The sequence below is a fragment of the Pseudonocardia alaniniphila genome, assembly GCF_022524485.1.
In the GTDB taxonomy this organism is placed as follows: domain Bacteria; phylum Actinomycetota; class Actinomycetes; order Mycobacteriales; family Pseudonocardiaceae; genus Pseudonocardia; species Pseudonocardia alaniniphila.
Map to the genome: position 1 here is coordinate 1 of NZ_JAKXMK010000015.1, position 55,628 is coordinate 55,628.

The window sequence follows — 55,628 nt, forward strand, 5'->3', positions numbered from 1 at the left end:
CCGTGCACACCGGCGAACCCGACGTCATGCAGGGCTTCGTCGTCGGGGGCCACTACCCCACGGTCCTCAACCGCCACATCTTCGAATCCCTCGCCTTCCACGGCCACCTAGCCCTACACGTCCGCGTACTGGACGGCCGCGACCCGCACCACATCACAGAAGCCGAGTTCAAGGCCGTCGCCCGCGCCCTACGCGCGGCCGTCGAGCGGGACGCCCGGATCACCGGGATAGCGTCCACGAAGGGCACTCTCTGACAGCCGCGTCGCCGACCAGCACCGGGTTGTCCTGGTCCGCCAGGCCGACGTTCCGGAGCGTCGGTCAGGCCGGCGACCGCTCGATCACCAGCGTGTCCGGTGGCGGATGAAGTCGGCTGACCAGCCCCTCGATCGATTCGGCACCGTCCGCAGCGAGTGACTCGAAGCAAAACAGCAGCTTGGTCATTCGAGTCATGCGCCGCATCGCATCCCCGGCCGAAGGCCACGAACTGTCGGGAACGATCTTTTGCCTCAGACTGTCCGTGTCCTTACTTTCTGCGCCGGCGCGCCACCCATGCGGCTTGTCGCACTCGGCCATTCGGCCCTTATTCTCCGCAAACCAACGCTGCTGGAATCCCTGCGCGACTTGCACGGCAGCGAAGGAGGAGTGAGCATGTTAATGTGTCGTCAGGGGGATGTCGAGCGCCGTCACAACTACTGGCAGCACGTACTCGACTCCGGTTCCACTGAACAGGATAGGGTGGACGGGCGCCGCCTACAAAGGCGATGAAAACGTCCCCGGTGGGAAGCGACGCAGGTTTCCACCGAACCTGATCCTCTCGTCAGCGACGACGACGCCGAATCGACGCCAGCGAGGCCACGCGACCTCATAGCGCTCGTCCACGGCGAACCAAAGACCGCCTAAAGAAGGACCAATGGACTGCGGTCGCCATCAGCAAACAGACAACGGGTACATCATTTGGGGGGAGACGATGCACAAGGCGATCTTCGTCGGCCGATGGGGGTCGGCGACCAGATCATTGACTCGTTTGATCCTTCCGTCGAGCGTCGAGCGCCTAGCGCCGGCCGCACGCGCGTCGAGTGATGTGGACGCATTTTACCGATTCGGCCGCGGCTGATGCAGGAGCGGATACGCGCAAACGGCCGGCGGGACGCCGGTGACGCGGCGGTGAGCGGGCTCGAGGTGTTGTCGTCGGTGGAGGTGAACGCCGGTGGGCGCTGGAGCTGTTGATCGGCGCGGCGGTTCCGGCATGACCCGCGCGGCTGTCTATCTGCCCGATGGGTTCGACGGGTCCGACGGGCGGGACGGGCCGGGTCGGCTCGAGGAGATCGAGTTCGACGTCATCGAGGCCGAGTCGGCGCAGGTGGTGTTGCCCGAGGTCACGGTCCGCGACGAGCGCGGCGGGACGTTGTTCACCGGCGGGGGGTTGGTGTTCGATCCTTCCGCCGGGGGTGGTCCGTGGGCCGGTGCGACGGCCGACCGGGCGGCGCGGGCGTTCGGAGTGGTCAACACGGCGTTCCATACCCAGCGGACGTTGCGGTATGTCAGCGGGCTGCTAGGGCACCCACTGCCACATCTGCTGGTTCGCATCGGAATGCACGAGCAGTCCCGCGGGTGGGGTGGCGGGCACTACCGCCTGCCCGGCCAGGGGGCTGGGGCCGACCCGGAGGCGACCAGCCCAGCCGGAGAGGTGCATCTGGGTGGCGGCGCGGGCTTCGTCGCCCGGTCCGGCACCGAGCAGTACTTCCGTGCGCCCGCCCACAATCCCGCCATCATCTGCCACGAGGTCGGCCACCACGTGTGCCGGCACACCGCGGACTTCAGGCTCAACCGGCTGCGCCCACCCGGGCAGCAGACCAACAAGAAAACCGCTTTGGACGAAGGCACCGCCGATGTGATCACCGCGATAATGCTGGGCACCCCCGATATCTACGGCTGGCACCGTCACGCCATCCCGCACACCGAACGACGACGCCGCAAACTCGACCCCCGCTGGACGATGGCCCACTTCCAGGGCGGGCCCGACAGCGACCCCCACGACGATGGGATGGTCTGGGCCTCCGCCTGCTGGAGCGCCCGCCAACGCGTCACGGACATCAGTGCCGATCCCACCCGCTTCGACACCTTGTTACTACGCGGGCTGGAACTGGCCGGACGCGACAATCCCGCAGGCCTCAACCGTGACGCCCTTCGCGAACGGCGTCACTTCTCCCGACTCATGGCCGCCATGGCCCGAGCCGATCCCGCCCTGGCCCCCCATGTCCTAGCCGCCATGGCCGACCACGGCATTCACCTCGGCGTCAGCAACAACGACCTCTGCCGAGCCGCCCGAACCAACCCCAGCAGGCTGGTGAACGAATGAGTAGCGACTTGTCTAGTTCATTAGAGGCCGATCGAGAGCCACTCCGATATTCATCGGTACGCACGTCACGTTGCACGAGCGCACGGCGTTCACCGATCCTGAACGCGATCTTCTGCGCTTGCGTTTCCATGAGCCGATCACCGCACAGACCGGGTTGTCCATGATAACCGAGAGCTGCTCTGACGAGTACCGCGTGCTTGTAGCCGCTTCGCGGCGAGAGTACGTTTCCAATGGCGACCGAAGACTCGGACGGCCAGCGGCCGGAGAAGGTCGCAACATATCCGAAATCGGGTTTTCCGACGCCCTGGTCCACAATGTGTGGAATGCACTACCCGAGGAGCTTCGCGAAGAACCCCTCGATCACCGAATGGATCCGATCTGGGCGTCCCGCTCACGCCAGGAATCGGACGGCAGGCGCTGGCCACCCCTCCAGCCGGTAGTCATCGGAGAAGGGGCATGCCGAGATCCTGCCCGGGACGTGGTGATCAGTGCAGGTCGAGGCCCATGCCAGAGCACGCTGCTTGTCCCACCGTCGCCCACACGTCGTCCGCGACCTCTGGATGAGCATCATGGGTGATCGGCACAAGAACATCGGATGGCGCCGCGGGGAACGCACTCGGGCCGCGGTCTTCTCGGCAGCGGTGCTGGCGGCCGTCCTGAGCCCGCTACTGCAGTACCGGCGCCCGATCCCCGATCGAGTCGACGGATTCCCTTTGTCGTGGTACCCGATGTTCAGCGCCAAGCGGAACCGTCAGATGTCCGTCACTTACGCCGTCGGGGTCACCGTGGACGGCGGCCGGCTCTCCCTGCCCTCCGGCGCGCTCGGCACTGGTGGTGTCAACCAGGTCCGCCGCCAGCTGTACCGGGTGGCCGTGCGGGAGGCCCGGCCGGACGCGTACGCCGACGACCTGGCTGCCCGCATCGTCAGCAGTCCGGACTGGGGGAACGTCATCCGCGTCGAGGTCGTGCGCACCCTGTTCGACCTGGACCACTGCCTGACCAGCAGACGAGTCGACGGTGAGTCGACGGTGCTGGCGTCCGCGGAGGTACGGCCGTGATCCGAGGCCTGCGGCCGGGACTCGTGACGCCCGTGCCCGCCGCCCGACTCGGGCTGGTGCGCGTGCTGATTGGCGGCCACACGCTGCGGCACCTGTTATCCCGTCGGCGACAGTTTCGCAACATCGTGCGGACCAAGCCCGAACTCTTCGCACCCGTCGGTCCGGTGCGGATGCTGGCGCGGCCGTTGCCGCCCGTCGTCGCCGACGTGCTCAACGACGCGACTCTTGTCAGCACCGCGCTCTTCACGCTCGGCATAGGCGGATCCGCCGTGGCGCGGGTGCACGCTGCACTGCTGACATGGACACTCGCCTACCGCAACTCGTGGTCGATGGTCTACCACAGTGAGAACCTGCTGGTGTTGCACACGCTCGCGCTCAGCGCGGGCCGTCCGGCCGATGCGGTGTCGATTGCTGCGGCGCTCCGGAGCGGGCCGGCACCCGCCGCGCACCCCCGGTATGGCTGGCCGCTGCACCTGATGAACGGGTCCACGGCGGCCGCATACCTGCTGGCGGGCGTGGCCAAGGTCGCAGGGGAGTCGGGCTGGGCGTGGGCCAGCGGTGACGGCCTGCGCCGGCAGGTCGCGATCGACGGTCTGCGCAAGGAGGTCTTCGGCTCGCACGCCAGCCCGCTGGCTTACCGGCTCTACCCACACCGGCGGCTGTTCACGGCAATGGCGGTGATCTCGCTCGTCGTCGAGCTGGGCGCGCCGCTGGCACTGCTCGACCGCAGGCTCGGGCGGCTCTGGGCGCTGGGCGCATTCGCCATGCACTGGGGGATCCTTGCCGTGATGGGCATCCGGTTCCGCTACCAGCTCACGGGCGTGGCGTTCGCGTCCTGGTTCGACCTCGAACGCGCCCTGCGCGGGGTGGCGTCGTGACTCGGAGCGAGCGCCACGCCATGGTGATCGGCCCAGAGGAACAGGTACTCGGCGTGCCCGGCAGCGGCGGGGTGCTGGTGTTCGACGGGCTGTGCGGATTCTGCACCCGGGCGGTGTACGCCGTGCAGCGCTGGGACCGGCGTGGGCGCATCAGGGCATTGCCACTGCAGGGAAGTCGCGTGCTGGAGCTCACGGGGCTGACCCGCGAGGAAGCGCTTCGCGAGGCGTGGTGGATCCGTGCCGATGGTGCGCGGCTGCGAGGCGCCGAAGCGATGACCGCCGCCCTGGCCACGGCCGTCGGGATCCCACTCCTGCAGCTGTTCCGTATCCCGGGGGTCCGGCCACTGGCCGCACGCGGCTATCGCTGGGTGGCCGCGCACCGCTACATGCTGCGCGGCGTCCAGCCGCATTGCACGCGGCCCTCGACCCGGTGCGACGCATGACGTTGATCCGTTCGTCATTGTGATGGCGCCGTCGAACAGTCGTTTCACCTCCATGCGAGCGAGCGGGCGGCGGCGACCGGGTTCGGTCACCGCCGCCCACAGGTGGTCGCGCAGCCTTCCGACGCCAGCTCAGCACCTTCGGGAGGATCGTCGCCTGCGTCCTGCCCGCGCCGCCGGCTGGGCGGTGGCGCCGCGGCGAACGGGACACTTCGGCTCACATCGACGCACCGGTCATTGGTAGTGGACTACCGGCAAGGGCCTATCAGGCCTGGGCCGTGGGCCGGACGATCACCTCGTTCACGTCGATGTCGGCCGGCTGCTCGATCGCGAACGCGATGGCACGGGCGACGGCCGCTGCGGGCATCGCGACCCTGTCCCGGAGCGTGACGAGCCGGGCCCTCACCTCGGGATTCGTCATCGAGTCCCCGAAGTTCGTGTGGGTCATCCCGGGCGAGATGATCGTCACGCGCACTGAGTCGCCCGCCTCCTGGCGCAAACCCTCGGAGATGGCGCGCACGGCGAACTTGGTGCCCGAGTAGACCGCCTGAGCCGGCACCGTGCGATGCCCGGCCGTCGAGGCGATGTTCACGAACTGCCCGCCGCCCTGCGTGCGGAAGACCGGTAGCGCGGCCGCGATCCCGTACAGCACACCCTTGATGTTGACGTCGATCATGGCCTCCCACTCCTCCACACGCAGGTCGTCGAGGGGCGAGACCGGCATGACGCCGGCGTTGTTGACGAGCACGTCGAGCACGCCGTACCGCTCGCGCGCCAACGCGACGAGGGCGGACACGTCCTCGCGTCGACTCACGTCGGTGCGCAGGTGGACGGCCTCTCCGCCGGCATCGTCGATACGGCCGGCGAGAGCCCCCAGCCGGTCCGACCCGCGGGCCCCGAGTACGACCTTCGCGCCCCGCTCGGCAAGCAGGAGTGCGGTCGCCTCGCCGATTCCGCTGCTTGCGCCCGTGATGGCGACGACCTTGTCCGTGATTCCCGGCATGACGCTTCTCCTTGCGATGTAAGAGCCCTATCACTCGCTAGAGTAAGAGGGCACTTACATCGCGGCAACGGAAGGCGGTGTCATGGCCACCACACGCGAGGGCGACCCCGCCGCAGGTCGGCGCTACCACCACGGAGAACTGCGAGCGGCGCTGATCGCGGCGAGCTTCGAGCTGCTGTCCGAGGTCGGGATGGCCGGGTTCTCCGTCGCCCAGCTCGCCCGCAGGCTCGGCGTCAGCACCGCCGCCCCGTACCGCCACTTCCGCGACCGCGACGAACTGCTCGCCGCCGTCGCGACCGAAGCAGCAGGCGAGCTCACCACGGCGATGCGCATAGCCGCCGACGCCGCAGGGCCGGACTCGATCGACCGCTTCGCAGCTACCGCCGGCGCTTACGTTCGTTACGTCTCCGCACGTGGGGCCGGGTTCACCGTCATCTTCGCCGAGAGCCTGAGACACCTGCGAGACGCGGGCCTGGCCGAGGCCGGCCGCGAGCTCATGACCCTGCTACTCGAGCTCGCCCAGAAAGCTCGTCCGCTTCCGCCCGCCGAGGCCCTGCAACTGCTGGAGCAGCACGTGGCCATCGCCCACGGCTACATCACCCTCCACACCGACGGGTTCCTCGACCGCAGCCACCCGACCGTCGAGGAGATCGCCGCCCGGGCGACTCGCGCGAGCGCGGCCCTCGTGCGGGGTACCGGCACCGTCTGATCGTCGTGAGATCCGGCTTTTCGCCCTCCGCAGGGCCGAAACCCGGATCTCGATCTTCGGGTCAGCTCCGGGGCAGCACCAGAGCGCGGTGCAGTGCGTGCAGGGCGAGCACCAGCAGCGCGGGAAGCAGGAGCCCCACACCCGGCAGCGTCACGGCAAGCACCGCCGCAATGAGCGTGACGCCCAGAGCGGCCGCCCCGGCCGCCGGCACCCGCAGCAGCGCGGTCCAGCCCCCGGCGAGCGCGGCCCGCCACGAGCCGCCTCCCGCGAGCCGGGGCACCGCCAGCAGCACCACCGCGAGGAGGCCTGCGATGGCAACGAGCAGCGCCACCAGCGCCGGGGTTCCGCCAGGAACCGCCCCGCTGGCCAGCCATCGCACCTGATTCACCACCACGACCGCCGCGAGCACGCCGACCACGCTGACGGCGACGCCGGGAAGCAGGCGTTGGCGCAGCTCGGCAGCCATGACGCGCCACGGCGGCAGGTCGTCGTGATCGGCCCAGTGGGCGACCGCGGACGACAACACCGCCACCACCGCGCCGATGGTCACCAGCGGCAGGCTGAGCGCGGTGGCCACCAGGCCGAGCAGGCACAGCTCCGAGACCCGTCGCAGCTGTTCCTTCCAGCCCCGCCCCGAACCCGTCGGCTCCGGCGTGCGCCGGCGGACCATCGCGCTCCCCCGCCCCGCGGCGTTCATCCCTTGATCCCGCTCGTGTTGATCCCGTCGACGATCAACCGCTGGAAGAACAGGAAGAACAGGAAAACGGGCAACAGCGAGAGGACCGACATCGCGAACATCGGGGCGATCGCGTTCTGCCCACTGGAGTCGAGGAACAGCCGCAGGCCGATCGGGACCGTGTAGTTCGCCAGGTCGTTGAGGTAGACGAGCTGGGAGAAGAAGTCGTTCCAGGTCTGGATGAAGGAGAACACCGCCGTGGTGACGAGAGCGGGCTTCGTCAGCGGCAGCACGACGTGAAAGAACCGCCGGTAAGGGCCGCAGCCGTCGATCGCGGCGGCCTCGTCGAGCGTGCGCGGGATGCCGCGCATGAACTGCACCATCAGGAAGACGAAGAACGCGTCGGTGGCGAGCAGCTTCGGCACGATCAGCGGCAGCGGGGTGTCGATCCAGCCCAGCGCGTTGAACAGCACGTACTGGGGCACGATCAGCACGTGGTGGGGCAGCAGCAAGGTGCCGATCATCAGGGCGAACCACACACCACGCAGCGGGAAGCGCAGCCGGGCGAACGCGAACGCAGCGAGCGCGCACGACACGACGTTGCCCACCACCACCCCGACGGATATCACCATGCTGTTGAAGAAGAACCGGCCGAACGAGACCCCGGGGATGCCGGCCCACCCCTCGGCGTAGTTGCCGGGCGTGAACTCACGTGGCCAGATGTCGATGTTGTTGGAGATCTCCTGGGGCGCCTTGAACGAGGTGCCGATCATGTAGGCGATCGGGTAGAGCGCGACGACGAGCAACGCGACGAGCACCGCGTGCGCCGCGGCGCCGTCGTACCAGCGCCGCGACACGGCAGGTGGCGTCGCCGGCTCCGGTGTGACCGTGACCGGGGTGATCGTGGTCGGGACGCCCATCAGCGCTCCCCCTCGTCGGCGTAGTGGACCCACAGGGAACCGCTGCGGAACACCAGCGCCGTGACGACGCCCAGCGCCACGAGGAACACCCACGCCATCGCGGACGCGTAGCCCATCTGGAAGTCACCGAATCCGCGCAGGTAGAGGTAGAGCGTGTAGAGCAGGGTGGAGTCGGCCGGTCCCCCGAGGCCACCGCTGATCACGAACGCCGCCGTGAACCCCTGGAACCCGGCGATGGTCTCCAGGACGAGGTTGAAGAACAGCACCGGTGAGAGCAGCGGCAGGGTGACGTGCCAGAACTGCTGCAGGCGCCCGGCGCCGTCGAGCGAGGCCGCCTCGAACATCTCGGCGGGTATCTGTTTCAGACCCGCAAGGAAGATCACCATCGGCGCCCCGAACTGCCACGCCGCGAGCAGGATGAGCGTGCCCAGCGCCGTGGACGGGTTGGCGATCCAGCTCCGGCCCTCGATGCCGAAGAAGCCCAGCACCTCGTTGACGGCACCGGCGCCGCCGAACAGCGTCTGCCACACGATCGCGATCGCGACGCTGCCACCCAGCAACGAGGGCACGTAGTACAGCGAACGGTAGAGACCGACACCCCGCCGGTTGCGGTAGAGCAGCAGTGCTACCCCGAGCGCGACGGCGAGCTTCAGCGGAACGGAGACGAGGCCGAACACCAGAGTGGCGCCCACCGCGTGCCAGTACTTGGGGTCGTCGGTGAACATCCGGACGTAGTTGTCCAGCCCCACCCACTCGGGATCCTGCAGCAGGTCGTAGTCGGTGAAGCTCAGGTAGAGCGAATACAGCATCGGCAGCAGGGTGATGCCGAAGAAACCGATCAGCCACGGCGAGAGGAAGACGTAGCCGGCGACGGCCTCCCGCTTCCGGTCCGAACGGCGGTGGCCGGACGGCTGAGTGGCCGCCCCTGGCGCACCCGCCGCCGCCACCGCCCCTGCCGGCGTTTCGAGTGTCTTGCTCATCGCGCGGCTCCCGGTCAGCTGCTCGCGCGTTCGAGCTCGGCGGTGGCCTGGGAGACGAACTCCGCGGCGGCCTCCTGCGGGGTCTGGCGTCCGAAGCCTGCGTTCTCCGCAGCCGCGATGAGCAGCTGACCCATCTGGTTGTCACCCTGGGCGGGCACGGGTGGCGTGTCGCCCGCCTGAGCCGTGACGCGGTCGTCGTAGGCGGCCACGTACTTCAGTTCGTCGCTGAAGGTCGGGACGAGGGCTGCGCTGACGTCGTCGTTGGGGGGAAGCCCCCGCTCGGTGCCCAGAATCGCCCCGGCCTCGGGGTCGTTGACGAAGAAGTTGATGACGTCGACGGCGGTGCCCACGTTCTCGCCCCGCGCGTAGGCGGTGAAGAACTGCGACGGCCGTGCGTAGGCGCCGCTCGCCGCGCCGGGGATCGGGACGAGCACCAGGTCGTGGTCGGTGGCCTTGTTGAGCTCGGTGAGCTGGTTGTCGTAGGAGAAGCTCGCGGCCGTCTGCTTCGTGGTGACGGTGTTCTTGGAGATGTCACCGGCGTTGGCGGGCTGGGCGACCTCAGCGGAGGAGGCGCCTCCACTCTGGCGCATGTCTGCCCACAACTGCAGCCACGCCGTGACGTCCTCCGTGGTGAAGCCCGGCTTCTGGCCGTCGTAGAGCTGCTTGCCGTTCTGTCGCAGCCAGTACTCGAAGAAGCTGATGTTCGCGCTCTCGTCGCGGACGCCCGACACCTTCCCGCCGGTGCCCTGGCTGACCTTGGCCGCCCACGCGCCGAACTCGTCCCAGCTCGCCCAGCCGGTCTCCGGGGGGAGCAGCCCGAGCGGTTCGACGACCGTGCGGTCGACCGCGAGCGCCTGCGTGTTCGAGGCGAGCGGCACCGCGTAGAGCTTGTCGTCGAGCTTGCCCGTACCCAGGAGCTTGGGGTCGATCTTGTCGACCTTCAACGTCGAGCCCTGCCACGGCGTCAGGTCGGCGATGAGTTCCTTGTTGGCGTACTCGCGCAGAACGCGGTTGTCGATCTGGATGAGATCGGGCGCGTTCCGGCCTGCCGCCGACGTGTTGATCTTGTCGTAGTAGCCGGCGTAGCCCTGCCACTGCGTGGTGAAGGTGACGTTGGGGTGCTTCTGCGTGTAGAGGTCGAGCACCTTCTGCGTGAACTCGGCGCGCGCGGGGCCGCCCCACCAGGCCACCGCGAGCTGCACGGGCTGATCGGTGACGGGTGCCGCACCGGGCTCCTGCTCCCCCGCGGAACCCCCGCAGGCCGCGGTGGCGAGAAGTGCCATGGCGGCGCCGGTGGCCAGCAGATGCCGCACCCACCGCGTCCGCACGGGCGGCGCCGTGCGACGCATACCGGAGATGGTCATGAGGGAGCTCCTTCGATCACTCACATGCTTGCTACCGCTGTGCGCCGGGACACACCGCGTGCTCGAGCCCATTAGGTCAGGGGTCGGGGGCCGGGTCAATGGCTCTTGCGGAAGTTTTCAGGCGTTTGCATCATGACGTCATCGCCACCTGCGGGCGCTCGGCGAGCCGCGGAGCGAGCGGGCAGCCCGCGCACCTGCTACAAGCGTTTGCAGCCCTCTCCGCACCCGGCCCCGACGGCAGGAGCTTCATGACCGCCAGCGCAGCACAGTCAACCGCGACCCCCACCGCCCGGCGCACCCGTTACGCGGTCGTCGGTCTGGGCAGCCGTGCACAGATGTTCGTCCGCGCCATCGCGAACACCCACGCCGAGCACGCGGAGCTCGTGGCGTTCTGCGACGTGAACAGCACGCGGATGCAGGTGCACAACCGCACCGTGCAGGGGTTCGGGCTACCGCCCGTGCCGACCTACCAGCCGCAGGACTTCCGATCGATGCTCGAACGGGAGCGGGTCGACACGGTCGTGGTCTCCACGATCGACCGCACCCACGACGAGTACATCGTGGCCGCGCTGCGCGCCGGCTGCGACGTCGTCACCGAGAAGCCGATGACCACCGACGCCGAACGCTGCCGGCGCATCCTCGACGCTCAGGCCGAGACCGGGCGGGCGGTGACCGTCACCTTCAACTACCGCTACAACCCGGTGCACGCCAAGGTCCGCGAGGTCATCGCCGACGGGGCGATCGGCGAGATCGGCTCGGTGCACTTCGAGTGGCTGCTCGACACCCGCCACGGCGCCGACTACTTCCGCCGCTGGCACCGGGACAAGGCCAACTCCGGCGGGCTCATGGTGCACAAGGCGACCCACCACTTCGACCTGGTCAACTGGTGGATCGCCTCGTCCCCGGAGGTCGTGTTCGGGCTCGGCAAGCTGTTCTTCTACGGCTCCGCCAACGGAACGCGCCGCGAGCTCGCCCACCCCTACACCCGTGCCCACGGCGCGGAGTCGGCAGCGGAAGACCCGTTCGCGCTGGACCTGGCAGGCTCTCCCACCCTGCGTGCCCTCTACCTCGACGCCGAGCACGAGGACGGCTACCACCGCGACCAGAACGTCTTCGGCGACGGCATCACGATCGAGGACGACATGACGGTGGCCGTGCGCTACCGCAGCGGCGCGACGATGAGCTACCACCTCACGGCGTACTCGCCGTGGGAGGGCTACCACGTGGCGTTCAACGGCAGCCAGGGCCGCCTCGAGCTCGACGTCGTGGAGAACTCCTTCGTCGACCCCGGCACGGCAGGCAAGGCACCGGGCGAAGCCCTGCACGGGGTGGAGGCGACACCCGAGCACTCCTCGCGGCTCACGGTGCGCCGCCACTGGGAGAAGCCGGTGGAGATCGATCTGCCCGAGGCCACCGGCGAGGGCCATGGCGGCGGTGACGCCAGGATGCTCGCGGAGATCTTCGGCGGGCAACGCCCCGCCGACCCGCTGGGACGTGCCTCGACCCACCGCGACGGGGCACAGTCGCTGCTCACCGGCCTCGCGGCCAACCGATCCTTCGAGACCGGCCTGCCCGTTCACGTGGACGAGATCCTGGCCCTCTGATCCGGGCCGGCGACGTCAGCGCGTCGCCACCGAGGCCGCCGGCAAGGGCGCCGTGGTCGAGCGGACGATCAGCTGGGTGGGCAGCCAGCGCTGCTGCTCCGTGGTGGGCTGCGGGTCGTCGAGCAGCATGTCCACGGCGGCCCGCCCGGCGGCCTCCATCGGCATCTGCACCGTCGTGAGGGGTTCGGTGGTCATCGACGCCATCTCGATGTCGTCGAACCCGATCACGCTCATCTGCCCCGGGACGGAGACGCCGCGGGCAGCGAGGCGGTTGAGCACCCCGATGGCCATCAGGTCGTTGAAGGCCAGCACGGCGGTGACGCCACGGGCCAGTGCGAGGTCGGTGGCCTGGATGCCGCCCTGGAATGTCGGCGGGAACGGCCCGAGCTCGACGGCCTCGACATCGCAGGCGGGAGCGGCCGCGCGCAGCCCACCCAGGCGCTCCGCTCCGGCCCAGGATGCGGCCGGGCCGGAGAGGTAGGCGATGCGCCGGTGCCCGAGCGCGGCGAGGTGCTCCACGGCCTGCCGGACACCGTCCGCGCTGTCCATGAGCACGGCGGGCAGGCCGCCCTCGACGCGGTTGACCAGGACGAGGGGCGACGTGCCGACCACTCGGTGTAGCTCTGCGGAGTTCTCCCGGGGCGAGCACAGGACGATGCCGTCGACCTGCTTGGCCATCGCCCCCACCATCTCGGCCTCGACACGGGGGTCCTCGGCCGCGTCGGCGAGGAAGACGACGTGCTGCGCTCCCCGGGCGCGGGCCGCGCACCCCTTGAGGACGGCGGAGAAGAACGGGTTGGCGACGTCGGGGACGACGACGCCGATGTTGCCGGTTCTGCCGGTGACGAGGCCGCGGGCGGCGCGGTTCGGCTGGTAGCCGAGCTCCTCGGCCGCCCGCAGCACCTTCCGGCGCGTCTGCGGGTGCACCATGTCGGGCACGGTGAACGCGCGGGAGACGGTGGACACCGACACCTCGGCGACCCGGGCCACGTGGTGAATGGTCACCGCCATCGGATCGTCGCCTGCGTCGTCGCCCGGATCTTCACAGCCAAGCCCGCTCCCGTCCTCGCTGCCCAACTCTGCAAACCGTTTCACGGAGTGTCAAGCAGAACCAACTGAGTGGGCGGCGGGCCGGGCGAGGAGGGGAAGGATCAGCCCGGGGTGGGCGGCTGGTCCACGAGCTGGGCCAGGTAGAGCTGCTCGCCGAGCTTGTCCATCAGCTCGAGGTTGGTCTCGATGTAGTCGATGTGGTGCTCCTCGTCGGCGAGGATCTTCTCGAAGATGTTGGCGGTGGTGATATCGCCCTTCTCCCGGCACATCGTGATCCCGGGACGCAGGCGTTCGACGACCTCCAGCTCGATGGCGAGGTCGGCCTGCAACTGTTCGCGGACGGTCTGCCCGATCCGCAAGGAGAAGAGGCGCTGATAATTCGGCAACCCCTCGAGGAACAGGATTCGGTCGGTGATTGTCTCGGCGTGCCGCATCTCGTCGATGGACTCGGCACGGGTGTAGGCCGCGATCTTGGTGAGGCCCCAGTTCTGCTGCATCTTGGCGTGCAGGAAGTACTGGTTGATCGCCGTCAGCTCGCTGGTGAGCTGATCATTGAGCAGTGCGATGATCTCCGGGTCGCCACGCATAGCGCGACGGTATCGGCGACGCTCGAACGGGTCGAACTCAGGACCGCCTTTGTGCAGGTCACCGCACCCTTAGTGTGAACACCCTTAGTGTGACGCTCAGGCAGAAACCGGCATTTCTGCTATCTCCGACGGAGCGTTAGCGGCGGCGAGGAAGACATCGATGTGGTCGTGGCACGAACCGCAGCCGGTGCCGGCTCCGCAGGCATCGCCCACATCTTCGACAGTGCGGGCACCACGCGCGATGCAAGAACGGATCTCGGTATCCGGCACCGCCGCGCAGATGCAGACGTACACAGGCACTCCTTCATTAAGGCAAGGCAAGGCTATGTTGACAGTGCCCCGCATCGGGCGCAAGCCCCTAATCTGACCCCGTGTCACTGGACGAGTACCGCCGCAAGCGCGATCCGCGGCGCACCCCCGAACCGGTCCCGGACACGGATCCGGAGACGTCCGACCCTGGCCACCGCTTCGTCATCCAGGAGCACCACGCGCGCCGGCTGCACTGGGACGTGCGTCTGGAGCGCGACGGCGTGCTCGCCTCGTGGGCCGTGCCGAAAGGCCTGCCGACCGAGCCCGAGACGATCCGGCTCGCGGTGCGCACCGAGGACCATCCGATCGAGTACCTGGAGTTCTCCGGCGAGATCCCGGCGGGTGAGTACGGCGGCGGCGCGATGACGATCTGGGACACCGGCACGTACGAGACCGAGAAATGGAACCCGCGCGAGGTCATCGTCCGGTTGCGCGGTGCCAGGGCGTCCGGCCGGTTCGTGTTCATCCGCACCGACCGCGACGGCGGCAAGGACAACTGGCTGCTGCGCCGCTCCGATCCCGCTCCCGGCCGGGAGCCGCTTCCGCACGACGCGCTGCCGATGCTCGCAACACCGGGGCCGCTCCCCCGGCCCGGCGACGGCCCGGAGCGGTGGTGGCAGATCGCGTTCGGCGGGCGCCGGGTCATCCTGCGTGTGGACGGCGGCCGCGTGACGATCACCGACGGGGACGGCGAGGAGGTGTCCGTCCCCCGGCTGCGCGAGCTCGGGCCTTCACTCGGCGCCACGCAGGTGCTGCTCGACGGCGAGCTCGCCGGGCCGACGGACAAGGCCGAGCTGTGGATCGGCGACCTGCTGCACCTCGACGGGCGCGACACGTGCCCGCTGCCGTTCCGGGAGCGGCGGGCGTTGCTGGAACGCCTCCCGCTCGACGGCAGGCACTGGAAGCTCGCCCCGGTCTTCCACGGCGGCGGGGCCGAGGTGCTCGCCGCGGCCGGACAGCAGAGCCTGCCCGGTGTCGTGGGCAAGGACGCCGACTCGGCCTACGAGCCAGGACGGCGCAGCGAGCACTGGCTGGAGGTGGCCACGGACGTCGCCGGTGGCGCACCGTCGCGGCCGCGGTCCACCGCGCCTGGCCGGCGCACAGCGGCAGCGGGCGTCGGACGAGCGCGGCTCACCAACCCGGACAAGGTCATCTACCCGCTCACCGGCACGACCAAGTCGGACGTGCTCGCGCACTACATGGCCGTTGCCGACGTCATGCTGCCGCACCTGCGCGACCGCGCGGTCACGCTGGTGCGCTGGCCGGACGGGGTGGAGAAGTCGTCGTTCTTCGAGAAGGACGTCTCGCGGCACGCGCCGGACTGGATCCGGACAGCACGGGTCGGCACGCCGGGCGGGCGCTCGCAGAGCGCCGACTTCCCCCTGATCGACGACGTCGAGGGCCTGGCCTGGGCGGCCAACCTCGCCGCGCTCGAACTGCACGTCCCACAGTGGCGGCTCGGCCCGCGCGGCGGGCACCAGCCCCCCGACCTGGTGGTCTTCGATCTCGATCCCGGTGAGGGCACCACCGTGGTCGACTGCGCACGGGTCGCCGAGCGGATCGCCGACCGCCTGGCCGACGACGACCTCGTCGCCTGCCCGCGCACCAGCGGCGGCAAGGGGATGCAGTTGTACGTGCCGGTCACGGTGACCCGTGCCGAGCAGACCTCGGAGTTCGCGAAGGCCCTCGCCGAGGCGCTCGCCCACGAGACACCGGGGCAGGTCACCGCCGTGATGGCGAAGGCCCGCCGGCGCGGCAAGGTGTTCGTGGACTGGAGCCAGAACAATCCGCACAAGACCACGATCGCGAGTTACTCCCTGCGCGGACGGGCCCGGCCCACGGTGGCCACGCCTGTGACCTGGGAGGAGGTGCGCGCGTGCCGTCGTCCGGAAGACCTCGTGTTCACCGCGGCCGACCTGCCCGCGCGGATCGCCGAGCACGGCGATCTGCTGGCCCCGCTGTTCACCGAGCGGAAACGCCTGCCCCGTCGCGCGTGACGAAGTCCTACTGGCACTCTCCACGCGTGGATCAGCACCCCTACCTCGACGGTGGGTACCCCCGGGCGTATGCCCACCGCGGCTGGCACGTGGGCGACCTCGCGGGCTGCGAGAACACGCTCGCGGCGTTCCACCGTGCCGTCGAGGAGGGATACGGCTACCTCGAGCTGGACGTGCACGCGAGCGCGGACGGCGTGCCCGTCGTCCACCACGACGCCACACTGGACCGCACCACCGACGGTGCCGGGCTGATCGCGGACCTGCCCGCCGCGGCGCTCACGCAGGTGCGGGTCAACGGACGCGAGCCGATCCCGCTGCTCGAGCAGGTACTCACCGAGCTGCCCACCATCCGGATGACCATCGAGCTCAAGACCCACGGCGTCGTCGAGCCCGTGCTCGCCGTGCTCGAACGCACCGACAGCTGGCACCGGGTGTGCCTGGGCAGCTATCACGACGGCCGGCTGACCAAGGCGCGGAACGCGGCCGGTGCCCGGCTGTTCACCTCGCTCGCCCAGGCCTCCGCGTTCGGGTTGCGCGCCCGGGCCTGGCTCGACGCCCTGCCGCGTCCGTTGTCGTCGCTGCCCGCCCCACCGGTGCACGGCAACCTCGCTCAGCTGCCCCGCCGCTTCGGTGCGCTCACGGTGGTGGACGAGGCCCTGCTGCGCACGGCGCACGCCGGGGGACGCGAGGTCCACGTGTGGACGGTGGACGATCCGGTCGAGATGGGCACGCTGCTCGACCTCGGCGTCGACGGCCTGCTGTCGGACCGGCCCGACCTGCTGCGCGAGGTGCTGCACTCCCGCGACGCCTGGCAGGAGTCGTGAGCTCCGGCCTATCCGGGAGCGGCCGCGGTGGTGCCACCCGCGGCCAGATCCTCGCCTGGGGGTTCTGGGACTGGGGTTCCTCGGCGTACAACGCCGTGATCCTGACCTTCGTCTTCTCCGTGTACCTCACCGACTCGGTCGGGGCGGACCTCCCCGGCTCGGTCGACGCGAACAGCTGGCTCGGCTACTCGATCGGCGCCGCCGGGCTGCTCATCGCACTCATGGCCCCGGTGGTCGGGAGCCGCGCCGACAACGCCGGGCGCCGCAAGCTGTCGGTGGCGATCTGGACCGGACTGACGGTCGTGGCGGCGGCCGGACTCGTCCTCGTGCAGGACGACTACCACTACCTGTGGCTGGGCTTGCTGCTGCTCGGGCTGTCGTCGATCTTCTTCGAGCTCGCCTCCGTGTCCTACAACGCCCTGCTCACCCAGGTCTCGACGCCCGCGACGATCGGCCGGGTGTCGGCCTTCGGCTGGGCGATGGGCTACTTCGGCGGAATCGTCCTGCTGCTGCTGGTCTACGTGGGATTCATCAGCGGCGACGGCGGTGCGCTGGGCGTTCCCACCGAGAACGGGTTCAACATCCGGGTGGCCGCGCTCGTCGCGGCCGGTTGGTTCCTCGTCTTCGCGCTGCCGATGTTCCTGGTGGTGCCCGAGCTGCCACCGCGGTCCGGCCGGCGCAAGGCGCCCGGGATCGTCGGCTCCTACCGTGCGCTGTTCCATGATCTGCGCGCCCTCTACCGCAGCAGCCCGCACACCGTGTACTTCCTCGGCGCGAGTGCCTTGTTCCGTGACGGCCTCGCCGCGATCTTCACCTTCGGCGCGGTCCTGGCCGTCACCGTGTACGGGATCGGGGCAGGCGATGTGCTCATCTTCGGAATCGCGGCCAACGTCGTGTCGGCGATCGGGGCGCTCGCGGCGGGCCGGATCGACGACCGGGTCGGGCCGAAGGCGGTGATCGTCGGCTCGCTGGTGGGGATGCTGGTGGCCGGGGTGATCCTGCTGTTCGTGTCCGGCCCGACGATGTTCTGGATCTTCGGTTTGTTCCTCACGCTGTTCGTGGGGCCCGCGCAGTCCTCCTCACGCACCTTCCTCGCGCGCCTCGCCCCGGCAGGCCAGGAGGGCGAACTGTTCGGGCTCTACGCCACCACTGGGCGTGCCGTGTCGTTCCTCTCTCCCACCCTCGTCGGCCTCTTCACGTACCTGTTCGGCTCGGACCGCGCCGGGATGCTCGGCATCCTGCTGGTGCTCGGCGCCGGCCTGCTGGCGTTGTGGCCGGTCCGCCCGCCAGCCCACGCGGCGGCGGAGACAGTGGAGGCGTGACCACACCGGAGGCACGCGAGCGCACGGGCTGGGTCTTCTACGACTGGGCCAACCAGGTCTTCCAGACCTCGGTGGTCACGGTGTTCCTGTCGCTCTACCTGACAGGGGTCGCGGAAGCCGCCGCGCGTGCGTCCGGGCAGCCCTGCACGGGACGCACCGCGCTCGTCGACTGCAACGTCTCGCTGTTCGGCCTCGATGTGGCCGCGGGCTCGGTCTACGGCTTCCTGATCTCGCTGGCCACGCTCCTGCAGGTGCTGGTGCTCCCGATCACCGGCGCGATCGCCGACCGCACGCAGGACAAGCGGCGGATGCTGGGGTTGTCGGCGTTCGTCGGGGCCGGCGCCACCGCGGCGCTGGCCCTCGTGGCCGGCACGAACTGGCAGCTCGGGTTCGTGCTGTTCCTCGTCGCGAACACGGCCTACGGCGCATCGATCGTCGTGTACTACGCGTTCCTGCCCGAGCTCACCCGCCCCGACGAGCGCGACGCGCTGTCGGCCCGCGGCTGGGCGTTCGGCTACCTCGGGGGCGGCCTCGCCCTCCTCCTGCACCTCACGATCTACCTGGGCCACGATGCGATCCGCTCGGTTCGGCGCGAAGCGGACGGCGCTCGGCAGCCTCGTCGGGTGGACGGCCGTCGTGTGTTGCGCGTACGCCCTCACCCCGGGTGCGGTGGGTCCGTTCCTCGCGGTCGGCGTGGGGATCGGGGTGGTGCTGGGCGGCACGCTCGCGCTCACCCGCTCGATGTTCAGCCAGCTCATCCCGCCCGGCAGGGAGGCCGAGTACTTCTCGCTCTACGAGATCGGCGAGAAGGGCACCTCGTGGTTGGGTCCGCTGCTCTTCGCCACGGTCGCCGACGTCACGGGGTCCTTCCGGCCCGCGATCGTCTCGCTCGTGGTGTTCTTCGTCGTGGGCGGAGCGGCCCTCGCCTTCGTGCCGATGAGACGGGCAATCAGGGCCGCCGGTAACGAGCAACCGCTCCGCGTGTGAACACCTCGTCAACACCGGTGACATAAGTCACAGTTGGCTGACACGTCACAGTCGCGTGTGTAGCTGCACCCGATCGGGGACACTCACCGGTCGGGGCGTGAAACGTTTGGTGTCCGTCATACGACAACGACACCTGACGGAACCGGCCCGATGGCGGGAACAGACGGCTGCTCCGCAGACGTTACACCCGGTGGATTCGCCCGAGGGAGCCTCCCTCGGGCCGTGAACGGGAGGACGACGCATGGCCGACCGCGTGCTCCGTGGCAGCCGGCTCGGGGCTGTCAGCTACGAGACCGATCGCAACCACGACCTCGCACCGCGGCAGTCGATGCGCTACGCGTGCCCGCGGGGGCACGACTTCGAAGTGCCCTTTGCCAACGACGCGGAGGCGCCGGCGACATGGGAGTGCCGTCTGCACGGCAGCATTTCCCGGCTTGTCGACGGGAGCGAGCCCGAGCAGAAGAAGGTCAAGCCGCCACGTACCCACTGGGACATGCTTCTCGAGCGTCGCTCGGTGGCTGAACTGGAGGTGCTGCTCAACGAGCGGCTCGAACTTCTGGCCGAGCGCCGTCGCGAGATCGCCTGACGCAGTTCCTCGAGAGCCGGGTCGCCCGATCGGGTGGTCCGGCTCTCGTGCGTCTGCGTGCAGGAGCCGGACGCTCCGGCCGCCCGACCGCTAGGAGTCGAGAACCTGAGCAGCGCCGCGCCGCACGACGGGCGGCTGCGTGGACCACGGGAAGTTGATCCACCGGTTGGTGCGCCGCCACACGTACTCACACTGCACGCTGCTCTGCGGCTTCTCGTACACCACCGCACAGCGGACGTCGGCCACGTGGCCGACGCAGAAGTCGCGCACGAGCTTCAGCGTGGCGCCGGTGTCGGCGACGTCGTCGGCAACGAGCACCCGCGAGCCGGACAGGTCCACCACGTTGGGCACCGGCGGGAGCATGATCGGTACGGGCAGCCGCTCGTTGACTCCCGTGTAGAACTCGACGTTCGCCACATGCAGGTTCTTCACGTCGAGCGCGTAACCCAGCGAACCGGCGACGAACAGGCCGCCCCGCGCGATCGACAGGATGATGTCGGGCTCGTAGCCGTCGGCCGCGATCCGCTCGGCGAGCTCACGCGCCGCCGTGCCGAACTGCTCCCAGCTCAGTTCCTCGCGGGCGTCGGTCATGCACGCACCGGGCCGCCGGACACCGCGTCGTCGCGGCCGTGCGAGCGGCGCAGCACCCGGGAGGTGCCCCAGCACATCACGCGCCAGAAGGCCTCGGCGACGATCGCCCCGCTCATCTTCGACCTGCCGCGCTCCCGCTCGGTGAACGTGATCGGGACCTCGCGCACCCGGAAGCCGGCCTGCACGGCCCGCCACGCCATGTCGATCTGGAAGCAGTAGCCCTGCGACGAGACCTCGTCGAGGTCGAGCTCTTCCAGCACCTGCCGGCGAAACGCCCGGTAGCCCGCGGTGATGTCCTTGATCGGCACACCGAGCGCGATGCGGGAGTACAGGTTGCCGCCCCGGGAGATCAGCTCACGATGCATGGGCCAGTTGCGCACCACGCCGCCGGGCACGTACCGCGAGCCGATCACGACGTCGGCGTCGTCGAGGGCCGCGAGGAGGGCGGGCAGGTCCTCTGGCGGGTGGGAACCGTCGGCGTCCATCTCGACGACGAACTGGTACTCGCCGCGCAGGGCGGCGGCGAACCCGGCGAGGTAGGCGGCGCCGAGCCCGGCCTTGCCTGCGCGGTGAAGAACGGAGATCCGCGGGTCGGCGGCGGCCAGAGCGTCGGCGAGCTCACCGGTGCCGTCCGGGCTCGCGTCGTCCACGATCAGGACGTCGGCCGTGGGAACCGCGGCGTGCAGGCGGGACAGCACCGGTTCCAGGTTGTCCCGCTCCTCGTAGGTCGGGATCACCACCAGCACTGGAACCGTGGGCTCAACCATCGTCGTCCTTCCCCACACGCGTGCCCGTGCGACGCCGGGCCACAACCCCGACGCCGACCGCCACCACTCCCAACGCGACCAGAACCCATTCGGGTACGGCGCCCAACCGAGTGGCCAGCGTAGTGGTGTCCTTGAGAGTGGTTCGATCCACCAGGACATCGGGCGTGAACTCGCGGGTGCTGGCGGTGACGGTGCCGTCCGGCGTCACTGTTGCGCTGACGCCGCTCGTGGTCGCCACGATCACCGGCCGGTCGTGCTCGACAGCCCGGACCCGCGACATCGCGAGCTGCTGGTAGGTCATCTCCGAGAACCCGAATGTGGCGTTGTTGCTCGGCACGGCGAGCACGGTGGCTCCGGCCTCGACGCTCTGCTCGACCAGGTCGTCGAACGCGATCTCCCAGCAGATGGCGATCCCGACCCGGACGCCCGCCATGTCCACCGCGCCGGTGCCGGGGCCGGGCACGAAGTACCCCGCCCGGTCGACGTAGGACGAGAAGTGCTGGAAGAAGCTGCGCCACGGCATGTACTCACCGAAGGGCTGCAGCCTGCGCTTGTCGTTGCGCTCGACGACCCCGACCCCCGGTTGCCATACGAGGGCGGAGTTGGTGGTGGTGCGGCCGTCGGGGTTGCGGAGCACGGCACCGACCAGGATCGGGACGTTGATGGCGCGTGCGGCGCGGTCGATCTGCGCGGCCGCATCGGGGTTCTGCAGCGGGTCGATGTCGCTGGAGTTCTCCGGCCAGATCACGAGGTCCGGCTTCGGCCGCTTCCCCGCCGCGACGTCGGCCGCCAGTTGCTCGGTGACGCGGACGTGGTTGTCGAGCACGGCACGGCGCTGGGCGTTGAAGTCCAGGCCCAGGCGCGGCACGTTGCCCTGCACGGCGGCGATGGTGACGGTGCGGTCGGGCGCGCCGGGGGTGGCGGGTACGAGCGCGGCCAGCGGGCCTGCCACCAGCGTCAGCACCAGGATGACGGCGGGCGTGGCCAGCGCGGCGGGGCGGCGCCGGAGGATGCCGGGATCCCGGACGATCCGGCGCACCACCTCGCCGAGCGCCAGCCCGGCCAGCACCGTGGCGAACGACAGCAGCGGCTCACCGCCGATCGACGCCAGCGGCAGCAGGAGTCCGTCGGGCTGGCCGAACCCGACACGACCCCACGGAAGGCCGCCGAACGGCACCCGCGCCCGCAGCGCCTCGCCGGCGATCCACACCGCGGCGGCCCAGATCGGCGCGGCGGGTAGCCGGGACACCAGCGACATTCCCGCGCCGGCCAGACCGAAGAACAGCGCCTCGAACACGCACAGCGCCACCCAGGGCACCGGGCCGACGAGCGAGCCGATCCAGACCAGCAGCGGGAGCAGGAACGCGAGCCCGAACAGGTAGCCCCAGCCGAACCCGGCCCGCACGCCACGGCCGCGCAGAGCCGACCAGAGCAGCGCGAACGCCGGCAGCGCCAGCCACCACAGGGTGCGGGGCGGGAAACTCAGGTACAGCAGCAGACCGCCACCGGCCGCCGCCACGAACCGCGCGGCGAAAGCGGACCAGGCGCGGCGACGCCACCGGGCGGGAGGAGGCGGACCGGGCTCGGACGACTCCGACGCGACGGTGGTGGTGGGTACGGCCACGGGAGCAGAGCCTACGGCGCGGATGTATGACGGCCGTGACCAGCGGCACCCGGAACCGGCCGCCGGCTGCGGAATCTCCCCGAACCGGCACGCGGGCCGCCGCGTTCGTCGCCGATGTCGGATCTACCCGGTCAGGCAGGCACGGGAGCGAGCAGGTGCACGTTGCCGAGCGCGTCCAGCAGACCTGGCTTTCCGCTGCGGCGGTACCACTCGTAGCCGTAGGCGGCGGCGAAACCCGCGGCCGGGACCTCGTCGGGTGCGATCTGGGAGGCGTGCGCGATCATCGCCTCCCGCTTGGCCGTCAGGTGCTCGCCGGAACCGGACACCGCGAGGCCGATCTCTGCGGTCGCCCGGCCGAAGGGCACCGCGGCCGCGCGCGCGGCTCCGTGCACCAGGTGGCCGTCTCTCGCCGTCACGTGCAGGTGCTCCCTGTCGACGGTCATCCGGTAGGCGCTCGCCTGCACCATCTCGGCCGCCGTGGCTCCGATCCGGAACACCGCCCGGTGGTCGGGGTGGCCGTAGATGCCGTGCTCGTCGTCGTGGACGACGGTGCCGGCGCCCTCGTCGTCGGCGATCTCGGCGACGTGGCGCGCCAGTTGCAGCGGGTCGGCCGCGGCGAGCGCGCGTGCGTGCTCGCCTGCCGTCCACCCGGGGAGCCCCGAGTCGCGCTTGCCGAGCAGGACCAGGCGGGACACTCCGAGCAGCTCGGCTGCCCGTTCGAGCTCGGCCACGCGGCGCTCGGGGATCGTCTCGCCGGGCCGCAGCGGCAGGCGGGAGCTGCCGAGCTCGCCTGCGGTGGCGACGACCAGCACGGTGCGCGCACCGGCCTCGGCCAGGCGGCGGAGCGTGATGCCGGTGAAGATCGCCTCGTCGTCGGGGTGGGCGTGCAGCACGAGGACGGTGTGGCCACGCAGATCGGGGGAAGCGGTCACGTTCGTGATCACAGACTGTGCGGGCCGCGATGGCGGCCGGACGGACGGGAGCGGGGGTGGTCAGCTGCGACAGCGACAGCAGCGACAACACCCCGGACAGCAGCGGGACACACCCGCGAAGCCCGTCCGGTCCGTCATGACGCGAATGGTCCCACACCAGGAAGCGCGTCGTGCAGCACCACCCCCCTGTGAGCGGTGCGCAGGCAGCGCGGCGGCCGCGTGTGATCGACGGCGTCGGGGCCCGCGTCCCAGACGGTGTAGGACGCCGGGGCGCCGGGCACCAGCCTGCCGGAGAGCGGGGACACCTCGCCGGCAGCGCGGTACCCGCCGGCAGTGTGCGCCGCCAGCGCCTCGGACAGCCGCAGCCCCGAGCCGGCGGTGTGGTGGCGGACCGCGGCGTGCACGGCCGCCCATGGGCCCAGCGGCGTGACGGGCGAGTCGGACCCGAACGCCAGCGCGACCCCTGCGTCCCGGAGCGCGGCGAAGGGGTTCATCCCGGCCGCCCGGTCCGAGCCGAGCCGCTCGGCGTACATCCCGGCGGCGCCGCCCCAGAGGGCGTCGAACATCGGCTGCACGCTGGCGACGACGCCCAGCTCGGCCAGCCGCCGCGCCTGCTCGGGATCGACCATCTCGAGGTGCTCGACGCGATGGACGGCCGCCCGCAGGGCCTCGACCGATGTGGCCGCAGCGGCGGCGTCGAGCCCGGCCAGGAGCAGGTCGGTGGCGGCGTCGCCGATCACGTGGAAACCGGCCTGCGCTCCGGCGCCGGTGCAGGCCGTGACGTGCGCGGCGACGGCGTCGGCGTCCAGGTAGCGGTTGCCGGTGCATCCCGCAGCATCGACGTAGGGGGCCCGCAGCGCGGCGGTGCGTGACCCGATCGAGCCGTCGACGAACAGGTCCCCGGCCAGGCCGTGCGCGCCGGTGGCGGCGAGCAGCTCACGGGCCTCCGCAGCCGTGGTCACCGCCTCACCCCAGTAGCCGACCACCTCGGGGCCCGGACGACCGACCAGTTCGGCCAGGTCGTCGGCGGAGGAGATGTCGGGCCCGGCGCACTCGTGGACCACGGCGATGCCCCGGGCGGCGGCCGCGGCGAGGAAGGCGGTCTGGGCCGCGGCTCGGCCCGTGCTGTCCACCGCGGCCAGCGCCGCCCGCCTGGCGTGGTGGTGCGCGTCGGCGGACAGCGGCCCGTCGGACCAGCCCGCCGCGCCGACGGCGGTAGGGGCCCGGTCGAGCAGCGCCGAGGACACGAGCGCCGAGTGCACGTCGATCCGGCTCAGGTACACGGGGGCACCCGCGGCGGCCCGGTCGAGCGCGGCGCGGGTGGGCAGCGGGCCCGCCCAGAGCTGGTCCTCCCAGCCGTGGCCCCAGACCAGCGCGCCCGGGCGCTCGGCCGCGCGGGCGGCCACCGCCGCGAGCAGCGCGTCGGGCGACGCGCAGCCGGTGAGGTCGACGCCGTCGACGAGCAGGCCGGTGGCCGTGGCGTGGACGTGGGCGTCGACGAACGCCGGGGCGATCACCGCGCCGTCCAGTTCGAGCACGGTGGCGCCCGGCGCCCGCTCCCGGGCCTGGGCGGCCGTGCCGACGAAGCTGATGCGGTCGCCGTCCATCTCGACAGCCTCGGGGTCCCCCCGGCCGCCCGGGTCGAGGACCCGGGCGCCGAGCAGCAGGCTGCGGGTCACCGGGCCTGTCTACCGCACCGATCAGTAGGGGCGCTTGGGCATGATCACCCACAGCGCGATGTACCCGACGAACTGTGGGCCGGGCACCAGGCAGGACAGCAGGAACACGAGCCGGACGGCGAACGGGCTCCAGCCGAAGCGCTCGGCGAGTCCGGCACACACGCCGGCGATGACCGTCCCGTGCCGCGGTCGGGTCAGGGTGGTCGATGCCACGAAGGGCTCCTTCCAGGTGCGGCGAACCTCGCCGCTCAAGATCCAGTCTGCGCCGTGGCGCGGGCCCCGAACTCGGTGATCACCCGGAGCCGGCCCCGAGTTCTGTCCCGGATATACCCCCGAACGAGGGAGAGCACTCGCCCATCGTGAGGCCTACGCTGCTCCGCCCGGGCGGTGGCTGTGACCTGTCCACTGATGTCGCCGGACGCCCTGGCCGGGTTCGGGACCGCCGCTTAGCGTCGTCATCGTGAATCGATCTCGCTCCCCGCTCGCCGTGGTCGCCATGGCCTGCCTGCTCGCCGTCGTCGCGGCGCTGCTGGGCGGGCCGGCAGCGGCCGCCGACGCGCGGCCCACGGCGGTCGTCGCACTGGGCGACAGCGCCGCGTCCGGCGACGGGGCGGGCGACTACGAGCCCGGCACCCGCGGGGAGAACGGCGACTGGTGCCACCGCTCGCCGCACGCGTACATCAACCGCACCGGGCTGGCCCAGCAGTCGGTCAACCTCGCCTGCTCGGGTGCCGACTCCGCCGCCGTGGCCTTCGGCGGGAGCCACAACACCGAGGGGTCGCAGGCGCAGCGCCTCATCGACGTCGCCACCCGCTACCAGGTCACCACCGTCGTCCTGCAGGTCGGCGCCAACGACGACGCCGCGCTCACCGCCACCGGTATCGCCTGCATCGCCGCGTTCCTCGACACGCGCCGGCCCCCGTGCCGCGACACGATCGGGCCGCTGGTCGGCGGCCGCATGGCCGCCACCGCGACCAAGGTCGAGGCGGCGGTACGCGATGTCCGGGAGGCGATGCGCCGGGCGGGCTACGCCGACAACGGCTACCAGCTCGTGCTGATGTCCTATGCCTCACCGGTCACCGAGCACGCGGTGCGCGCGCAGGCGCTCCAAGGCTGTCCCTACAACAAGGCCGACGCCGCGTGGGGCCGCACCACGCTGTTCCCCGCTCTCTCGGCCGCCCTCGCCGGTGTCGCCCAACGCGCGGGCGCGCGGTTCCTCGACATGGTGCGGGCCACGGAGGGCCGCGAGGCCTGCAGCCACCCCCTGCCCGCGGACGAGTGGCAGCGCCGCATCACCGTCGACCCGCAGGCGCTGGTCCACGGCGGTCTCGACGCGGTCGGCTTCCACCTCGCCCAGGAGTCGTTCCACCCCAATGCTGCAGCGCACGCCGAGATGGCGCGTTGCCTCGCCGACTTCGTGCGCTCGCCAGCGCAGGCGGCGTCGTGCGTGACCGGTCCGGACGGCCACAACCGGGTCGAGGCTGCGCACCCGGCCCCGGCGGCGGCCTGAGACGCCTCAGCCGCCCGCGCCGGGCCCGAGGTCTGGTCGCACACCCCGGCCCGGCCGGCAGCGGCCCTGGCGTCAGAGCACCACGAGGTCGCGCGGACGGCCGTTGAGCCGCTCGCAACCGTCGTCGGTCACCACGACGATGTCCTCGATCCGAGCACCCCACTCGCCGTCGAGGTAGACGCCGGGCTCCACGCTGAACGCCATACCCGGCTCCAGCGCCAGCGCGTTCCCGCCGACGATGTAGGGGTCCTCGTGCACGTCCAGTCCGATGCCGTGCCCCGTGCGGTGGACGAACCGCTCGCCGAGGCCTCCGGCGGTGATCGGCTGCCGGGCAGCGGCGTCCACCTGCTCGGCGGTGACACCCGGCCGGACGGCGGCCACAGCACGTTCCTGCGCGTCCTGCAGCACGGCGTAGGACTCGCGCACTGACGCCGGCGGGGTGTCTCCCACGGCGTAGGTGCGGGTGCAGTCGGAGTAGTAGCCGCTGGGCAGCGGGCCGCCGATGTCGATCACGACGACGTCCCCCTCCGCGATCACCCGGTCGGACACGCCGTGGTGCGGGCTGGCGCCGTTGGGCCCGGAGCCGACGATCACGAAGGCGGCCGACGTGTGGCCCTCCTCCACGATCGCCGCGGCGATGTCGGCGCCCACCTGCTCCTCGGTGCGGCCGGGCTTCAGGAACTCGGCCATCCGGGCGTGCACGCGGTCGATCGCCGCTCCGGCCGCACGCAGCTCGGCCACCTCGGCGGCGTCCTTGCGCATCCTCAGATCCCGCAACACCGGACCGGCGAGCTCCTGCAGGACCTCCGGGAGCGCGTCCCGGATACCGAAGACGTGAGCGGCCGGCATCGAGTCCACCACGGCGACCCTGGTCGGCCCGCCCGCGAGATCGCTCACCAGCAGGTAGGGATCTTCGCCGTCGATCCAGGTGACCACCTCCACACCGAGATCGTCCAGAGGGAGCCCGGCGTAACCCGGTGCTTCCAGCCGCGGCACCACGAGGGCCGGGGGCGCCCTGTGGCCGGCAGCGGGTAGCACGAGGCAGGTGAGGCGCTCGTGGGACTCGCCATCGGCACCGATCAGGTAACGCAGATCGGTGCCGGGGGTGACGAGCAGTAAGTCGGTGTCGTGCGCCGCTGCAACCTCTCCGGCACGGCGGATGCGGTCGGCGAGCAGCGCGATCGGAACGGCCGGTGTCATGGATGGCAGCGTATTCCGGCAAGCTGTCCCAGCGTGACCGCGCCTGCGCCCTCTTTGATGCTGCTGGATGCCGCGAGCCTCTACTTCCGCGCCTACTACGGCGTGCCCGAGACGATCACCGCCCCGGACGGCACCCCCGTCAACGCGGTGCGCGGGTTCACCGACATGGTGGCGCGGTTGATCGCCGAACGGCGGCCCACGCGGCTCGTCGCGTGCCTCGACCTGGACTGGCGCCCGGCGTTCCGCGTCGAGGCGCTGCCGTCCTACAAGGCGCACCGGGTGCCCGGTGAGCCCGACGTGGCCCCTGCCGGACTCCCCGAAGAGGTGCCCGACACCCTCGCGCCTCAGGTCCCGATCCTGCTCGAGGTGCTGGCCGCGGCCGGCATCGCCACTGCCGGCGCCGAGGGCTACGAGGCCGACGACGTGATCGGCACGCTCGCCGCGGGTGAGCGGACGGACGCGGTCCTGGCCGTGAGCGGCGACCGTGACCTGATGCAGATCGTGCGCGAGGAACCCGTCCCCGTGCGCCTGCTCTACGTCGGCCGGGGCCTCGCGAAGGCCGAGCACCTGGGCCCGGCCGAGGTGGCCGCGAAGTACGGCGTACCCGTCTCCCGGGCAGGTGAGGCCTACGCCGAGATGGCCATGCTGCGCGGCGACCCGTCCGACGGGCTGCCCGGTGTGCCCGGGGTCGGGGCGAAGACCGCGGCGACGCTCGTCGGCCGCTTCGACTCGTGGGCCGAGCTGGTGGCTGCCGTCACCGACCGTACGGACGCGCGGCTGTCCCCGCCCGTCCGCACCAAGCTGGCCGCGGCGGAGCCGTACCTCGCGGTCGTGGAACCCGTGGTCCGGGTGGCACAGGACGCCCCGGTCCGTCACGACCGGCCCGACGCCCTGCCCGGATCACCTGCCGACCCGGACCGCCTGGCCGCACTGACCGAACGGTGGGGACTCGGCGGCTCGGTCGACCGGCTGCTCGCCGCTCTGGCCAAGTCCGCCGTGGCCGGGTAGGAGGCAGCTCAGAAATACGTGCCGCACCACGGCACCTCGGCTGTGGCGAACGCGGCGTCGGCCCGCCGGACAGCGCCCGGGTCGGGTGCGCTCCACCAGCCCGTGGCCACGAGCTGAGAGGGCGTGCGGTCCCCGAGGTAGGCCATCGCCAGCGCCGCCGCGTCGCACTCCAGCTCCGGCGCCACCGGGCCGCCGAGAGGCCCGACGAACTCCGCGCTGCCGTCGGCGATCCGGTAAACGCCTGCGTTCTTCTCCAGCAACGGGTCGTGCACCGCCAGCAGCACCGGATCGGCGGGCCCGTAGGAGCGGGCGGCGAGAGCCGCGGGGACGTCCACGAGCCGCAACCACGTCTCGTCGTGCTGGCCCGTGACCACACAGGCCCGCGGGTCGCCCAGCAGGAGCTCCAGGGGCTCGTCCAGCGGCCGCAGCTCGGTGCGAACCGAGGTGATCAGGTCGACGCCGAGCAGGAACCGCCAGAGCCCCGCCGTCGCCTGCACGTCCGCGGCCTGCAGGTCGGCGATCTCCAGCGTCTGCTCCGCGAAGCCCGTGGCGGAGGTCCGGAACGCGATCGCGAAGCCGTCGTCGCCGCCTGATCCCGTGTGCACGACACCGAGGGCGGGCTCGCGATCGTCGATGCGATGGCCGAACATGCTCTGCCACCACCGGTCGGGCCGCGTGATGCTCCCGACGCGGTTCAGCGCGAAGGTCTCGTAGACGTCCCGCATCGTCGGGAGGATCTCGTCGCGGTCGAGCAGGCGCACCGACCCACCCAGCGGCGCGCCGGGCCGCCAGCTCGCGCGCTCGGCATTCACGGTGAGGTCTCGCCCGCGGGTGGCCACCCCGTAGCCGAACCGCCCGTAGATCCGCGCCTCGCTGGCCCGCAGCGTTGCCACCGGCTCGCCCCGCGCCGCGACGTCGTCGAGCTGGGTTCGCATCATGGCTGTCAGCAGGCCGCTGCGGGTGTGGTCGGCCCGCACGCCGACGCGCGTGACGGCGGCCATCGGGAGCACGGCGCCACCGGGCACCACGAGCTTGCTCGGGATGGACGTCGCCGTGGCCACCAACGCGCTGCCGTGGTGGATCCCGAGGGTGCGACCGGGGCTGTAGGTCGTGGCCGTGTGGGACCACCGCTGGTCATCGACCGGGCCGCGGTGGATCGTGGCGGCGAAGAGCATGTGGGCCGATCGGAGCTGGTCGGCATCGAGGACGCGGACGTCGGGGTTCACAGAGAGCGATGCTGCCCGAAGCCCTCTCCCCGGCAAACCCGGTTCCGGACCTGCCGTGGGTCAGGCGGGGCGGCCCACCTCGTACGCGCCGTCCGAGCTCGTGATCGTGATCGGGACCTTGACGGTGGCGCCGTCCACGGTGGCCTGGCACTCGAAGCTCGTGCCCTCGGAGACGCGGATCCCCTCGTCACACTGCACGGCGGACACGTCGAGGTTGTAGTTCTGTGCGAGGACCCGCTGCACGCCGTCCTGCAGGGCCGCCTGGTCGAACACCTTGCTGACGAAGAACCCCGGCCACACGAACCCGAGCACGGCGATGACCGCGACGACCACGACGCCGCCGATGATCGGCAGCAGCAGGCGCTTCGCCCCGCTCTTCTCGGCCGGAGCCGGCGCGGGCGGGCGGCCCTGCCCCCACTGCTGCTGACCTGCAGGCTGCTGGCCCGCCCACTGCTGGGTGGGCTGTTGCTGCCCCCAGCCCGGCGATCCGAACTGCTGCGGCCCGCCATAGGGCTGCTGCGGGCCCTGTTGGGGACGGCCATAGGGCGGCTGCCCGAACTGCTGGGGCTGCCCGTACGGCGGCTGACCCGGGTGGGGCTGGCCGTAGGGCGGCAGGCCCGGTTGCGGCTGGGGCGGCTGGCCGTAGGGCGCCATGCCCGGCATGGTCTCCGAGTGCTGCGCCGGCATGCCCGGGACGGTCTCGGTGTGCTGCTTGTGCGGGCTGGCGAACTGCCCGGGCTGGGGCGGCGGCTCGTTGCCCGGGCCCTGTGTCGGCACGGCGCGGGTCTCGGGGCCGGTCGGAACCGCTCGGGTCTCGTCCGGATCCCCGTCCTGTGGCTGCTGGCCCCAGCCGCCGGGCGGCTGCTGACCCCATGCCGGTTGATCCGCCGGGTTCCCCGGAGGACTGCCATGCGGCGGGTTGGGACCCTGGGGCGCGCTCATCGGGGACCTTTCTGCCAGGTGCGGTCGGGCGATCCAAGCACAACCCGATCACGGACCCGGGAACACCCTGCTCAAACGGCGCCGACGGCGACCACGCCGCGCCGCACAGCCGTCACCGCCTGAGCCGCCGCGCGGCCCACACCGTCGCTGCGGCCCATGACACCGGCGATCTGGTCGAGCAGATCGAGCACCTGACGGCACCAGCGCACGAAGTCACCCGCCGAGAGCTCCGCGCCGTTCTGCTCGGCGGCCGTCAGCACGACCGACAGCGACTCGCCCCGAGCCCAGCGGTACATCGGCCAGGCGAAACCGAGGTCGGGCTCACGGGTGCGATCCACCCGGTGGCGGCGCTCGTCGCCCTCCAACTCGGCCCAGGTCCGCACCGTCTTGCCCAGGGCATCCGACACGGGACCCGACGGCACCTGTGGCATCGGGCCGTTGTCCCGTCGCGACTCGTAGACCAGCGACGACACCACGGCGGCCAGCTCCGCGGGCCCCAACCCGTCCCACACGCCGTGGCGCAGGCACTCCGCGGTCAGCAGATCCGACTCACCCCAGAGCCGCGCGAGGCGCTCACCGTGCGCGGTGACCTCGTCGCCGTCGAGATAGCCCCGTTCCGCGAGGATCGCGCGGATCCGGTCGAGGGCCCGCGCCAGGGAGTGGGTGGTCGCCCGCACCTTCTGCCGCAGCTGTTCGGTCTCGCGCTCCAGACGGGCGTACCGGTCCGCCCATCGCGCATGGGCTTCGCGGTCGTCGCAGCCGTGGCACGGGTGGGCACGCAGGGTCCGGCGCAGCGTCGCGAGCTCCGGATCGTCGGTGCCTCCGCCGCGCGAGCGACGCCGGGGCACGGAGGGAGCGACGATCCCGGTGTTGCGCAGCGACGACGCGAGGTCGCGACGCACGCTCGGCGTCCGGTGGTCGACACGCTTGGGCAGCCGCATCCGTCCGAGTGGCTCGACGGGGGTGGGGAAGTCGGCGGAGGAGAGCCTGCCCGCCCACCGGTCCTCGCTGAGCACCAGCGGGCGAGGATCGGCGCCGGGGGCGAGACCGGGGTCGAGCACCACGGCGAGACCGGCACGCCGGCCACCGGGTACCGCGATGACGTCTCCCGGCCGCAGGGCCCGCAGTGACTCGGCCGCGGCCTCTCGCCTGTCGGCCACGCCCTGACGCGACAGCGCCTTCTCCCGTTCCCCGACGCGGCGGCGCAGCGCGGCGTACTCGGCGAAGTCCCCGAGGTGGCAGTGCATCGACTCGGCGTAGCCCGCGAGCGCCTCGTTGTTGCGCTCGATGCGCCGGGCCAGCCCCACCACCGACCGGTCCGCCTGGAACTGCCCGAACGACTTCTCGAGCAGCTCGCGGGCCGCCTCCGTGCCGAGCCGTTTGACCAGGTTGACGGCCATGTTGTAGCCGGGCCGGAACGAACTGCGCAGCGGGTAGGTACGGGTCGACGCGAGTCCGGCGACCTGGACGGGGTCGACCCCGGGCTGCCAGATCACGACCGCGTGGCCCTCCACGTCGATCCCGCGGCGGCCGGCACGGCCCGTGAGCTGCGTGTACTCGCCGGGAGTCAGGTCGGCGTGCGACTCGCCGTTGAACTTGACCAAGCGCTCCAGCACGACGGTGCGAGCGGGCATGTTGATCCCGAGGGCCAGGGTCTCGGTCGCGAACACCGCACGGACCAGGCCACGGACGAACAGCTCCTCCACGGTCTCCTTGAACGCGGGCAGCATCCCGGCGTGGTGGGCCGCGATCCCGCGCTCCAGCGCCTCGAGCCACTCCCAGTACCCGAGGACCGCGAGGTCGGCCTGCGGGAGGTCGACGGTGCGGCGCTCCACCGTGCGCCGGATCTCCTCGGCCTCGACCTCGGTGGTGAGCCGCAGTCCGGAGCGCACGCACTGGCCGACCGCGGCGTCGCAGCCCGCCCTGCTGAAGACGAACGTGATCGCGGGGAGCAGCGCGTTGCGGTCCAGCCGGTCGATCACAGTGGTGCGCGAAGGCGGCCGGAACCGGCTGGAGGACCGGCCGTTCCCGCCACCGCGCGGGCCGCGCCCCCGTCCCCGGTCCCACACGGCGCTCTGCCGGTCGAGATCGCGGGTGTAGCGCACGAGGTCGGGGTCCACCTTCAGCTCGCCCGCGGCGTCCTCGCCCGCGAACAGGTCCAGGAGCCGGTTGCCGACCATCATGTGCTGCCACAGCGGCACCGGCCGGTGCTCGTCGACCACCACGGTGGTGTCGCCGCGCACGGTCACCAGCCAGTCGCCGAACTCCTCGGCGTTACTCACGGTGGCCGACAGGCTCACCAGTGCGACGTGCTCCGGGAGCTGGAGGATGACCTCCTCCCAGACGGCACCGCGGAAGCGGTCGGCGAGGTAGTGCACCTCGTCCATCACCACGAAGCCCAGGTGTTCGAGCTGGTGGGACCCGGCGTAGATCATGTTGCGCAGCACCTCGGTGGTCATCACCACCACCTGCGCGTCACCGTTGATGACGGTGTCGCCGGTCAGCAGCCCGACGGCGTCGGCACCGTGGCGCTGTACGAGGTCGGCGTACTTCTGGTTCGACAGTGCCTTGATCGGGGTCGTGTAGAAGCACTTGAGACCCTGGGCGAGCGCGAGATGCACCGCGAACTCACCGACCACGGTCTTCCCGGCACCGGTCGGTGCGCATACGAGGACCCCGTGCCCGTCTTCGAGAGCGGAACACGCCGTCTGTTGGAACCCGTCGAGCTCGAAGGGGAGACTCCCTGCGAACTCCGCGAGGCGGGGACGTGCGGCGCGGCTCCTGGCGGCGGCGTATGCCTCCGCGGGAGCGGGATTGCTGCTGGCCACCGGCCCAGGTTTCCACATCGGAGCACCGTCAATCGGGACTGCCCGGTCACAACGGGGCAATCGCGCGTCATGAGAGGGTCGTCCCGTGTCCTCGCTCTCCGAAACCGCTCCCGCATTCGTCGCACTTGCCCACCGCATCGTCTGGGCCACCACCGCCACCGTCGACCCCCAGGGCAGGCCGTGGACCCGGATCCTGCACCCCATCTGGGAGTGGGACGGAGAGCGTCTGACCGGCTGGGTCGGCACCGGACCGACCCCGACGAAACAGGCGCACCTGACCGCCCACCCGTACGTCTCGCTGACCTACTGGGACCCCTCGCAGGACACCGCCACCGCCCAGTGCCGGGCGACCCTGCACACCGACGAGGAGACGCGGACCGAGCTGTGGGAGCGCTTCCGCACGGCCCCGGAGCCGGTCGGCTACGACCCGGCGATCATCTCCGGCTGGGACGGGCCGCTCTCCCCCGGATTCGCGGCACTGCGGCTGGAGCCCTGGCGCCTGCAGGTGCAGCCCGCGGCGGTGCTGCTGGCGGGTGAGAACGACCGGATCATGGTGTGGCGCGAGGCGGCCTGAGCCCGCCGCCTTACCTCCCACGTCATCGACCGGGCACCCCGCACCGGCCCAAGCTGGTACCCGACGGCCGGACAGCCCGGCCGCCGGACCGGGGAGGAACCATGACCACCTACGCCGTCGCGCACATGCGCGAGGTCACCATCGGGCCGGCGATCGTCGAGTACCTGGAGCGGATCGACGCGACACTCGAGCCGTTCGGCGGCCGGTTCATCGTGCACGGCGCCGAGACGACAGTGGTCGAGGGCGAGTTCCCCGGTCATCTCATCGTGCTCGCCTTTCCCACGCGGCAGCAGGCGCAGGACTGGTACGACTCACCGGCCTACCGGGCGATCCTCCCGCTGCGCACGGAGAACTCGATCGCGGACGTACTGCTGGTGGACGGTGTGGGACCGGACCACAAGGCCACCGACGTGCTCCGTGCCCCGGTGAGCGCTCCGCCGGCAGCCGCGCAGGCGTAGCTGGGCAGCAGTGGCGGCGGAGCGGCTCGGGGTCAGGTGGCGTCGTCGACCCGGCGGGCGGAGTCGGAGTTGTTGTGCGGCACCTCGATCGGGCCAGGGGGGTCGAGGGTGCTCGGCTGGTCGATCGAGCTCGGGCTGACGTCGATCTTGCTCGGCGTGGTGTCGATGGGACTCGGGGCGTCGGGGTCCCACTCGTCCCAGCCCTCGGCGGCACGGCGCGCGGCGCGACGACGGTCGTTGATCCTCGTGATCTGGATGGCGACCTCGAACAACGCCACGAGGGCCAGCGCGAGCGCCAGCATCGAGATCGGGTCCTGACCGGGCGTGGCGATCGCGGCGAAGACGAACAGGGCGAAGATCAGCCCCCGCCGCCACGCCTTGAGCTTCTCGTAGGAGATGACGCCCGCGAGGTTCAGCATCACCACGAGCAGGGGGATCTCGAAGCTGACCCCGAAGATCAGCAGCAGCGCGATGATGAACGAGAAGTAGTACTCACCGGTCAGCGCCGTGGTCTGCACCTCGTCGCCGATGCTGAGCAGGAAGCTCAGGCCCTGGGTGACCACCAGGAAGGCCAGCACCGCCCCGAAGACGAACAGCACCGCGGCGACGGAGACGAAGGTGAGCGCGTAGCGCCGCTCCTTCGCGTAGAGACCGGGGGTGATGAACCCCCAGATCTGGTACAGCCACACCGGGCAGGCCAGCACGATGCCGGCCGTCATGGCGACCTTCAGCCGGAGGTTGAACTGGTCGAACGGACCCGTCGCGAGCAGGGTGCAGGCGTTGGGATCCGCGCTGAACTGACCGCGCGACGAGGCGGGAATGGCGCAGTAGGGCTCCTTGAGCAGGTCGCCCAGGCTGGGCAGGCCGAAGAAGTTCGTGCCGTACCAGATGTAACCGATGATCGTGGTGAGCGCGATCGCGATCAGCGCGATGGCGAGCCGGTTGCGCAGCTCGTAGAGATGCTCGATGAGAGTCATCGTGCCGTCGGGGTTCTTCGGCCGACGGCTGCCGAACTTCACGGAGAACTTGGCCACCGGGCTGGGCTACTGCCCGGTGTTGCTGGCACCCGGCTGTGTGGTGCGGGTGCTCTCCGTCCGGGGCTCCTGGGCCTGTGCCGGCTGCTGAACCTGTGCGGGCTGCGCTGCGGGAAGGGCCGCGGGCGGCGCGGGCGGCGCAGGCTGGGCGGCCGGCTTGTCGGTGGTGCCGGCAGCGTCCTCGCGCGTCTCGTCGCTCTTCATGCCCTTCATCTCGCCCTTGAAGACACGGGCGGACTGTCCGATGGAACGCGCCATGTCCGGGAGCCGCTTGGCACCGAACAAGAGCACCAAGATCCCGATGAGGATCACGAATTCCCAGCCACCGAGGCTCGGCATGATTCTCGTCCTTCCGCCGTGGGCACGTGCCGCGGAGTCTACGCCGCCCGGAACGCCCGATACGGGCGCGGGCCTGCCCCGATGTATTGGTCGTTGCTCATTCGTAAGGGCGTCGCCGGGAGTTCACCAGCTGCTGCAACAGAGCCATGCGCCCTCGCGTGTCGACCTGCAGCTCAGCACTCGCCCGACGGAACCGGCGCACCGGCGGCACGGCCAGCGCCAGCACGAGCGCCAGCAGCACGAGCCCGGCGCCCGCGGTGACCACCGCGGGGAGGAACTCACCCATCGTTTCGCTCCCCGTCCTCGTCGCCGTCCTGATCGCCGGTCTGATCGACACCGCCCGCCTCCGCGGCGGTCAGTGCCTCGCGCGCCCGGCGGCCGATTGTCTCCACCAGTTCCGGTGGCTCCAGCAGCCGCGCCCCGCCGCCGAGCCCCAGCACCAGCCGGACCAGCCATGCCGGGTCGGCGTAGCGCAGCAGCACCCTCGCCCGGTTCCCGTCGAGCTCCACGACCTCGTCGACGGGGTAGTACTCCGCCACCCACCGGGCCTCGGGCTCCAGCAGCAGCACGGCGGACCGGTGGTCCTCGCTGGGACGGAACAGGCCGTGGGACACGTCGGAGGGCTCGGCGTCCGGCGGCGGGGCGGCCGGCTCGTCGAGCACCTCGACCTCCTCGACGCGGTCCAGCCGGAACATCCGCACCGCCTCGGCCCGGCGGCACCAGGCCTCCAGGTAGGCGCGCCCCTCCACGATCAGCAGCCGCATCGGGTCGATCGTGCGCTGTGAGACGGCGTCGCGCCCCGCCGTGTAGTAGACGATGCGCAGCGCCCGCCCCGCGTCCAGCGCGTCCCGGACGGTCGCGGTGGCCGCCGCCTCCTCGTGTGGCAGATCGACCGCCACGCCCACGCTGCCCGCGTCACCGACCGCCCGCTCGATCTTCGCGGTGGCCCGTTGCACCGCCGCCGTGTCGACCATGCCGGGCACCTCGGCCAGCGTGCGCAGGGCCACCAAGAGCGCGGTGGCCTCCGCCGTGGTGAGCCGTAGCGGGCGGCGCATCCCGGCGTCGTGGGTGACGGTGACGGTGTCGCCGGAGAACGACAGATCCACCAGGTCGCCCGGCCCGTACCCGGGGAGGCCGCACATCCAGAGCAGCTCGAGGTCGCGGCGCAGCTGCCGTTCGGTGACGCCGAAGTCGGCCGCGGCCTCGGCGACCGGGATGCCCGGCCGCGCAAGCAGGTAGGGCACCAGCGACAGCAGCCGCGGCAGCCGCTCGGTGACCCCGCCGCTGCTCACCGCCACGTCCCGGCACGGTCGGGGCGGCGCAGGCGTCCGACGGGGCCGCCCACGTCGGTGACGAGGGTGGGGGCGCCGGTGACTGCGTCGCCCGTGGCATCGGAGCCATGCGTCGCCGCCGATGCCGCCCAGTTGCTCCGGACCGCCTCGGCGAGGCTCTCCGGGCCGAGCACCGCGACGTCGGGACCGTGACCGGCGAGCCAGCGGGCCACGGTCTCGACGCTGCGCAGATCGAGCTCCATCTCGTCGCCGGGCCGTCCGCCGTGCGTGCGGGGGCCGATCATCCGCGCGAGCCTGCGCAGGCCCTGCGCCCTGCCCTCGGCGACCCACACCCTGGCGGTGCCGCTGACCGGGGGCGGGTCGACGTTGTGGCGCACCATCGCCATGAGGTCGATATCGGCGGGCACCGTGACGGCGCCCGCGGGACCGACCGGGGTGACGGAGTCGCTGATGCGCGACACCCGGAACGAACGGGGCGCGTTGCGGTCGCGGTCGTGCCCGACGAGGTACCAGCGCCCCCGCCACGACACGACGCCCCACGGTTCGACGATCCGCCGTTGCAGCGCGCCGCCGGGACCACCACGGCGGTGCTCGAACATGACGACGCGCCCGGAACGCACCGCGGCGAGCAGGGGCGCGAACGCCGGCTCGGTGGTGCGCACGCGCGGCTGCACGCGGCCCTGTTCCTCGTCGACCTCGACGCCCGCGGCGCGCAGCTTGACCAGCGCGCTGTGGGCGGGTGCCGCCAGGTCGGGGGAATCCCACAACCGGGCCGCGAGCGCGACGGCGGCGGCCTCGTCGGGCTCCAGGTCGATCTCGCCCAGCTCGTAGTCCTGGCGGGCGATCCGGTAGCCGTCGACCGTGTCGAAGCTCGACATGCGCCCGGTCTCGAGCGGCACACCGAGCTCCCGCAGCTCGTTCTTGTCCCTCTCGAACATCCGGAAGAACGCCTCGTCGCCCCGGGCGTCGGCATAGCCCGGCACGATCTGGCGGATCCGCTCGGCAGGAAGGAACTGCCGGGTGGACAGCAGGCAGAGCACCAGGTTCACCAGACGCTCGGCCCGTGCAGAGGACACGTCCGGCATCGTACGACCGCCGCCGCCCGCATCGTGGGCGACCGGCGCAACCTGGTCGGGTGTCTCAGCTTGCGACACCCGAACCCTTGACCCGATCACCCCCCGAGCCGAGGCTCTGCGAGGTATCCGCCGGACCGGGGAGAGGCACCGTGGACCACACAGACACCAATGCAGGCCCGACCGGCGACACGGACCGTGTCGAGACGTTCAACCCATGGACGGTGGTCAACCTCGTGTTCCACCACCTCGCTGACCAGGGCCTCCACCCGGTGCTGGGCGAGACCGGGGACCCCGCGGTGCCGGCCACGGCGCTGTTGCGCGCGTTCGGGATCGAGCCGGGCCGCAACGACGAGAGCGTGACCTCGCCGCTGGTGCAGGACGAGCTGGCCGAGCTGCGCGCCCGGATGCTGGGCGAGCGCTGACGGACTGACACGGGCGCGGATACGAGTGCTGCGGCACCCGTATCCGCGCGAGCGCTACAGAGAGGCGATCAGCCGGTCGACGCGCTCGTCGACCGCGCGGAACGGGTCCTTGCACAGCACGGTGCGCTGCGCCTGGTCGTTGAGCTTGAGGTGCACCCAGTCGACCGTGAAGTCCCGCCCCGCAGCCTGGGCGGCGGCGATGAAGTCGCCGCGCAGCTTGGCTCGCGTGGTCTGCGGCGGGGTGTCCTTGGCCGCCTCGATCTCCCCGTCGTCGGTGACCCGGTCGACCATGCCCTTGCGCTGCAGCAGGTCGAACAGCCCGCGGCCACGCCGGATGTCGTGGTAGGCCAGGTCGAGCTGCGCGATACGCGGGCTCGCCAGGTCCAGGTCGTTGCGACGGCGGTACCGCTCGACCAGCCGGTGCTTGATCGCCCAGTCGATCTCGCGGTCGATCAGCGACAGGTCCTGCGACTCGACGGCGTCGAGGGTGCGCCCCCACAGCTCGAGCACCCGCTCCATCGTCGGGTCCTCGGTGCCACGGGTGGCGACGTGCTCGACCGCGCGGCTGTAGTACTCGCGCTGGATGTCCAGCGCGCTCGCCTCCCGCCCACCGGCGAGCCGGACCGTGCGCTTGCCGGTCAGGTCGTGGCTGATCTCGCGGATCGCGCGGATCGGGTTGTCGAGGGTGAAGTCCCGGAACTGAACGCCCGCCTCGATCATCTCGAGCACGAGGGTGGCCGAGCCGACCTTGAGCAGCGTGGTGACCTCGGACATGTTCGAGTCGCCGACGATCACGTGCAGCCTGCGGTAACGCTCGGCGTCGGCGTGCGGCTCGTCGCGGGTGTTGATGATCGGGCGCGAGCGGGTGGTGGCCGAGGAGACCCCCTCCCAGATGTGCTCGGCGCGCTGCGACAGGCAGTACACGGCACCCCGGGGCGTCTGGAGCACCTTGCCCGCGCCGCAGATCAGCTGGCGGGTGACCAGAAAGGGCAGCAGCACGTCCGCGATCCGCGAGAATTCCCCGGCCCGTGCGACCAGGTAGTTCTCGTGGCAGCCATAGGAGTTGCCTGCGGAGTCGGTGTTGTTCTTGAACAGGTAGATGTCGCCGCCGATGCCTTCGTCGACGAGCCTGCGCTCGGCGTCGACCAACAGGTCTTCGAGGATGCGCTCACCCGCCTTGTCGTGTGCGACGAGTTGGGTGAGGGAGTCGCACTCCGCCGTGGCGTACTCGGGGTGACTTCCGACGTCGAGGTAGAGCCGGGCACCATTGCGTAGGAAGACGTTCGACGAGCGCCCCCACGACACGACCCGGCGGAACAGGTAACGCGCAACCTCATCAGGTGAGAGTCGCCGCTGTCCGTGGAAGGTGCATGTGACCCCGAATTCGGTCTCCACACCGTAGATCCGCCGCTGCATCCCGTCAGAGTAGGCGCAGTACGCCCCCTGATGTCATGGCTGTGACCGACCGGTTCGGGCGCGTCGTCCGAGTAGTTCTACTGAAGCCGGTCGCCGATTACGCCGTTAGCGCTGCCCGCGGTCGGTCCGCCGGACGCTGGGGGGTGTCCGGCGGGCCATCTGATTACGGTGGGTCCTCATCGGGGCCTCACCAGGTCCTCCTCCGGGTGCAGAAATACGTGCGTACTGTCAGCCCGTGATTTCGTGGTTGCAGCGGGCCGCCGACGAGGTGAACGACGCCGACCGAGCCGTCTCACGGGCGATCGCCTCCATGGCTCCGTCACCGCTCGACAGCACCATGAAGGCGGTGTCGACGGCCGCCAACCACAGCCTGCTCTGGTTCGGGATCGCCGCGCTGCTGGCGGCCCGGCGGGGAGCGAGCCGCAAGGGCGCTTTCCGAGGGGTCCTCGCGATCGCGGGCGCCAGCGCCACCGCCAACGCGCTGCTCAAGCCTGCTCTGCCCCGCCGGCGCCCGGCTGCCGCCGAGCTGCCCGCCTACCAGATCATCGACAACCCGCCGACGTCGTCCTCGTTCCCGTCCGGGCACGCGGCGTCGGCCGCTGCGTTCGCGACGGCGGTGGCGTTGGAGAGCCCGCGCCTGGGTCTCGCCGTGGCCCCGCTCGCGGCCTCGGTGGCCTACTCGCGTGTGCACGTCGGCGTGCACTGGGCGTCGGACGTGCTCGCCGGCGCGGCTCTCGGCAGCGGGATCGCGCTCGCCACCCGCCGCTGGTGGCCGGTCCGGCGCACCGACGAGGCCAGGGCCCGCCCGCTCGACGCGGTGCCCGAGCTCCCCCGGGGAGAGGGCCTCGTGATCGTGTCCAACCAGCGCTCGGGCATGCCGGACCACGACCCCGCCACCGAGCTGGAGACGGCTCTACCGGCGGCGGTCGTGCTGCGCGCCGAACCGGACCGCGACCTCGACGAGCAGCTCGACACCGCGGTCGCCGAGCGGGGCGACTGGGTGCGCGCGATCGGCGTGGCAGGCGGGGACGGCACGGCCGCGGCCGCCGCCGCGGTGGCCGGGCGGCGGCGCCTGCCACTGGTGGTGGTGCCCACGGGCACGCTCAACCACTTCGCCCGCGACGTGGGCATCTACGACATGCAGGAGGCCGTGGACGCCACCGGGGCAGGCGAGGCCGTTGCCGTCGACCTCGGCCTGATCGACGTGCACCCGGGCCACGGGAGCGACCCCGAGACGGAACAGGTCGTGCGCGTCCGCTGCTTCCTCAACACCGCGAGCCTCGGTTCCTACCCCGACCTCGTGCGGCTGCGCGAGAAGTGGCAGTCGCGGTGGGGCAAGTGGCCGGCCTTCGCCGCGGCGCTCGTGATGGTGCTGCACCGCGCCGAACCCGTCGAGATCAAGATCGACGGCCGCTGGACGTCGGTCTGGTTCCTCTTCGTCGGCAACGGGCCCTACTACCCGCGCGGCGCGGTGCCGGCGTGGCGGCCCTCGCTCGACACCGGCCTGCTCGACGTGCGCTGGCTGCGTGCCGACGTCCGGTTCTCCCGGCTGCGCGCCGTCGCCGCGCTGCTGCTCGGTGCGCTGGGGCACAGCCGCGTCTACCACCAGCGCGAGGTTCCGGAGCTCGATGTCGAGCTCGCCGTGCCGGGCATGCTCGCCACCGACGGCGAGGTCGTCGAGGAGGCAGGGCGCTTCACGTTCCGCGTCGCGAAGGACGCCATCCCGGTCTACCGGCGCCACGAGGACAGGTGGACCGGGCGCGAACGGCCCTTCATCGGCTGAGCGGCCCTGAGAGGCTCCGTGCGGCCGCGGCCGCCTCCGAGTGCCCGGACGGCGCGAACGGCACGCACGTCGCCAATCAGGGCACCGGACGGGCGCCGCTAGTTGCCGCCGCTGCCGTAGGGCCGCGTGATGACCTCGAGGTTGTGCCCCTCGGGCGAGGAGAAGTACAGGCCGCGCCCGCCGTCATGGGTGTTGTGCCCCGGCTGGCTGTGCCCCGGGTCGCCGTAGGTCGCCACCTTGCGCTCGCGCAACCGGCCCGCGACCGCGTCGAACTCCTCCTCGCTGATGAGGAACGCGTAGTGCTGCGAGGGGACCTCGTCGGTGTCCAGGAAGTCCAGACTCACGCCGTTGCTCAGCTCCACGACGGCGAACGGCCCGAACGTTCCGGGTTCGGGAAGGCCGAGGACGTCGGCCACGAACCGGGACTCAGCGTGCTTGTCCCGGGCCGCGACGATGGTGTGGTTCAGCTCGATGCTCATGACCCAAGGGTGCGACCTGAACCCAGGTTCAGGTCAAGCGCTACGAGCCGGTCGGCCTGCGGGACGGCTACGAGCCGTTGGTGGCGCCGTTCGAGCCGTTGTCGCCGCTCTGCTCGCCGTCGACGGCCCCGCTCCCCGCCGGCAGGTCGTCGCCCCCGGCGACGGTGGGGGCTGCCGGGGCGTCGACGGCGCGGTTCGCCTCGGGCAGCAGATTCCGCAGGACCTGCCCGGTGATCCGCCGGAACGTGCGCCTCGGGCGCGTGCGGTCGAGCACCGCCACCTCGAGGGCGCTCGCACCGAGCACGCGGGCGGCCTGCGCCCCGCCGTTGCCGCCCGAAGGACCCGAGCCTGCCGCCCCGGCGACCTGCAGGGCCTCCACGGCGACGCCGATCGCCTGCCCGAGCTCCATCCCCGCCCGGTAGGTGTCCCTGAGCTTGGTGCTGATCGGGTCGGTGGTGCCGCCCATGACCACGAACTGCGGCTCATCGGTGATCGAGCCGTCGTAGGTGATGCGGTAGAGCTGGTCGCCGTCCGGCGTCTCGCCGACCGCGGCGAGGCAGAGCTCCACCTCGTAGGGCTTCTGCTGCTCGACGAAGGAGGTGCCGAGCACCTGGGCGTAGAAGTTGGCGAGCATCCGGCCCGTGACGTCGCGGCGGTCGTAGGAGTAGCCGCGCACGTCGGCCATGCGGATGCCGGCGTTGCGCAGCGTCTCGAACTCGTTGTAGCGCCCGACGGCGGCGAACCCGATGCGGTCGTAGATCTCGGAGACCTTGCGCAGGGCGCTGGGTCGGTTCTCGCTGGAGCGGTTCTCGGCGACGAACAGCACGCCGCCGGTGTAGGTGAGCACGACGACGCTGCGGCCACGGGCGATGCCCTTGCGCGCCAGCTCCGAGCGGTCGCGCAGCAGCTGGTCGACGGAGGAGTAGAACGGCATCGTCACGGGGCGGACTCCAGAGGCGTCGCAGGGATGGAGAGCACGGCAGGGTTGTCCGGCGAACTATCCGCCGGGTTTATCGGTACGACCGGCGATGACAGCGCGGACGACCGCCTCCATCTCCTCGTCGGAGCGGCGCACCGCTCCCTCCTCCCCGGTGATGCTGACGACCACCGGGTAGATCTTGCGGACCACGTCCGGGCCGCCGGTGGCGGTGTCGTCGTCGGCCGCGTCGTAGAGCGCCTCGACGGCCGTGCGCACGGCCCCTGCCAGATCGGCCTGCGGGTCGTAGAGCTTCTTCAGCGACGACTTCGCGAACACCGACCCGGAGCCCACGGAGTGGTAGCCGAGCAGCTCGTCGTAGCGGCCGCCCGTGGCGTCGTAGGTGACGATGCGGCCCGCCTTCGACGGGTCGGCGGAGTCCATGTCGTAGCCGACGAACAACGGCACGACGACGAAGCCCTGCAGCGCCGCGCCGAGGTTCTGCTGGATCATGCTGGCCAGCTTGTTGGCCTTGCCGTCCAGCGAGAGCGGCACGCCCTCGATCTTGTCGTAGTGCTCGAGCTCGACCGTGAACAGCCGCACCATCTGCAGCGCGATGCCCGCCGAGCCCGCGATCCCGATCGCCGAGTGCGAGTCGGTGATGAACACCTTCTCGATGTCGCGCTGGGCGATGACGTTGCCGGCCGTGGCCCGGCGGTCACCGGCGATGATCACCCCGCCGGCGAACGTGAGCGCGACGATGGTGGTGCCGTGCGGAACCTGGAGGCCACCCACGCCCGCGGCGCCCGGCGTGACCCCCTCGGGAAGCCGGCCCGGAAGCAGATGCGGCGCGTTGGCCGTGACGAAGTCGGTGAATGACGACGGGCCGGGCGCGAGATACGCGCCCGGGCCCGGTGGGGCGACCGGCAGCCGGGGCTCCATGGTCTGGTGAGTGCCTCTCGTCGTGCGGTGCAGGGCTGGTGCGGTGACGCTCGGAGCGGCTACTCGCCGCCCTTCTGGACGTACGCCCGGACGAAGTCCTCGGCGTTCTCCTCCAGGACGTCGTCGATCTCGTCGAGGATCGTGTCGACGTCCTCGCCGAGCTTCTCACGGCGCTCCTGACCGGCTGCCGCGGCGTCGGCGCCGTCCTCGTCGTCGCCGCCACCACCACCCTGACGCTTGGTCTGCTCCTGGGACATGGCCGTCTCCTCTTCGCCTGCCCGGTGCCGTCGAACTGCACGGCGTACCGGGGTCCGGTATTTGAACTTTACCCAGCCGATCGGCGACACGCCCGCGATCGAAGCCATGCCGATGGGCGAGTCGCGGTTCAGCCGCGGGTCAGCGCCTCGACCAGCTCCTCGGCGGTACGGGAGTTGTCGATGAGCTCACCCACGTGGCGGCGCGTGCCGCGCAGCGGCTCGAGGGTGGGGATCCGCACCAGGGATTCGCGCCCCAGGTCGAAGATGACCGAATCCCAGGACGCCGCCGCCACCTCGGACGGGTAACGCTCGAGACAGCGGCCGCGGAAGTACGCGCGGGTGTCCTCCGGCGGCCGGCGCATGGCGGCGACCACCTGCTCCTCGGTGACCAGCCGCTTCATCGACCCACGCGCCACCAGCCGGTTGTAGAGGCCCTTGGCCATCCGCACGTCGGTGTACTGCAGGTCGACCAGCTGCAGCCGCCCGGAGTTCCAGGCCAGGCCGTCGCGCTCGCGGTAGCCCTCGAGCAGCCGCAGCTTGGCGGGCCAGTCGAGGCGGTCGGCGCACTCCATGGGGTCGCGGGAGAGCGCGTCGAGCACCTCGCCCCACAGCTGCAGGACCTCGGCCGTGGCGTCGTCGACGTCGGCGCCCATCGTGTTCTCGACGTGCTTCTGCGCCTTCTCGAAGTAGGCGCGCTGCACGTCAACGCCGGTCATCTTGCGGCCGTCGGCCAGGTCGACCAGCGTCTTGAGCGAGGGGTCGTGGCTGATGCGGTGCACGGAGCGCACGGGTTCGGCGAGGCGCAGCTCGTCGAACCGCACGCCGTTCTCGATCATGTCGAGCACGAGGGCGGCGGTGCCGACCTTGAGCAGCGTGGAATACTCGCTCATGTTCGCGTCGCCGATGATGACGTGCAGGCGGCGGTACTTGTCGGCGTCGGCGTGCGGCTCGTCGCGGGTGTTGATGATGCCGCGCTTGAGCGTGGTCTCCAGCCCGACCTCGACCTCGATGTAGTCGCTGCGCTGCGCGAGCTGGTAGCCCGCCTCGTCGCCCGAGGCGCCGATCCCGACCCGTCCCGCCCCGCAGATGACCTGACGCGTCACGAAGAACGGCGTCAGCCCGGCCACGATCGCGGGGAACGTGGTGGTGCGGGCCATCAGGTAGTTCTCGTGGGAGCCGTAGCTGGCCCCCTTGTTGTCGACGTTGTTCTTGTAGAGCTGGATCCGCGGGGCTCCCGGCACGGTGGCCGCGCGCATCGCGGCCTCCTCCATCACCCGCTCCCCCGCCTTGTCCCAGATGACGACGTCGCGAGGCGTGGTGACCTCGGGGGTAGAGAACTCCGGGTGGGCGTGGTCGACGTAGAGCCGGGCGCCGTTGGTGAGGATGACGTTGGCGGCGCCGAGGTCGTCGAGCTCGGACTCCGCCGGGTTGTGCACGGTGGGTGCCGACAGGTCGAACCCGCGCGCATCGCGCAACGGGGACTCCACCTCGTAGTCCCACCGGGCACGGCGCGAACGTGGGATGTCCGCTGCCGCTGCGTAGGCCAGCACCACCTGCGTGGACGTGATCACCGGGTTGGCGGTGGGGTCGCCCGGCACCGAGATGCCGTACTCGATCTCGGTGCCCATGATCCGGCGGGCGGTCATGGGCGGCCCTCGACGTGCGCTGTCATGGGTCGAGCCTAACCGCGGCCGGAGGATGATGAGCGCATGCAGGCAGGGACCCCCGCAGAGGACGAGCCGGTCGCGGTCTACGACCCGGGTGGAGCAGTGGTCGGAGTGGCCCCGCGCGGGGTGGTCTACCGGGACGGACTGTGGCACGGCACCACCGGCGTGCTCGTGCGCAGCATCGACGGCGAGCGCGTGTACCTGCACCGACGCTCACCGGACAAGCTGATCTTCCCGAGCATGTACGACTGCTGGGCCGGCGGGGTGATCGGACCGGACGAGTCACCCGACGACGCCGCCGCCCGCGAGCTGGCCGAGGAACTCGGTGTCACCGGCGTGTCGCTGACACGTAGCTACGGGCCCTTCGCCTACGACGACGGCACGCTGCGCTGCCACATGTTCACCTACGAGGTGCGCTGGGACGGCCCGCTGCACCACCAGCCCGAGGAGGTCGTGTGGGGAGACTGGGTGACGCTCACCGAGCTGCGCGCACGGCTCGCCGACGGCCGGCGCTGGCCCTTCGTCCCGGACGGCCGCGTGGGCATCGAGCGCTGGCTGGCCGCCCGGGACGCCGGGATCACAGGTTGATCATGTGCCCGGTGAGGCCGTGGAACGCCTCCTGCAGCGCCTCGCTCAGCGTGGGGTGCGCGTGCACGTTGCGGGCGAGCTCGTGGGCGGTGAGGTCCCACTTCTGCGCCAGCGTCAGCTCGGGAAGCAGCTCCGTCACCTCGGGGCCGATGAGGTGCCCGCCGAGCAGCTCGCCGTAGGTCTCGTCCGCGACGAGCTTGACGAACCCGCCGGGCTCCCCGAGCCCCTGCGCCTTGCCGTTCGCCGTGAACGGGAACTGGACGACCTTGACCTTCCAGCCCTTCTCGTCCGCCAGCGCCCGCGCCTGCTCCTCCGTGTAGCCGAAGCTCGCCACCTGAGGGTTGCAGAACGTCGCCCGGGGCATCATCACGTACTCGAGCTCCTGGGTCTCCGCGCCGGCGATGGTCTCCGCCGCGACCACCCCCTGCGCCTCGCCCACGTGGGCGAGCATGAGCTTGGCCGTGACGTCACCGATCGCGTAGATGTGCGGCACGTTGGTACGCATGTGCTCGTCGATCGCGATGGCGCCGCGCTCGGTGAGCTCCACGCCGATGTTCTCCAGGCCGTAGCCCGTGGTCCGCGGCGCGAAACCGATGGCCTGCATGACCTTGTCGGCGGTGAGCTGCTTGGTCTCGCCGTTCTGCGAGACGGTGACCGTGACCTGGTCGCCCGAGTCGTCGATCGACTCCACCCGCGTCGAGGTCAGGACGTCGACGCCGTACTTGCGGAAGCGCTTGGCCAGCTCCTTGGACACGTCGGGGTCCTCCAGCGGGAGCATCCGGTCCAGGAACTCGACGATCGTGACCTGCACGCCGTAGTTGCTCATCACGTACGCGAACTCGACGCCGATCGCGCCCGCCCCGGCGATGATGATGCTGCGGGGCAGCTCGCGGCTGAGGATCTGCTCCTCGTAGGTCACCACACGCTCCGACAGCGACGTGCCCGGGAGCAGCTTGGTGGTCGCACCGGTGGCGATGATCACGTCGTCGAAGGTGACCGTCTCCGTGCCGCCGCCGGCCAGGGCGACCTCGATGGTGGAGGCGTCGACGAACGTGCCCCACCCGTCGAACTCGGTGATCTTGTTCTTCTTCATCAGGTAGTGGACGCCCTTGACCCGGCCGTCGGCCACCTTGCGGCTGCGGTCGAACGCGGGACCGTAGTCGACGGACACGTCCCCGGAGATGCCGAAGGTCTTGGCCTCCTGAGTCACCAGGTGAGCGAGCTCCGCGTTGCGCAGCAGCGCCTTGGACGGGATGCAGCCGACGTTCAGGCACACCCCGCCCCAGTACTTGTCCTCCACCACAGCGACGCTGCGGCCCAGCTGGGCCGCCCGGATCGCTGCGACGTACCCACCGGGACCCGCTCCGAGAACCACGACATCGACATGTGAAGCCATACAACGACTCTAAGACCCACAGCGGACGCACCGTCGCGGCGTACGCGCTACTCCGGGTCGTCGTACTTGTCCTCCGAAGCCGGCCAGACCGGCGCGTCGGCCAGGTTCGCCACGAGCGTGTCGCTGATGTCGCGCAACGCCCGCATCTGCTCCGGGCTGAGCGCGTCGAACATCGCTTCGCGCACCGCCTCCACATGACCGGGGGCCACGGCCTTCAGGCGGGCGAGCCCCTCGTCCGTGAGCTCCGCCAGCGCTCCCCGGCGGTCGTCCGCGCACGGGCGACGACGCACCCAGCCCGACTCTTCCAGCCGGGCGACGGCATGTGAGAGCCTGCTGCGCGAGGACATCGCCGAGGTCGCGAGCTGGCTCATCCGCATCGAACGCCCCGGCGCCTCGGAAAGCCGCACCAGGATCTCGTAGTAGGCGTGCGGCAGTCCCGCGTCCTGCTGGAGCTGTCGCTCGATCCGGTCGAACAGCAGTCGACAGGAGGTGAGGTAGCTGCGCCAGGTGCGCTGCTCCTCATCGTTGAGCCACCGGGTGTCAGGCACCACACCTCCGGAATAGGTCAGCCGTGATGTTGTTCAGGGTAGTGCGACTCTCAACAAGTGAGAGTTCAAGAGCCTCACGGAGGTCAACATGACCACATCCTCGGTCCGGATCCCCGGTTACGTCGCGGCCACATGGGACATCGACCCGGTGCACTCCGATGTCTCCTTCTCGGTCCGCCACATGATGGTCAGCAAGGTACGCGGTCGCTTCACAAACTTCTCGGGCGAGATCGTGACAGGTGAGGACATTTCCGACTCCTCGGTGAACGCCACCATCGCCGCGGACTCCATCGACACCGGCAACGAGCAGCGCGACAACCACATCCGCTCCGCCGACTTCTTCGACGCCGACAACCACCCCCAGTGGACTTTCCGCTCCACCGGCGCCCGCGCCAACGGCGACGACGTCGTGCTGCACGGCGACCTCACGATCAAGGGCGTGACGAAGCCGGTCACGCTCGCGCTGGAGGCCAACGGCTTCGGTCCGGACGCCTACGGCGGCTACCGTGCCGGGTTCTCGGCCAGCACCACGATCGACCGCAACGACTTCGGCGTCGACATCAAGATGCCCATGGACGGCGGCGGCGTGGTCGTCAGCGACAAGGTGCAGATCACCATGGAGATCGAGGCCGTGCGCCGCCAGGCCTGACCGGCTGGACATCCGGATCCAGGGTAGCGGCGGACGAGGGGACGTTTCCCCGCCCGCCGCTACCGCCATTCGACTACCGGGTTTTCATCCTGCCGGGTACGGCGGGCGCCGACCCCGGCGCGCACCAACGGTTCGTGTTCCGATGGGGTTCGGCACGACGCCGACGACGAGGGCAGTCGCCCTTCTCACCGGCGCCGTTCCGCTTCCCTGAGGCGGAAGGAGACCGATGAGCGCGCGAACGACCACAGTGCGGATCGGCTGCGGGGCCGGGTTTGCCGGCGACCGTCTCGAACCAGCCGTCGACCTCGTCGACCGCGGCGGGCTGGACGACATCGTGCTCGAATGCCTCGCGGAGCAGACGATCGCCCTGGGACACCGGCGGCGGCTCGCGGACCCGGCGGCCGGATACGACCCGCGCCTGGCCGCCCGGTTCTCCCGGCTCCTGCCGCTGGCCGTCGACCGCGGGGTGCGTGTCCTGACGAACATGGGCGCGGCCAACCCGCTCGCGGCCGGGAACGTCACCCGAGACCTCCTCGACATGGCGGGTTCCGCGGCGCGTGTCGCCGTCGTGACCGGCGACGACGTGCTCGACGGCCTCGACCTCGACGCCCCGGCCCTGGAGGACGGCAGGCCACTGCACGAGCACGGCGAGCTCGTCTCCGCCAACGCCTACCTCGGCGCCGACGCACTGCTGCCCGCCCTCGACGCCGGCGCCCAGGTGGTGATCACCGGGCAGGTCGCCGATCCGTCGCTGTTCCTCGCCCCGCTCGCCCATCGTTTCGGCGCCGACCTGGACGACGTGGCGTTCGCGGCCGGGGGCACCCTCGTCGGGCACCTCCTGGAATGTGCGGGCCGGCTCACCGGCGGCTACTTCGCCGACCCCGGCGTCAAGGACGTTCCGCGGCTCGCCGAGCTGGGCTTCCCCTTCGCCGACGTCGAATCCGACGGCTCGGCCGTCTACGGCAAGCTGCCCGGCACCGGTGGGCGCCTTGACCGGGCGACGGTGCGCGAGCAGATGCTCTACGAGGTCACCGACCCCACCGGCCACCACACGCCCGACGTGGTGCTCGACCTGCGCAGGGTGACGGTCACGCCGTTCGGGCCGAGCAGCGTGCGCGTCACCGGGGCCGTCGGGCGGCCGCGACCGGACCGGCTCAAGGTCAGCGTGGGCTACCGGGCAGGCCACAAGGTCGAGGCCGAGATCTCCTACTCGGGCCCCGGTGCCGACCGCCGGGCCACACTGGCCGCCGACATCGTCGCCGCCCGGGTGGCCGGGCTGCCGCTGCAGCCGCGGATCGAGGTCATCGGCATCGTGCCACCGGACGCCGACGACCGGGTCGAGTGCCGGCTCCGGGTGGCGGCGCTCGGCGCCGACCCGGCGATCCTCGAAACGGTCGGACACGAAGTGGAGGCGCTCTACACGAACGGTCCCGCGGGGGGCGGCGGCGTGCACGTCAGCACAGGCGAGGTGATCGGTGTGGTGTCCACCCTCGTGCCGCGCACGGCGGTGCGTCCCGGCGTCACGATCCTGGAGGCTCCCGGTGTCCGTCCGGCTGCATGAGATCGCGCATTGCCGCGCAGGCGACAAGGGCGATGCCACCACGCTGTCCGTGATCCCCTACGTCGACACGGACTACGCCCTGCTCGTCCGCGAGCTCACGCCGCAGCGGGTGCGCTGGCGGCTGGCCCGGTACGTCGGTGGTGACATCCTGCGCTTCGAGCTGCCGCTGCTGCCCGCATTGCAGTTCGTCTGCACCGGGATCCTCGACGGCGGGATCACCACCTCGCTCGCCCCCGACACCCGTGGCAAGTCGCTCAGCTCCCGCCTGCTCGCGCTGGAGCTGCCTGACTGATGTCGGGGTGCACGGCTACCGTGCCGGTGTGTCCTACGGGGAGAGCCCGCCGCCTGCGGCGCTGCGCACCGAGGTCGAGTGTGTGTGGACGGCCGGCGTGCACGCGGGCGCCCCGATGCAGGCGCAGGACGTCCTGCCCGACGGTTGCATGGACCTCGTCTGGACGGGCGACGAGCTCGTCGTCGCGGGCCCCGACACCCACCCCCACCACGTCCGCCGCGAGCCCGGCGTGCTGAGTGCGGGCCTGCGCTTCGCGCCCGGGCGGCTGCCCGCGCTGCTCGACGTCCCGGCCGCCGTAGTGCGCGACCAGCGCGTCCCCCTTCGAGAGCTGCACCCAGGCCTGGCGCGGCGGGCCATCGCCCGGCTGGAGGCTGGCGCCGCCCCCGTGTCCGTGCTCGCCGAGGTCGCCCAGGCGCTGCCGGGCGTGCCGGCCGAGCCCGCCCTGCGCGCCGTGGCCGCCCAGCTCGGAGCCGGTGCCGCGGTGGCTGCCACCGCCGAGCGGCTCGGCTGGACCGACCGCTCCTTGCATCGCCGCTGCCTGGCCGCGTTCGGATACGGGCCCGCCGTGCTACGGCGTGTGCTGCGCTTCCGCCGCGCGGCAGCTCTGCTCTACGCGGGCGTCCCCATCGCCGAGGCCGCGGTCCGCGCCGGGTACGCCGACCAGCCACACCTCTCCCGGGAGGTGCGGGCGCTGGCGGGTGTGGCCCCAAGTCAGCTCGCGAGCGGCGCGAACAGGTCCACCCCGTTGCCGTCCGGATCGAGCAACACGGCGTAACGCTGGCCCCAGAACGCGTCGAACGGCGCCATCTCGCTGTGGTGGCCCGCAGCGGTGAGCTCCGCGTACAGGGCGTCCACAGCGGCGGCGTCGGGGAGAGCGAAGGCGAGGCCCAGCCGCCCGGCACCGGCCACCGCCTGCCATTCCGGATGGAACGAGCGCACCGTCTCCTCGGTGTCGAACAACAGGCGCAACCCGCCGGGAAGCTCCACCTCCACGTGCGGCTGGTCGTCGGCCTCGGCGGGTATCGGCAGCCCGAGCGCTCGATAGAACTCGAGCGCCTTCGCCATGTCGGCCGCCACGACCCCGACCGCGTCCAACCGTGCTTCGATCGTCATGGCAGGCACCGTAGAGCCCGGCGCAGGCGGCGTCGTGAACGAATCGGACGCACGTCGCGGGGTGGGCGGGCTGTCAGAGGGGGCCGACGTAGCTCCAGTGGCCGTCCTCGCGGACGAACTCGCTGTTCTCGTGCAGCACGTCGGCCTGGTCGCGGTTGGTGCGGTGGGCGCGGAACTCGACCGTTCCGGTCGCCCCCAGCAATCCGCCCCCGGTACCGCCGAGTATCTCCAGCCGCGTCCACTCGTCGTCGGGGTCGAGCCGGAGGCGAGGGGGGCGGGTGTCGGGATGCCAGGTCTGCAGCAGGTACGCCGTGTCGCCACGGGCGAAAGCGGTGTACCGGGACCGCATGAGCAGCTCGGCGGTAGGAGCCGCCTCCCCACGATGAAACCGCCCACAGCAGTCGGGATACCCCTGGGGAAGCCCACACGGGCAGCTCGCAACCACACCCAGATCTTCTCGCGTTTCGGAGCCGTACTTCTGTCAGGGGCCATGTACCCGCAGCATTACGGCTCCGGAACGCACGTGCGGCCCGTCCCCAACGGGGACGGGCCGCACGTGCGTTCGCTTTTTTACAGGTACTGGCCCGTGTTCGAGGCCGTGTCGATCGCCCGCCCGGTCTCGGCGTTCTTTCCGGTGACGAGGGTGCGGATGTAGACGATCCGCTCCCCCTTCTTGCCGGAGATGCGCGCCCAGTCGTCGGGGTTGGTGGTGTTGGGCAGGTCCTCGTTCTCGGCGAACTCGTCGACGATCGCGTCCAACAGGTGCTGCACGCGCAGACCCGGCTGGCCGGTCTCGAGCACCGACTTGATCGCCGACTTCTTCGACCGGTCGACGATGTTCTGGATCATGGCGCCGGAGTTGAAGTCCTTGAAGTACAAGGTCTCCTTGTCACCGTTGGCGTAGGTGACCTCCAGGAACCGGTTCTCCTCGGTCTCGTCGTACATCCGCTCGACCACACGCTGGATCATCGCGTCGACGCAGGCCTTGCGGTTGCCCGCGAACTCCGCGATGTCGTCGGTGTGGATCGGCAGCGTCTCCGTGAGGTACTTGGAGAAGATGTCCTGCGCCGCCTCGGCGTCCGGCCGCTCGATCTTGATCTTCACGTCCAGGCGGCCGGGCCGCAGGATCGCGGGGTCGATCATGTCCTCGCGGTTGGAGGCGCCGATGACGATGACGTTCTCCAGGCCCTCGACGCCGTCGATCTCCGCGAGGAGCTGCGGCACGATCGTGGTCTCCACGTCGGAGGACACGCCCGAGCCACGGGTGCGGAAGATCGAGTCCATCTCGTCGAAGAACACGATCACCGGGGTGCCGGCCGAGGCCTTCTCCCGGGCGCGCTGGAAGATCAGCCGGATGTGCCGCTCGGTCTCGCCGACGAACTTGTTGAGCAGCTCCGGACCCTTGATGTTGAGGAAGAACGCGCGGCCGTCCTCAGGGTTGTCGCCGCGCACGGCGGCCACCTTCTTGGCCAGCGAGTTGGCCACGGCCTTGGCGATGAGCGTCTTGCCGCAGCCGGGAGGGCCGTAGAGCAGCACGCCCTTGGGCGGGCGCAGCTCGTACTCCTTGAACAGCTCGGCGTGCAGGAACGGCAGCTCCACGGCGTCGCGGATCTGCTCGATCTGGCGGAACAGGCCACCGATGTCGGAGTAGTCGACGTCGGGCACCTCCTCCAGCACGAGGTCCTCCACCTCGGCCTTGGGCACCCGCTCGTAGGCGTAGCCCGCCTTCGTGTCCACGAGCAGGGAGTCGCCGGGCTTCAGCGCAACGGCGTCGGGGTACTCCGCACCGGCGATCAACGGCGCGGCCAGCCAGACCACCCGCTCCTCGTCGGCATGCCCGACGACGAGCGCGCGCCCTGCCAGACCGTCCTCCGTGGGCTCGGAGAGCACCTCGCGCAGCGCGCACACCTCACCGATGCGCTCGTAGTCGCCTGCCTCGACGACGGTGAGCGCCTCGTTCAGGCGGACTGTCTGCCCGCTGCGTAGCTCCGCGGTGGTGACCGCGGGCGACACGGCGACGCGCATCCGGCGCCCGGAGGTGAAGACGTCCACCGTCTCGTCCGGGAACCGCGCCAGGAACACGCCGTAGCCGCTCGGCGGCTGCGCGAGTCGATCTACCTCCTCGCGCAGTGCGACGAGCTGGCCCCGAGCTTCCTTCAAAGTCTCGGTGAGCTTCTCGTTGCGGGCGGACAGCTGAGCAAGCCGGCTGGCAGACTCGGCGAGCCGCTGCTCGAGCACGCGAACGTGCCTCGGCGACTCCGCGAGCTTGCGGCGCAGCAGAGCCACTTCCTCCTCGAGAAAGCGGATCTGCGCCCGAGCCTCCGCGGGGCTGAGTTCCCCGCCGTCACCCGGGTCACGCCTGCCGGGACCGTCGTAGGGGTTCACGGCATCCTCCCTCCGTGTTCCGTTTCCATACGGTACCTGCGAACGAACGTTGAAGGCCTGCGACGAACCGGTGATCCACCACTCAACCGGACGGCACCTTGACGCATCGACCCCTCCTGGTCCTTCCGGGGCACGAGCGGAAGTTCGTCCGGCCGGCGTCACCGGCTGGTCGGCCTGCGCTGAGGGCGAGGCGGGACCACCCCCTCGGCGAGCCGGCGGGCCGACACCAGGAACGCGGTGTGACCCTGCATACGGTGGTCCGGCCGCACTGCCAGACCCACCACGTGCCATGGCCTGACCAGGCATTCCCATGCCTGAGGCTCGGTCCAGCACTGCTGCTCGCGCAGGTCCTCCACGAGCCGCGAGAGCTGTGTCGTGGTGGCCACGTAGCCCACCAGGACCCCACCTGGAATCAGTGCTTTCGCCACTGTCTCCAGGTGTTCCCAGGGAGCCAGCATGTCCAGAACGACACGATCGACCG

General features: G+C 71.0%; 57 protein-coding genes and 2 pseudogenes (1 of these 59 running past the window's edge). 23 read left to right on the top strand and 36 right to left on the bottom strand.

The annotated features are described in order from the left end of the window. Window positions 1–254: pseudogene (locus MMF94_RS17720) on the top strand (imidazoleglycerol-phosphate dehydratase); the annotation flags it as partial. A 64-nt stretch (window positions 255–318) separates the two neighbouring features. On the opposite strand, the gene MMF94_RS43390 reads toward MMF94_RS17720, so the two are convergent. Continuing rightward, window positions 319–441 (bottom strand): hypothetical protein, encoded by a 123-nt coding sequence (locus MMF94_RS43390; RefSeq protein ID WP_277398754.1) that lies wholly within the window; start codon window positions 439–441, stop codon window positions 319–321. 805 nt (window positions 442–1,246) lie between these two features. Here MMF94_RS43390 and MMF94_RS17725 point away from each other — a divergent pair. The 4 genes from MMF94_RS17725 (at window position 1,247) to MMF94_RS17740 (ending at window position 4,738) form a co-directional block, all read left to right on the top strand. Beyond that, window positions 1,247–2,359, top strand: coding sequence for a hypothetical protein (locus MMF94_RS17725; RefSeq protein ID WP_241037956.1), 1,113 nt, complete (start codon window positions 1,247–1,249; stop codon window positions 2,357–2,359). Window positions 2,360–2,928: 569 nt separating this feature from the next. Next, window positions 2,929–3,417 (top strand): hypothetical protein, encoded by a 489-nt coding sequence (locus tag MMF94_RS17730; RefSeq protein ID WP_241037957.1) that lies wholly within the window; start codon window positions 2,929–2,931, stop codon window positions 3,415–3,417. A gap of 125 nt (window positions 3,418–3,542) precedes the next feature. Beyond that, on the top strand, window positions 3,543–4,295 hold the full coding sequence (locus MMF94_RS17735) for a hypothetical protein (RefSeq protein ID WP_241037958.1): 753 nt from the start codon (window positions 3,543–3,545) through the stop codon (window positions 4,293–4,295). Then, window positions 4,292–4,738, top strand: coding sequence for a thiol-disulfide oxidoreductase DCC family protein (locus tag MMF94_RS17740; RefSeq protein ID WP_241037959.1), 447 nt, complete (start codon window positions 4,292–4,294; stop codon window positions 4,736–4,738). The genes MMF94_RS17735 and MMF94_RS17740 overlap by 4 nt, the downstream gene beginning before the upstream one ends. 262 nt (window positions 4,739–5,000) lie before the next feature. On the opposite strand, the gene MMF94_RS17745 is transcribed toward MMF94_RS17740, so the two are convergent. After that, window positions 5,001–5,738 carry an SDR family oxidoreductase gene (locus MMF94_RS17745; RefSeq protein WP_241037960.1) on the bottom strand — a complete coding sequence of 246 codons (738 nt, stop codon included), beginning with the start codon at window positions 5,736–5,738 and terminating at the stop codon, window positions 5,001–5,003. Between the two features lie 82 nt (window positions 5,739–5,820). Between MMF94_RS17745 and MMF94_RS17750 the strand changes: the two genes are divergently transcribed. Beyond that, window positions 5,821–6,447, top strand: coding sequence for a TetR/AcrR family transcriptional regulator (locus tag MMF94_RS17750; protein ID WP_241037961.1), 627 nt, complete (start codon window positions 5,821–5,823; stop codon window positions 6,445–6,447). A 61-nt stretch (window positions 6,448–6,508) separates the two neighbouring features. On the opposite strand, the gene MMF94_RS17755 is transcribed toward MMF94_RS17750, so the two are convergent. Genes MMF94_RS17755 through MMF94_RS17770 form a run of 4 tightly spaced genes read right to left on the bottom strand, consistent with a single transcriptional unit; the run spans window position 6,509 to window position 10,387 of the window. Then, window positions 6,509–7,144 (bottom strand): hypothetical protein, encoded by a 636-nt coding sequence (locus MMF94_RS17755; RefSeq protein WP_241037962.1) that lies wholly within the window; start codon window positions 7,142–7,144, stop codon window positions 6,509–6,511. Beyond that, window positions 7,141–8,043: a carbohydrate ABC transporter permease gene (locus MMF94_RS17760; RefSeq protein ID WP_241037963.1), complete on the bottom strand. Its 903-nt coding sequence runs from the start codon at window positions 8,041–8,043 to the stop codon at window positions 7,141–7,143. The genes MMF94_RS17755 and MMF94_RS17760 overlap by 4 nt, the downstream gene beginning before the upstream one ends. Beyond that, window positions 8,043–9,023, bottom strand: a complete 981-nt coding sequence (locus tag MMF94_RS17765) for a carbohydrate ABC transporter permease (RefSeq protein ID WP_241037965.1) — start codon at window positions 9,021–9,023, stop codon at window positions 8,043–8,045. Before MMF94_RS17765 ends, MMF94_RS17760 begins: the two co-directional genes overlap by 1 nt. Window positions 9,024–9,037: 14 nt before the next feature. After that, on the bottom strand, window positions 9,038–10,387 hold the full coding sequence (locus tag MMF94_RS17770; RefSeq protein ID WP_241037967.1) for an ABC transporter substrate-binding protein: 1,350 nt from the start codon (window positions 10,385–10,387) through the stop codon (window positions 9,038–9,040). Window positions 10,388–10,635: 248 nt separating this feature from the next. Between MMF94_RS17770 and MMF94_RS17775 the strand changes: the two genes are divergently transcribed. After that, the gene (locus MMF94_RS17775; protein WP_241037968.1) at window positions 10,636–11,991 is read left to right on the top strand and encodes a Gfo/Idh/MocA family protein; all 1,356 of its coding nucleotides are present in this window, start codon (window positions 10,636–10,638) and stop codon (window positions 11,989–11,991) included. Between the two features lie 15 nt (window positions 11,992–12,006). On the opposite strand, the gene MMF94_RS17780 is transcribed toward MMF94_RS17775, so the two are convergent. From MMF94_RS17780 to MMF94_RS17790, 3 genes are all read right to left on the bottom strand, one after another. Continuing rightward, window positions 12,007–13,002: a LacI family DNA-binding transcriptional regulator gene (locus tag MMF94_RS17780; RefSeq protein ID WP_241037970.1), complete on the bottom strand. Its 996-nt coding sequence runs from the start codon at window positions 13,000–13,002 to the stop codon at window positions 12,007–12,009. A gap of 140 nt (window positions 13,003–13,142) precedes the next feature. Further along, on the bottom strand, window positions 13,143–13,628 hold the full coding sequence (bfr, locus tag MMF94_RS17785; RefSeq protein ID WP_241037972.1) for a bacterioferritin: 486 nt from the start codon (window positions 13,626–13,628) through the stop codon (window positions 13,143–13,145). Between the two features lie 96 nt (window positions 13,629–13,724). Beyond that, on the bottom strand, window positions 13,725–13,922 hold the full coding sequence (locus MMF94_RS17790; RefSeq protein ID WP_241037974.1) for a (2Fe-2S)-binding protein: 198 nt from the start codon (window positions 13,920–13,922) through the stop codon (window positions 13,725–13,727). A 77-nt stretch (window positions 13,923–13,999) separates the two neighbouring features. Between MMF94_RS17790 and ligD the strand changes: the two genes are divergently transcribed. The 5 genes and pseudogenes from ligD to MMF94_RS17820 all read left to right on the top strand — a co-directional run bounded on the left by ligD (window position 14,000) and on the right by MMF94_RS17820 (window position 19,653). Further along, window positions 14,000–15,934, top strand: a complete 1,935-nt coding sequence (gene ligD / locus MMF94_RS43570) for a non-homologous end-joining DNA ligase (RefSeq protein WP_338104240.1) — start codon at window positions 14,000–14,002, stop codon at window positions 15,932–15,934. A 26-nt stretch (window positions 15,935–15,960) separates the two neighbouring features. Next, window positions 15,961–16,758 (top strand): glycerophosphodiester phosphodiesterase family protein, encoded by a 798-nt coding sequence (locus MMF94_RS17805; protein ID WP_241037976.1) that lies wholly within the window; start codon window positions 15,961–15,963, stop codon window positions 16,756–16,758. Beyond that, window positions 16,755–18,080 carry an MFS transporter gene (locus MMF94_RS17810; protein WP_241037978.1) on the top strand — a complete coding sequence of 442 codons (1,326 nt, stop codon included), beginning with the start codon at window positions 16,755–16,757 and terminating at the stop codon, window positions 18,078–18,080. The genes MMF94_RS17805 and MMF94_RS17810 overlap by 4 nt, the downstream gene beginning before the upstream one ends. Next, a pseudogene (locus tag MMF94_RS17815) lies at window positions 18,077–19,067 on the top strand (MFS transporter). Before MMF94_RS17810 ends, MMF94_RS17815 begins: the two are co-directional and overlap by 4 nt. A 241-nt stretch (window positions 19,068–19,308) precedes the next feature. Continuing rightward, window positions 19,309–19,653, top strand: a complete 345-nt coding sequence (locus tag MMF94_RS17820; protein WP_241037980.1) for an RNA polymerase-binding protein RbpA — start codon at window positions 19,309–19,311, stop codon at window positions 19,651–19,653. Window positions 19,654–19,743: 90 nt separating this feature from the next. Here MMF94_RS17820 and MMF94_RS17825 read toward each other — a convergent pair whose 3' ends face one another. From MMF94_RS17825 to MMF94_RS17850, 6 genes are all read right to left on the bottom strand, one after another. After that, entirely contained in the window at window positions 19,744–20,244 is a 501-nt protein-coding gene (locus MMF94_RS17825) for a phosphoribosyltransferase (RefSeq protein ID WP_241037982.1), read from the bottom strand. Continuing rightward, entirely contained in the window at window positions 20,241–21,011 is a 771-nt protein-coding gene (locus MMF94_RS17830) for a polyprenol monophosphomannose synthase (RefSeq protein WP_241037984.1), read from the bottom strand. The genes MMF94_RS17825 and MMF94_RS17830 overlap by 4 nt, the downstream gene beginning before the upstream one ends. Next, on the bottom strand, window positions 21,004–22,635 hold the full coding sequence (gene lnt / locus MMF94_RS17835) for an apolipoprotein N-acyltransferase (RefSeq protein WP_241037986.1): 1,632 nt from the start codon (window positions 22,633–22,635) through the stop codon (window positions 21,004–21,006). Before lnt ends, MMF94_RS17830 begins: the two co-directional genes overlap by 8 nt. A 131-nt stretch (window positions 22,636–22,766) precedes the next feature. After that, window positions 22,767–23,567: a PIG-L deacetylase family protein gene (locus MMF94_RS17840; RefSeq protein ID WP_241037987.1), complete on the bottom strand. Its 801-nt coding sequence runs from the start codon at window positions 23,565–23,567 to the stop codon at window positions 22,767–22,769. A 134-nt stretch (window positions 23,568–23,701) separates the two neighbouring features. Next, window positions 23,702–25,246: an amidohydrolase gene (locus tag MMF94_RS17845; RefSeq protein WP_338104241.1), complete on the bottom strand. Its 1,545-nt coding sequence runs from the start codon at window positions 25,244–25,246 to the stop codon at window positions 23,702–23,704. 21 nt (window positions 25,247–25,267) lie between these two features. After that, complete coding sequence (locus MMF94_RS17850; RefSeq protein WP_241037989.1) at window positions 25,268–25,459, bottom strand: PspC domain-containing protein; 192 nt, start codon at window positions 25,457–25,459, stop codon at window positions 25,268–25,270. 247 nt (window positions 25,460–25,706) lie between these two features. Here MMF94_RS17850 and MMF94_RS17855 point away from each other — a divergent pair, with 247 nt between their 5' ends. After that, window positions 25,707–26,756 carry a GDSL-type esterase/lipase family protein gene (locus MMF94_RS17855; RefSeq protein ID WP_241037991.1) on the top strand — a complete coding sequence of 350 codons (1,050 nt, stop codon included), beginning with the start codon at window positions 25,707–25,709 and terminating at the stop codon, window positions 26,754–26,756. Window positions 26,757–26,828: 72 nt separating this feature from the next. On the opposite strand, the gene MMF94_RS17860 is transcribed toward MMF94_RS17855, so the two are convergent. Beyond that, window positions 26,829–27,956 (bottom strand): M24 family metallopeptidase, encoded by a 1,128-nt coding sequence (locus MMF94_RS17860; RefSeq protein WP_241037993.1) that lies wholly within the window; start codon window positions 27,954–27,956, stop codon window positions 26,829–26,831. A gap of 57 nt (window positions 27,957–28,013) precedes the next feature. On the opposite strand from MMF94_RS17860, the gene MMF94_RS17865 reads away from it, so the two are divergent. Continuing rightward, entirely contained in the window at window positions 28,014–28,964 is a 951-nt protein-coding gene (locus MMF94_RS17865; RefSeq protein WP_241038271.1) for a 5'-3' exonuclease, read from the top strand. A gap of 8 nt (window positions 28,965–28,972) precedes the next feature. Here MMF94_RS17865 and MMF94_RS17870 read toward each other — a convergent pair whose 3' ends face one another. The 3 genes from MMF94_RS17870 to MMF94_RS17880 form a co-directional block, all read right to left on the bottom strand. Beyond that, the gene (locus tag MMF94_RS17870) at window positions 28,973–30,190 is read right to left on the bottom strand and encodes a GNAT family N-acetyltransferase (RefSeq protein WP_241037995.1); all 1,218 of its coding nucleotides are present in this window, start codon (window positions 30,188–30,190) and stop codon (window positions 28,973–28,975) included. Window positions 30,191–30,250: 60 nt separating this feature from the next. Further along, on the bottom strand, window positions 30,251–31,132 hold the full coding sequence (locus tag MMF94_RS17875) for a DUF4333 domain-containing protein (protein ID WP_241037997.1): 882 nt from the start codon (window positions 31,130–31,132) through the stop codon (window positions 30,251–30,253). A gap of 71 nt (window positions 31,133–31,203) precedes the next feature. Further along, window positions 31,204–33,960 carry a DEAD/DEAH box helicase gene (locus tag MMF94_RS17880; RefSeq protein WP_241037999.1) on the bottom strand — a complete coding sequence of 919 codons (2,757 nt, stop codon included), beginning with the start codon at window positions 33,958–33,960 and terminating at the stop codon, window positions 31,204–31,206. An 85-nt stretch (window positions 33,961–34,045) separates the two neighbouring features. Between MMF94_RS17880 and MMF94_RS17885 the strand changes: the two genes are divergently transcribed. Beyond that, window positions 34,046–34,534, top strand: coding sequence for a pyridoxamine 5'-phosphate oxidase family protein (locus MMF94_RS17885; protein WP_241038001.1), 489 nt, complete (start codon window positions 34,046–34,048; stop codon window positions 34,532–34,534). A gap of 101 nt (window positions 34,535–34,635) precedes the next feature. Then, window positions 34,636–34,992, top strand: a complete 357-nt coding sequence (locus tag MMF94_RS17890) for a DUF1330 domain-containing protein (RefSeq protein WP_241038003.1) — start codon at window positions 34,636–34,638, stop codon at window positions 34,990–34,992. A gap of 32 nt (window positions 34,993–35,024) precedes the next feature. Here MMF94_RS17890 and tatC read toward each other — a convergent pair whose 3' ends face one another. The 5 genes from tatC to MMF94_RS17915 all read right to left on the bottom strand — a co-directional run bounded on the left by tatC (window position 35,025) and on the right by MMF94_RS17915 (window position 38,733). Continuing rightward, a complete protein-coding gene (tatC, locus tag MMF94_RS17895) occupies window positions 35,025–35,969 on the bottom strand; it encodes a twin-arginine translocase subunit TatC (RefSeq protein ID WP_379660604.1) in 945 nt (314 codons plus the stop codon). 66 nt (window positions 35,970–36,035) lie between these two features. Beyond that, entirely contained in the window at window positions 36,036–36,365 is a 330-nt protein-coding gene (tatA, locus tag MMF94_RS17900; RefSeq protein ID WP_241038007.1) for a Sec-independent protein translocase subunit TatA, read from the bottom strand. Between the two features lie 97 nt (window positions 36,366–36,462). Next, a complete protein-coding gene (locus tag MMF94_RS17905) occupies window positions 36,463–36,651 on the bottom strand; it encodes a hypothetical protein (protein WP_241038009.1) in 189 nt (62 codons plus the stop codon). Further along, window positions 36,644–37,663 carry a helix-turn-helix transcriptional regulator gene (locus MMF94_RS17910; protein ID WP_241038011.1) on the bottom strand — a complete coding sequence of 340 codons (1,020 nt, stop codon included), beginning with the start codon at window positions 37,661–37,663 and terminating at the stop codon, window positions 36,644–36,646. Before MMF94_RS17910 ends, MMF94_RS17905 begins: the two co-directional genes overlap by 8 nt. Further along, window positions 37,654–38,733: a helix-turn-helix transcriptional regulator gene (locus tag MMF94_RS17915; protein WP_241038013.1), complete on the bottom strand. Its 1,080-nt coding sequence runs from the start codon at window positions 38,731–38,733 to the stop codon at window positions 37,654–37,656. Before MMF94_RS17915 ends, MMF94_RS17910 begins: the two co-directional genes overlap by 10 nt. Before the next feature lie 149 nt (window positions 38,734–38,882). On the opposite strand from MMF94_RS17915, the gene MMF94_RS17920 reads away from it, so the two are divergent. Beyond that, a complete protein-coding gene (locus MMF94_RS17920) occupies window positions 38,883–39,155 on the top strand; it encodes a hypothetical protein (RefSeq protein WP_241038015.1) in 273 nt (90 codons plus the stop codon). A gap of 54 nt (window positions 39,156–39,209) precedes the next feature. Here the strand turns inward: MMF94_RS17920 and pafA are convergent, their stop codons facing one another. Continuing rightward, window positions 39,210–40,571, bottom strand: coding sequence for a Pup--protein ligase (gene pafA / locus MMF94_RS17925; protein ID WP_241038017.1), 1,362 nt, complete (start codon window positions 40,569–40,571; stop codon window positions 39,210–39,212). Window positions 40,572–40,806: 235 nt separating this feature from the next. Between pafA and MMF94_RS17930 the strand changes: the two genes are divergently transcribed. After that, window positions 40,807–42,354, top strand: a complete 1,548-nt coding sequence (locus MMF94_RS17930) for a bifunctional phosphatase PAP2/diacylglycerol kinase family protein (RefSeq protein WP_241038019.1) — start codon at window positions 40,807–40,809, stop codon at window positions 42,352–42,354. 98 nt (window positions 42,355–42,452) lie between these two features. On the opposite strand, the gene MMF94_RS17935 is transcribed toward MMF94_RS17930, so the two are convergent. The 5 genes from MMF94_RS17935 to dop all read right to left on the bottom strand — a co-directional run bounded on the left by MMF94_RS17935 (window position 42,453) and on the right by dop (window position 46,594). Continuing rightward, the gene (locus MMF94_RS17935) at window positions 42,453–42,833 is read right to left on the bottom strand and encodes a VOC family protein (RefSeq protein WP_241038020.1); all 381 of its coding nucleotides are present in this window, start codon (window positions 42,831–42,833) and stop codon (window positions 42,453–42,455) included. 67 nt (window positions 42,834–42,900) lie between these two features. Next, the gene (prcA, locus tag MMF94_RS17940; protein ID WP_241038021.1) at window positions 42,901–43,773 is read right to left on the bottom strand and encodes a proteasome subunit alpha; all 873 of its coding nucleotides are present in this window, start codon (window positions 43,771–43,773) and stop codon (window positions 42,901–42,903) included. 57 nt (window positions 43,774–43,830) lie between these two features. Further along, window positions 43,831–44,691: a proteasome subunit beta gene (gene prcB / locus MMF94_RS17945; protein WP_241038022.1), complete on the bottom strand. Its 861-nt coding sequence runs from the start codon at window positions 44,689–44,691 to the stop codon at window positions 43,831–43,833. Between the two features lie 59 nt (window positions 44,692–44,750). Beyond that, window positions 44,751–44,948: a ubiquitin-like protein Pup gene (locus MMF94_RS17950; protein ID WP_142101234.1), complete on the bottom strand. Its 198-nt coding sequence runs from the start codon at window positions 44,946–44,948 to the stop codon at window positions 44,751–44,753. Window positions 44,949–45,076: 128 nt separating this feature from the next. Continuing rightward, window positions 45,077–46,594, bottom strand: a complete 1,518-nt coding sequence (gene dop, locus MMF94_RS17955) for a depupylase/deamidase Dop (protein ID WP_241038023.1) — start codon at window positions 46,592–46,594, stop codon at window positions 45,077–45,079. A 63-nt stretch (window positions 46,595–46,657) separates the two neighbouring features. Here dop and MMF94_RS17960 point away from each other — a divergent pair, with 63 nt between their 5' ends. After that, the gene (locus MMF94_RS17960; RefSeq protein ID WP_241038024.1) at window positions 46,658–47,203 is read left to right on the top strand and encodes an NUDIX hydrolase; all 546 of its coding nucleotides are present in this window, start codon (window positions 46,658–46,660) and stop codon (window positions 47,201–47,203) included. Here the strand turns inward: MMF94_RS17960 and lpdA are convergent. Together lpdA and MMF94_RS17970 are read right to left on the bottom strand one after the other, a co-directional pair. Further along, the gene (gene lpdA / locus MMF94_RS17965) at window positions 47,193–48,599 is read right to left on the bottom strand and encodes a dihydrolipoyl dehydrogenase (RefSeq protein WP_241038025.1); all 1,407 of its coding nucleotides are present in this window, start codon (window positions 48,597–48,599) and stop codon (window positions 47,193–47,195) included. The two genes, MMF94_RS17960 and lpdA, sit on opposite strands and share 11 nt — an antisense overlap. A 47-nt stretch (window positions 48,600–48,646) precedes the next feature. Further along, window positions 48,647–49,147 (bottom strand): MarR family winged helix-turn-helix transcriptional regulator, encoded by a 501-nt coding sequence (locus MMF94_RS17970; RefSeq protein ID WP_241038027.1) that lies wholly within the window; start codon window positions 49,145–49,147, stop codon window positions 48,647–48,649. An 88-nt stretch (window positions 49,148–49,235) separates the two neighbouring features. Between MMF94_RS17970 and MMF94_RS17975 the strand changes: the two genes are divergently transcribed. The 4 genes from MMF94_RS17975 to MMF94_RS17990 all read left to right on the top strand — a co-directional run bounded on the left by MMF94_RS17975 (window position 49,236) and on the right by MMF94_RS17990 (window position 52,424). Then, window positions 49,236–49,796, top strand: coding sequence for a YceI family protein (locus tag MMF94_RS17975; protein WP_241038029.1), 561 nt, complete (start codon window positions 49,236–49,238; stop codon window positions 49,794–49,796). 226 nt (window positions 49,797–50,022) lie between these two features. Next, entirely contained in the window at window positions 50,023–51,357 is a 1,335-nt protein-coding gene (locus MMF94_RS17980; RefSeq protein WP_241038030.1) for an acyclic terpene utilization AtuA family protein, read from the top strand. Further along, a complete protein-coding gene (locus MMF94_RS17985) occupies window positions 51,338–51,649 on the top strand; it encodes an AtuA-related protein (RefSeq protein ID WP_241038032.1) in 312 nt (103 codons plus the stop codon). Before MMF94_RS17980 ends, MMF94_RS17985 begins: the two co-directional genes overlap by 20 nt. A gap of 28 nt (window positions 51,650–51,677) precedes the next feature. Beyond that, window positions 51,678–52,424 carry a helix-turn-helix domain-containing protein gene (locus MMF94_RS17990; protein ID WP_241038034.1) on the top strand — a complete coding sequence of 249 codons (747 nt, stop codon included), beginning with the start codon at window positions 51,678–51,680 and terminating at the stop codon, window positions 52,422–52,424. Here MMF94_RS17990 and MMF94_RS17995 read toward each other — a convergent pair. The 4 genes from MMF94_RS17995 to MMF94_RS18010 form a co-directional block, all read right to left on the bottom strand. Continuing rightward, a complete protein-coding gene (locus MMF94_RS17995) occupies window positions 52,361–52,762 on the bottom strand; it encodes a VOC family protein (protein WP_241038035.1) in 402 nt (133 codons plus the stop codon). The genes MMF94_RS17990 and MMF94_RS17995 overlap by 64 nt on opposite strands. Before the next feature lie 73 nt (window positions 52,763–52,835). Next, window positions 52,836–53,207 (bottom strand): YchJ family protein, encoded by a 372-nt coding sequence (locus tag MMF94_RS18000; RefSeq protein WP_241038036.1) that lies wholly within the window; start codon window positions 53,205–53,207, stop codon window positions 52,836–52,838. A 125-nt stretch (window positions 53,208–53,332) separates the two neighbouring features. Beyond that, window positions 53,333–55,147 carry a proteasome ATPase gene (gene arc, locus MMF94_RS18005; protein ID WP_241038037.1) on the bottom strand — a complete coding sequence of 605 codons (1,815 nt, stop codon included), beginning with the start codon at window positions 55,145–55,147 and terminating at the stop codon, window positions 53,333–53,335. A 158-nt stretch (window positions 55,148–55,305) separates the two neighbouring features. After that, window positions 55,306–55,628 carry the end of a tRNA (adenine-N1)-methyltransferase gene (locus MMF94_RS18010; RefSeq protein WP_277398755.1) on the bottom strand. It continues 556 nt past the right edge of the window, so 323 of the gene's 879 nt are visible here — the last part of the coding sequence; its start codon lies beyond the right edge, outside the window; it ends in the stop codon at window positions 55,306–55,308.

What these genes read in the sequence shown, in the direction of transcription:
- MMF94_RS43390 (WP_277398754.1), bottom strand. Translation starts at nt 441, where the DNA reads ATGACCAAGCTGCTGTTTTGCTTCGAGTCACTCGCTGCGGACGGTGCC.
- MMF94_RS17725 (WP_241037956.1), top strand. Translation starts at nt 1,247, where the DNA reads ATGACCCGCGCGGCTGTCTATCTGCCCGATGGGTTCGACGGGTCCGAC.
- MMF94_RS17730 (WP_241037957.1), top strand. Translation starts at nt 2,929, where the DNA reads ATGGGTGATCGGCACAAGAACATCGGATGGCGCCGCGGGGAACGCACT.
- MMF94_RS17745 (WP_241037960.1), bottom strand. Translation starts at nt 5,738, where the DNA reads ATGCCGGGAATCACGGACAAGGTCGTCGCCATCACGGGCGCAAGCAGC.
- MMF94_RS17750 (WP_241037961.1), top strand. Translation starts at nt 5,821, where the DNA reads ATGGCCACCACACGCGAGGGCGACCCCGCCGCAGGTCGGCGCTACCAC.
- MMF94_RS17755 (WP_241037962.1), bottom strand. Translation starts at nt 7,144, where the DNA reads ATGAACGCCGCGGGGCGGGGGAGCGCGATGGTCCGCCGGCGCACGCCG.
- MMF94_RS17760 (WP_241037963.1), bottom strand. Translation starts at nt 8,043, where the DNA reads ATGGGCGTCCCGACCACGATCACCCCGGTCACGGTCACACCGGAGCCG.
- MMF94_RS17765 (WP_241037965.1), bottom strand. Translation starts at nt 9,023, where the DNA reads ATGAGCAAGACACTCGAAACGCCGGCAGGGGCGGTGGCGGCGGCGGGT.
- MMF94_RS17770 (WP_241037967.1), bottom strand. Translation starts at nt 10,387, where the DNA reads ATGACCATCTCCGGTATGCGTCGCACGGCGCCGCCCGTGCGGACGCGG.
- MMF94_RS17775 (WP_241037968.1), top strand. Translation starts at nt 10,636, where the DNA reads ATGACCGCCAGCGCAGCACAGTCAACCGCGACCCCCACCGCCCGGCGC.
- MMF94_RS17780 (WP_241037970.1), bottom strand. Translation starts at nt 13,002, where the DNA reads ATGGCGGTGACCATTCACCACGTGGCCCGGGTCGCCGAGGTGTCGGTG.
- bfr (WP_241037972.1), bottom strand. Translation starts at nt 13,628, where the DNA reads ATGCGTGGCGACCCGGAGATCATCGCACTGCTCAATGATCAGCTCACC.
- MMF94_RS17820 (WP_241037980.1), top strand. Translation starts at nt 19,309, where the DNA reads ATGGCCGACCGCGTGCTCCGTGGCAGCCGGCTCGGGGCTGTCAGCTAC.
- MMF94_RS17825 (WP_241037982.1), bottom strand. Translation starts at nt 20,244, where the DNA reads ATGACCGACGCCCGCGAGGAACTGAGCTGGGAGCAGTTCGGCACGGCG.
- MMF94_RS17830 (WP_241037984.1), bottom strand. Translation starts at nt 21,011, where the DNA reads ATGGTTGAGCCCACGGTTCCAGTGCTGGTGGTGATCCCGACCTACGAG.
- MMF94_RS17860 (WP_241037993.1), bottom strand. Translation starts at nt 27,956, where the DNA reads ATGACACCGGCCGTTCCGATCGCGCTGCTCGCCGACCGCATCCGCCGT.
- MMF94_RS17865 (WP_241038271.1), top strand. Translation starts at nt 28,014, where the DNA reads ATGCTGCTGGATGCCGCGAGCCTCTACTTCCGCGCCTACTACGGCGTG.
- MMF94_RS17875 (WP_241037997.1), bottom strand. Translation starts at nt 31,132, where the DNA reads ATGAGCGCGCCCCAGGGTCCCAACCCGCCGCATGGCAGTCCTCCGGGG.
- MMF94_RS17890 (WP_241038003.1), top strand. Translation starts at nt 34,636, where the DNA reads ATGACCACCTACGCCGTCGCGCACATGCGCGAGGTCACCATCGGGCCG.
- tatC (WP_379660604.1), bottom strand. Translation starts at nt 35,969, where the DNA reads ATGACTCTCATCGAGCATCTCTACGAGCTGCGCAACCGGCTCGCCATC.
- tatA (WP_241038007.1), bottom strand. Translation starts at nt 36,365, where the DNA reads ATGCCGAGCCTCGGTGGCTGGGAATTCGTGATCCTCATCGGGATCTTG.
- MMF94_RS17905 (WP_241038009.1), bottom strand. Translation starts at nt 36,651, where the DNA reads ATGGGTGAGTTCCTCCCCGCGGTGGTCACCGCGGGCGCCGGGCTCGTG.
- pafA (WP_241038017.1), bottom strand. Translation starts at nt 40,571, where the DNA reads ATGCAGCGGCGGATCTACGGTGTGGAGACCGAATTCGGGGTCACATGC.
- MMF94_RS17935 (WP_241038020.1), bottom strand. Translation starts at nt 42,833, where the DNA reads ATGAGCATCGAGCTGAACCACACCATCGTCGCGGCCCGGGACAAGCAC.
- prcB (WP_241038022.1), bottom strand. Translation starts at nt 44,691, where the DNA reads ATGGAGCCCCGGCTGCCGGTCGCCCCACCGGGCCCGGGCGCGTATCTC.
- MMF94_RS17950 (WP_142101234.1), bottom strand. Translation starts at nt 44,948, where the DNA reads ATGTCCCAGGAGCAGACCAAGCGTCAGGGTGGTGGTGGCGGCGACGAC.
- dop (WP_241038023.1), bottom strand. Translation starts at nt 46,594, where the DNA reads ATGACCGCCCGCCGGATCATGGGCACCGAGATCGAGTACGGCATCTCG.
- MMF94_RS17960 (WP_241038024.1), top strand. Translation starts at nt 46,658, where the DNA reads ATGCAGGCAGGGACCCCCGCAGAGGACGAGCCGGTCGCGGTCTACGAC.
- lpdA (WP_241038025.1), bottom strand. Translation starts at nt 48,599, where the DNA reads ATGGCTTCACATGTCGATGTCGTGGTTCTCGGAGCGGGTCCCGGTGGG.
- MMF94_RS17975 (WP_241038029.1), top strand. Translation starts at nt 49,236, where the DNA reads ATGACCACATCCTCGGTCCGGATCCCCGGTTACGTCGCGGCCACATGG.
- MMF94_RS17980 (WP_241038030.1), top strand. Translation starts at nt 50,023, where the DNA reads ATGAGCGCGCGAACGACCACAGTGCGGATCGGCTGCGGGGCCGGGTTT.
- MMF94_RS17995 (WP_241038035.1), bottom strand. Translation starts at nt 52,762, where the DNA reads ATGACGATCGAAGCACGGTTGGACGCGGTCGGGGTCGTGGCGGCCGAC.